Genomic DNA, 56,442 nt, shown 5'->3' with positions numbered 1-56,442 from the left:
CTGACATGGGCCAGGATGACGATCGGAAAATCCAGATAGGGGCGGGTGAACGACAGGTATTTCTGGCGTTCCGGGGTCGACATGATGCCCGGCAGCAGGTCGATTTTGCCCTTTTTGGCTTGGTCCAGGACGGCGGTCCAGCTCACTGGCTCGATGGGTGTGAGCCGGGTTTTCAGCCTTTGGCGAATGACCTCGATGTAATCCGCGGCAAGGCCCTGGTAGCGGCCCTCATCGTCGCGAAACTCGAAGGGCGGCCACGACGCATCGACACCCAGGCGCAAGTCCGGGTGAGCCGCCAGCCAGCTACGTTCATCCTCAGTTAGAGTCAGCGCGCCAGCCGTTGCGGTCCAGGTCATCAGCGACAGCAAAAAAAGCACGGTCGGCAGTCTGGGCATAACGGTCTCGTTATGGCTCTGGGGAATGTTTCGAGTGTAGACGGGCTACAGGGCGGAGGGGAGGTGTGGAGATATTAATCTGCCATAAAACAAAACCCCCGGCCTGGGCCGGGGGTTCTGTGATCACTCGTCGAGGAAGGAGCGCAGATGCTCGCTTCTCGTCGGGTGGCGCAGCTTGCGCAACGCCTTGGCTTCGATCTGACGAATCCGCTCGCGGGTCACGTCAAACTGTTTACCAACCTCTTCGAGGGTGTGGTCGGTATTCATGTCGATACCGAAGCGCATGCGCAGTACCTTGGCTTCACGGGCAGTGAGGCCGGACAGCACTTCGCGAGTCGCTTCTTTAAGGCTCTCAACGGTTGCAACATCGATTGGCGACTGCATGGTCGAGTCTTCGATGAAGTCACCCAGATGGGAATCTTCGTCATCACCGATCGGGGTTTCCATGGAGATCGGCTCTTTAGCGATCTTCAATACCTTGCGGATCTTGTCCTCAGGCATTTCCATGCGTTCGCCCAGCTCTTCCGGGGTCGGTTCGCGACCCATTTCCTGCAGCATCTGCCGGGAAATGCGGTTGAGCTTGTTGATCGTCTCGATCATGTGCACCGGAATACGGATGGTGCGGGCCTGGTCGGCGATCGAGCGAGTGATCGCCTGACGGATCCACCAGGTGGCATAAGTCGAGAACTTGTAGCCGCGGCGGTATTCGAACTTGTCTACCGCTTTCATCAAGCCGATGTTGCCTTCCTGGATCAGATCGAGGAATTGCAGGCCACGGTTGGTGTACTTCTTGGCGATCGAGATCACCAGACGCAAGTTGGCTTCAACCATCTCTTTCTTCGCGCGGCGGGCCTTGGCCTCACCGATCGACATGCGACGGTTGATGTCCTTGATCTCGGCGATGGTCAAACCGGTTTCGGTTTCCAGCGCGGTCAGCTTCTGCTGGCAACGGACGATGTCCGGCTGCAGGCGGCCAATGGCTTCAGCGTATTTGCTTTTGCCTTTGGCCAGGGCGTCACTCCAGCTTTCGTCGACTTCGTTGCCCGGGAACTGGCGCAGGAAGTCTGCACGCGGCATGCGCGCATCACGAACGCAGAGCTGCATGATTGCACGCTCTTGCTGACGCAGGCGATCCAGGGCACTGCGAACACGCTCGACCAGGGCTTCGAATTGCTTCGGTACCAGTTTGATCGGCATGAACAGGTCGGCCAGGGCCAGCAACTCGGCAATCGCTGCCTTGTTGTGACGACCGTGCTTTTTCAGCGCCTTGCGGGTGATTTCCATCTGATCGGCCACAGCGCCAAAACGCTGGGCGGCGATGATCGGATCCGGACCGCTTTCGGCTTCTTCCTCGTCATCCGAGGCTTCACCGTCTTCGTCGTCGGTGTCGTCATCCGCCTTGACGGCTTTCGCGTCAATCGGTGGCGGCACTTCTGCCGCAGGCGGCGCGATGCCGTCGTCCGGGTCGATATAACCGCTCAGGACGTCGGACAGGCGGCCACCTTCGGTGGTGACGCGGGTGTACTCGGAGAGAATATGATCAACCGTGCCAGGGAAGTGCGCGATTGCGCTCATCACCTCACGGATGCCCTCCTCAATACGCTTGGCGATTTCAATTTCGCCTTCACGTGTGAGGAGCTCCACCGTACCCATTTCGCGCATGTACATGCGCACCGGGTCGGTAGTGCGACCAATGTCGGTCTCGACCGCAGCCAACGCTGCAGCGGCCTCTTCGGCTGCGGCTTCGTCGGTATCGGCGTCGGCCAGCATAAGGGAATCCTTATCTGGCGCAACCTCGAATACGTTGATCCCCATGTCATTGATCATGCGGATGATGTCTTCCACCTGTTCCGGATCTGAAATATCCTCCGGCAGGTGGTCGTTGACCTCCGCGTAAGTCAGGTAGCCCTGCTCACGACCAAGTGTGATCAACTCTTTGATACGAGACTGCTGTTGCGCTTTTCCGGACATAACACCCTATCCACTGAAGGTCTTGGCGGGCAAAAAACAAGCCGAGGATTATACCTGAGCTATGACCTCACGCGCCAGTTGAGGTCGGGTTTGATGCGGAAACATTGCGACTTAAAAGGTCGCGCAGTTGGTTTTTCTCTTCGGTGCTCAATTCACTTTGACGTGCTTTTCGAAGAAGTTGTTCCAGGTTTCGCTCGCGTTGGCGGGCTGACAAGCTAGTAATGGTGTCGAAAAACTGTTGTTCAAGGTTGTCTCCATCAATCAGCCATTCCTTTTCCGCCAGGGCCTTGAGCAAGCGGCCCTGCTCTGTGCCGTGCCAGCGGGCAATCAGCTGAATTGAGTTTAGCTTGGGATTCTTCTGCACGGCTTCGAGCAGCGCCACCAGCAATTGTGTGTTGGTGTGGTCCTCTGCGGCGAAGTGCCCGGCATCCTCGACTTTCTCGGCCAGTTGCGGGTGATGCAGCAGCGTGCGCAAGGCGGCGAGGGTCGGCGGTTCTACGGCGGCGGGCACCCGTGGCGCGCGGGGTTGATCGCGATCACCGCCCCGTTTGCCATTCTTGTCCCACGGTTTCTTGTCCCATTTCTTGCCTCCTGCACCGGGCTTCTTTGGCGTCCATTCCTGCTGCGGCACATACATGTCCTGTGCCTGCGGCTGATGATAGTCGCTGTAGTCGGGCATCGCGTCGTAATCGATACCCGGATCGTAGGCTGGCGGTGCTTCCTGCGGGGCGCTTTGTGCCAGCTGGCTCACCGCTTCGCCGCTCAGGCCGGTGATTTCGCTCAGGCGCTGGCGCATCAGGGTGCGCAGGTTGGCGCCCGGGACTTTGTCGATCAGCGGTGCGGCGAGGGTGGCCATGTGGGCCTTGCCCTCAAGCGAGCGTGGGTCGGCTTCTTCCGTCAATTGCTGGAAGAAGTAGTCGGCCAGGGGTTGTGCATGCTGGTTGATCCGTGCGCGGAAGGCGTCGGTGCCTTCGGAGCGGACCAGGGTGTCCGGATCCTCGCCCTCGGGCAGGAACAGAAAACGTGCACGACGACCGTCCTGCAAGCTCGAAAGTGTCGCCTCCAGTGCCCGCCATGCCGCATTGCGACCGGCCTGATCGCCGTCGAAGCAGAACAGCACGCTGGGCACGACGCGAAACAGCCGCTTGAGGTGCTCTTCGCTGGTGGCGGTACCCAGGGTTGCGACGGCATTGCGCAAGCCTTGCTGGGCCAGGGCGATGACGTCCATGTAACCCTCGACGACGATGATCTCGTCGAGGTTGCGGTTGGTCTTGCGCGCTTCGTACAGGCCGTAGAGTTCCTGGCCCTTGTGGAATACCGGGGTTTCCGGGGAGTTCAGGTACTTCGGCTTGTCGTCGCCCAATACCCGGCCGCCAAAGGCAATGACGCGCCCGCGGCTGTCGCGGATCGGGAACATCACTCGGTCGCGGAAACGGTCGTAACGTTTGCCACTTTCGGCGTTTTCGATCAGCAGGCCGGCATCGATCATGGCTTTTTGTTGCAGGGTATCGCTGCTCAAGTGCTTGAACAGGTTGTCCCAACCAGGCGGTGCAAAGCCCAGGCCGAAGTCCCGGGCGATTTCGCCGGTCAGCCCGCGACCTTTCAGGTAGTCCACGGCGGCCTTGCGCGATGGATGGCTTTTCAAGGCCTGGCGATAAAAGTCGGCGGCGGCGCTGAGCAGCGGATACAGCGGCGAATCGGTCGGCTGCCGCGGCTTGTGCGGGCGGCCGCTTTCTTCGCGGGGGATTTCCATGCCGGCGGCTTTGGCCAGTTCTTCGACCGCCTGGACGAAATCCAGGTTGTCGTGGTCCATGATGAAGCCGAGGGCGTTGCCGCCAGCGCCGCAGCCGAAGCAGTAATAGAACTGCTTGTCGGGGCTGACGCTGAATGAGGGCGTTTTTTCCTTGTGGAACGGGCAGCAGGCGGTGTGGTTCTTGCCGGCCTTTTTTAATTGCAGGCGCGAGCTGACCACGTCGACGATGTCGGTGCGGTTCAGAAGGTCGTCAATGAAGCTCTGGGGAATTAGCCCGGCCATGGCGTTCTCGTCATCTGCGCTGAAAGGAGCCCGAAACGTACGGCGACCGAACGCGGGCATTGATTGAAGCGCGCAAAGTGTGCGGCTCGACCAGTGTCGTCTGCGTAATCGCTGTCGGGAAGTGTATCTGCCGAAAATCCACTGACGTTAATGCCAATCAGTATTCGGCTGTTTGAATGTGTTGCGCTGAATCCGCTGCGGCCAAACACAGGCCTCGGATAGCTCATCATTCGGCACGCAAGCAGGTGCCTTGGGCTGATCGTCGTGAGAGGAATCAGTGGGTGTGCTCGTCAGTAGCCTTGAAAGGCTCGTCAGAAAAGACGTGCACCGCTGGCAAAAGAGCCAGGTCTGACGCGGTGAAGCAGATTTGTCTCGGTCGCGTCTGCGGCTTTGACAGTGAAGCATCAAGCGTTTTACGCAAATGCCATAAGCCCGGCTGAGGGCCGGGCTTGGCAGAAGCTTGCTACGGTCGTCTGTGTATTAGTACAGACGAACGGCGCGGCGCTGTTCGCGCTGAACTTTCTTGGCGTGACGCTTAACAGCAGCAGCTGCTTTGCGCTTACGCTCAGAAGTTGGCTTCTCGTAAAATTCGCGGCTACGAACTTCAGCCAGTACACCGGCTTTTTCGCAGGAGCGCTTGAAACGACGCAGAGCTACGTCGAAGGGTTCGTTCTCTTTTACTTTGACGGCTGGCATCCAGAGCTACCTTCATTCATTACCGGGGTCAACATCCTCGCGGCAAAAGAGCACTTGAAGACGTCGGTTTTTAAGGGTTGCGGATGTTAACCCCTCATCGCTCGGAATGCAAAGCCTCTGATCGAAAACCGCTGGTCGGGGCATCCCGCGACGACTATTATGCGCGCCTTCGAATTCAGCCTAAACAAGGCGCAAACCCATGCTAGTACTGGGATTAGAAACCTCCTGCGACGAAACCGGCGTCGCATTATATGACAGTGAACGCGGGCTGTTGGCCGATGCGCTTTTCAGTCAGATCGACCTGCACCGCGCCTATGGTGGTGTGGTGCCGGAGCTCGCCTCGCGCGATCACGTCAAACGCATGCTGCCCTTGATTCGTCAGGTGTTGGCCGAGGCCGACTGCGTGCCGACCGAGATCGACGCCATCGCCTATACCGCGGGTCCTGGCCTGGTCGGAGCCTTGCTGGTGGGGGCTTCCTGCGCCCAGGCGCTGGCCTTTGCCTGGGGCATTCCGGCCCTCGGCGTACACCACATGGAAGGCCACTTGCTGGCACCGATGCTGGAGTCGCAACCGCCGGAATTCCCGTTCGTCGCTTTGTTGGTCTCCGGTGGTCATACGCAACTGGTTCAGGTCGACGGAATTGGTCAGTACACGCTCTTGGGCGAGACCCTGGATGATGCTGCCGGCGAAGCTTTCGACAAGACGGCCAAGATGATGGGCCTCAATTATCCGGGCGGACCGGAGATCGCTCGCCTTGCAGAGCGGGGTGTTGCAGGACGTTTCGTCTTCCCGCGTCCGATGTGCGACCGCCCGGGCCTGGATTTCAGCTTCAGTGGCCTGAAAACCTTTGCGTTGAATACCTGGCAACACTGCGTCAGTGCCGGGGACGACGGCGAGCAAGCCCAATGCGACATCGCACTGGCGTTCCAGCAGGCCGTGGTGGAGACTTTGACCATCAAGTGCAAGCGTGCCCTTAAAGCCGCCGGCATGAAGCGTCTGGTGATCGCCGGAGGCGTCAGTGCCAACAAGGCGTTGCGTGCTTCTCTGGAGAAAATGCTCGGCGATATGAAGGGCGATGTGTTTTATGCCCGTCCGCAGTTCTGTACCGATAACGGCGCGATGATCGCCTTTGCCGGCTGTCAGCGCTTGCAGGCCGGTCAGCAGGAAAGCCTGGCGATCAGCGTGCAGGCACGCTGGCCGATGGAACAGTTGTCGGCGTTGTGATGAGCGGCGCTCATGTCCGGCCGCTAGAAATGCCGTTCGCGCCCGGCAAACAGGTCGCGTAGATTGCTGCGATGGCGCCAGACGATCAGTCCGGTGAGCGTGCTCATGGGCAGCAGGGCCGCCGGTTCTTGCCAGGCCAGCAAAGGCAGGGTCAGCGGCGTGGCAATCAGGGCGGCCAGGGAGCTGGTGCGGGTCAGGTAGAACGTCAAGAGCCAGGCGCAGACCGCCAGAAGGGCGGCGGGCGGGTACAGCCCCAGCAGCATGCCAGCAGCGGTGGCGACACCCTTGCCGCCGCGAAAACGGAAGTACAGCGGAAACAGATGGCCGATGACGGCATAGACGCCGATCCAGGCTTGTTCCTGCTGCGAAAGGCCCGCAAGACGCGCTATCAGTACCGGCAGCAGGCCTTTGCAAAGGTCGCCGAGCAGGGTCAGGATGGCGAGTTTCTTGCCGGCCAGGCGCAACATGTTGGTGGCGCCGGCATTGCCCGAGCCACTCATTCGCGGATCGGGGTTACCGGTCAGGCGGCTGAGCAAAATGGCAAAGGACAGAGAGCCGAGCAGGTAGGCGAGGATCGCCAATAACCAAAACATGCTAACTATTCCGGGCGAGGAAGCCCTGATTCTAACGGCGCATTGCGCCCTTGTCGTGTAGCGGAGAGAAGTGCTTGGACAGAGTGTTTATCGAGGGCCTGGAAGTCGACACGGTGATTGGTGCCTACGACTGGGAGCGAGGCATCCGACAGTGCTTGCGTCTTGACCTGAGCTTCGCCTGGGACAATCGCCCGGCCGCAGCCGGTGATGACCTGACCCTGGCGCTCGACTACGCCAGTGTTTCCTCGCGCATCCAGGCGTTTGCCGAGCAGGCGCAATACCAGTTGGTCGAGACCTTTGCCGAGCGTCTGGTTGAAGTGCTGATGAGTGAATTCAATATCACCTGGATGCGTCTGAAGCTGACCAAGCCCGGCGCGGTCCCGGCTGCCACCGGTGGTGTGGGCGTGGAGATCGAGCGCGGATGTCGCTGACTCAGGTGTACCTCGGGCTCGGTAGCAATATCGAGCGTGAAACCCATTTGCGGGCAGGGCTCGATGCATTGGCGGCGTTCCTTGTCGATATCCGCTGTTCGGCAGTGTTCGAAAGTCAGCCGGTGGGCATCAAGAGCGGGCCGTTCTTCAATTTCGTGGTGTCGGCGTATACCGATCTGCCGCTGATGGAGCTTGATCGTCGACTGAAGTTCATTGAGGCGGATAACGGTCGTTACGCACCGGATCGCCGAGGTTTGCCGCTGGATATCGACGTGTTGTTGTTCGGAGACCTGGTGGGCAACTTCGATGGCCTGATCTTGCCGCGGGCAGAAATCCTGAAAAATGCGTTCGTTCTGTGGCCGTTGTCGTTGATCGCGCCGGATCGCGTGCACCCTGGTGTCGGTAAAAGTTTCGCCAGATTGTGGGCCGAATCGCAGATTGATCAGGTACTGGCGCCAGTGGCGTTTGAGTGGCGTGGCGAGCAATTGACCCCGTCCAGTTTCCTTTAAAGCAAAAGATCGCAGCCTTCGGCAGCTCCTACAGGGAGACGCATATTCCTGTGTAGGAGCTGTCGAAGGCTGCGATCTTTTGATCTTGCCTAGACTTGTTCCTTGTAGGTCTTCAACGCCTTGAGTCGCTCACGCTTGATCGCCTCACCCAACTCTGGTCCCTTGAAACCCTTCTCCAGCAACGGCTGAACCGCAACGGTTCGCGCCGCAGTCGCCGCCCCGCGCAGATAATCCGCCTGTGGATAACTTCTCTGCTCCAGTCCTTCGCGTCCGCGCGCATCCATCTCGCATGCTGCGATGAACTCCTCGAACCGCTGTGGTCGGCGGTAAACGTCGAAACTTTGCAACAATTCCAGCAATGTCGATGGCTTCAACTCCAGGGCGCGATGCCCGTGGGTGTGGTACTCGCCTACCAGCATTGCCAGTTCCTGGCAGTCTCTCGGCGCCTTGAAACGTTCGTTGACCGCTTTGATCAGCTTCAGGCCCTTGAACTCGTGGGCAATGTGCCGCGGCCATTCCTCCTCTGGCGTCAGTCCCTTGCCCAGGTCGTGCAGCAGGCAGGCCCAGCGCACAGTCAGCGGCTGTTTGTGCTGTGCTGCTTGCTGCAACACGCTCAGGATATGTGCGCCAGTATCGATTTCCGGATGATGGGTCGGGGGCTGCGGGACACCGAACAGTGCGTCGACCTCCGGCATCAGCACCTTGAGTGCGCCGCATGCGCGCAACACCTCGATAAACACCTGTGGCTGATCTTCCATCAGGGCGCGGGAAATTTCCTTCCAGCTGCGCTCGGGAGTCAGCGCCTCAAGCTCGCCTGACTCGCTGAGTTGACGCATCAGTTCCAGGGTTTCCGGAGCGACGGTAAAACCCAGTGCGGCATATCGCGCGGCAAAGCGGGCAACGCGCAGAACCCTGAGCGGATCCTCGGCAAACGCCGGGGAAACATGGCGCAGCAGGCGCGCTTCGAGATCGCGCTGGCCGTGGTAGGGGTCGGTCAGGTTCTGCTGATCGTCTTCGGCCATGGCGTTGATGGTCAGGTCGCGACGGATCAGGTCTTCTTCAAGGGTGACTTCAGGGCTGGCGTGAAAAGTGAACCCGCCGTAACCGCGCCCGCTTTTGCGCTCGGTGCGGGCGAGGGCGTATTCCTCACCGCTTTTTGGATGAAGGAACACCGGGAAATCCGCGCCCACCGGACGAAAGCCCTTGGCGAGCATTTCTTCGGTGGTGGCGCCAACCACGACCCAGTCGATATCGGTGACCGATTTGCCCAGCAGGCGATCACGTACCGCACCACCGACTTTATAAATACGCATAAAAAACCTCCGTTAGCTCGACAGGATAACCCTTGCATCGAGCTTTCGGAGGCGCAAAGCGGATCAAAGATGGATGACAGCCAGGTCCAGTCGACCGTAATCACCCTCGCTGTGCTCGTTGCGGGGTGGCACATGGTGGGTTTTCATCACGGTGTCCCCTTGCAGGGTTTCCAGGTGAATGTCGAAACCCCAAAGGCGATGCAGGTGTTTGAGGACTTCTTCGGTCGAGTCGCCCAGCGGTTTGCGATCGTGTTGCTGGTGACGCAGGGTCAGGGAGCGGTCACCCCGCCGGTCGATGCTGTAGATCTGCACGTTAGGCTCACGATTGCCCAGGTTGTACTGTGCCGCGAGGGTTTCCCGGATGATGCGGTAGCCACCTTCGTCGTGAATGGCGGGCACCAACAGGTCGTCCTTCTGGTCGTCATCGAGAATGCTGAACAGCTTCAGGTCGCGGATCACCTTGGGCGACAGGTACTGCAGGATGAAACTCTCATCCTTGAAGCTGCTCATGGCGAACTTGATGGCTGCCAGCCAGTCGGTACCGGCGATGTCAGGGAACCAGCGGCGATCTTCTTCCGTGGGCTCTTCGCACATGCGACGGATGTCGCGGTACATGGCAAACCCCAGGGCGTAAGGGTTGATGCCACTGTAGTAAGGGCTGTCAAAGCCCGGCTGGAACACCACGCTGGTGTGGGACGTCAGGAACTCCATCATGAAGCCGTCAGTAACCAGGCCCTCGTCGTACAGATCGTTCATCAGGGTGTAGTGCCAGAAGGTAGCCCAACCTTCGTTCATCACCTGGGTCTGGCGCTGTGGATAAAAATACTGGGCGATCTTGCGCACGATGCGCACGATTTCCCGCTGCCATGGTTCCAGCAGCGGCGCATGTTTTTCGATGAAATACAGGATGTTTTCCTGAGGTTCGGCGGGGAAGCGTGCGTTGTCCTTGTCGCTGTACTTGTCCGCGCCCTTGGGAATGGTGCGCCACAGATCGTTGATCTGTTTCTGCAAGTGCTCTTCCCGGTCTTTTTGCCGGCGGCGCTCTTCTTCCGCGGAAATCGGATAGGGACGTTTGTAGCGGTCGACGCCATAGTTCATCAGCGCATGGCAGGAGTCGAGCAGATCCTCGACCGCGTCGATGCCGTGGCGCTCCTCGCATTGCATGATGTACTGCTTGGCAAACACCAGGTAATCGATGATCGAGCTGGCGTCGGTCCAGGTGCGGAACAGGTAGTTGCCTTTGAAAAAGCTGTTGTGCCCGTAGCAGGCATGGGCCACCACCAGCGCCTGCATGCAGATGGTGTTTTCTTCCATCAGGTAGGCGATGCACGGGTCGGAGTTGATCACGATCTCGTACGCCAGACCCATCTGGCCGCGGGTGTAGGATTTTTCAGTGCTGAGGAAGTGCTTGCCGTAGGACCAGTGGTGATAACCCAGAGGCATGCCGACGGAGGCGTAGGCATCCATCATCTGCTCGGCGGTGATCACTTCGATCTGGTTCGGGTACGTATCGAGGGCGTAACCCGCCGCAATGCGGCTGATTTCGCGGTCGTACGCCTGGATCAGCTCGAACGTCCATTCGGAGCCGGTGGAAATGGGTTGGCGCTTCTGCTCTTTGGCGGTCATGTCACTAACCTGCGCTGGAAGAGTTCACGGAAGACCGGATAGATATCCCCGGCCGAGACCAGTTGTTGCTGGGCAAACGTGTCGGAAAAGGCTTCGGCGATGCGCTCGTATTCGAACCAAAGGGCCTGGTGTTCGCGCGGGGTGATCTCAACGTAAGTGTAGTACTGCACGAATGGCATGATCTGGTTGATCAGGATGTCGCGGCAGATCGGAGAGTCGTCGTTCCAGTTGTCGCCATCGGAGGCCTGGGCGGCGTAGATGTTCCACTCGTTACTCGGGTAGCGCTCGGCCATGATCTCCTGCATCAGTTTCAGGGCGCTGGACACTATGGTGCCGCCGGTTTCCCGGGAGTAGAAAAACTCTTCTTCATCCACTTCGCGGGCACTGGTGTGGTGGCGGATGAACACGACGTCGATCTTGTCGTAGTTACGCTTGAGAAACAGGTACAGCAGGATGAAGAAGCGCTTGGCGATGTCCTTGGTCGCCTGGGTCATCGAGCCGGACACGTCCATCAGGCAGAACATCACGGCCTTGGAGCTGGGGTTGGGTTGTTTGATGAGCAGGTTGTACTTGAGGTCGAACGTGTCGAGAAACGGCACGCGGTGAATGCGCGCGCTGAGTTTTTCGATTTCAGCTTCGATTTCCTGAATATCGCCGAAGTTGTCTGGCTCTTCCTGCTTGAGTCGCAGAAGTTCTTCCTTGGCCTCACGCAGTTTTGCCCGGCTGCTGCCGGATAGGGCGATCCGCCGGGCGTGGGCTGAGCGCAGGGTGCGGATGATGTTGATCCGCGACGGGTTGCCCTCGTTGCTGATCCCGGCCCGCACGGTCTTGAAGGTGTCGGTGCCGGTCAGGTTGCGTTTTACCAGATTGGGCAGCTCGAGATCCTCGAACATGAATTCGAGGAATTCTTCCTGGGTGATCTGGAAGACGAATTCGTCCATCCCTTCACCGGAATTGCCAGCCTTGCCGGGGCCTCGGCCGCCACCGCCTCCCGGTGGACGGGCGATATGTTCGCCACTGGTGAACTCCTTGTTGCCCGGGTGCACGACCGTCTGTTTGCCACCGCGGCCGTGGTGAAGCACCGGCTCGTCGATGTCGCGGCCGGGAATGCTGATTTGTTCGCCGTGTTCCATATCGGTAATGGAGCGCCGGCTGACCGCCTCTTCGACAGCCTTTTTAATGTGATCACGGTAGCGCCGCAGAAACCGCTGGCGGTTCACCGTGCTCTTGTTCTTGCCATTGAGACGTCGGTCGATCACATAGCTCATGACTGCTCCTTAGAAGCTGTCCTGAAAGGGGCGAGCGGTGATACAGCATCGAACCGAGAGCCGAGGGATGTTGAACGCTCCCCCAAGCGCCTTGGATGCTGCCTGAACTCGCTACCGACTTTCGAACACCTTCCAGAGGCCTGTGTAACAGAAAAAGCGCACACAGGTCTCTGGCTGACGACAACCGGTCTGACCGGCAGCGGGTTATTGTGATTTTCTGACCCGCAGGTACCACTCGGACAGCAGTCGTACCTGTTTGTCGGTGTAGCCCCGCTCGACCATCCGTGTGACGAAGTCGTTGTGTTTTTGCTGGTCCTCCTTGCTGGCCTTGGCGTTGAAGCTGATGACCGGTAGCAGGTCCTCGGTGTTGGAGAACATTTTCTTCTCGATGACCACCCGCAGTTTTTCGTAGCTGAGCCAGGTCGGGTTCTTGCCGTTGTTGTTGGCCCGGGCGCGCAGGACGAAGTTGACGATTTCGTTGCGGAAATCCTTCGGATTGCTGATGCCGGCCGGTTTTTCGATTTTCTCCAGTTCTTCGTTCAGGGCTACGCGGTTGAGGATTTCGCCGGTTTCCGGGTCGCGGTATTCCTGGTCCTGGATCCAGAAGTCGGCGTACAACACGTAGCGATCGAAGATGTTCTGGCCGTACTCGCTGTAGGATTCGAGGTAGGCAGTTTGGATCTCCTTGCCGATGAATTCGATGTAGCGCGGTGCCAGGTACTCCTTGAGGAAGCGCAGATAGCGTTCGCGAGTCTCGGCCTGGAACTGTTCCTGTTCGATCTGTTGTTCCAGCACATAGAGCAGATGTACCGGGTTGGCAGCAATTTCGTGCGGATCGAAGTTGAACACCTTCGACAGGATCTTGAACGCGAAGCGAGTCGAGAGACCGTTCATGCCTTCGTCGACACCGGCGTTGTCGCGGTATTCCTGGATCGACTTGGCTTTCGGATCGGTATCCTTGAGGTTCTCGCCGTCGTACACGCGCATCTTCGAGTAGATGTTGGAGTTTTCCGGCTCTTTAAGACGCGAGAGCACGGTGAACTGGGCCAGCATCTTCAGGGTATCCGGCGCGCAATGCGCCTTGGCCAGCGAACTGTTGAACAGCAGCTTGTCGTAGATCTTCACTTCGTCACTGACCCGCAGGCAGTACGGCACTTTGACGATGTAGATCCGGTCGATGAAGGCTTCGTTGTTCTTGTTGTTGCGGAAGGTGTGCCACTCCGATTCGTTGGAGTGCGCCAGCAGGATCCCGGTGAACGGAATCGCGCCAAGGCCTTCGGTACTGTTGTAGTTGCCTTCCTGGGTGGCAGTCAGCAACGGGTGCAGCACCTTGATCGGTGCCTTGAACATTTCGACGAATTCCATCAGGCCCTGGTTGGCCCGGCACAGGGCGCCCGAGTAGCTGTAGGCGTCGGCGTCGTTCTGCGGGAACTCCTCCAGTTTGCGGATATCAACCTTGCCCACCAGTGCCGAAATGTCCTGGTTGTTTTCGTCACCAGGTTCGGTCTTGGCCACGGCGATCTGGTTGAGGATCGACGGGTAGAGTTTCACCACGCGGAACTGGCTGATGTCGCCACCGAATTCGGCCAGGCGCTTGGTCGCCCATGGCGACATGATGGTGTTGAGGTAGCGCCGTGGAATGCCAAAGTCTTCCTCGAGGATCGCTCCATCTTCAGTGGAGTTGAACAGACCCAGAGGCGACTCGAATACCGGCGAGCCCTTGATCGCGTAGAAGGGCACTTTTTCCATCAGCTGCTTGAGCTTCTCGGCCAGGGACGATTTACCGCCACCGACAGGGCCGAGCAGGTACAGGATTTGTTTCTTCTCCTCCAGGCCTTGAGCGGCGTGACGGAAATACGACACGATCTGGTCGATGCATTCTTCCATCCCGTGGAAGTCTTCAAAGGCCGGATAGCGGCGGATTACCTTGTTGGAGAAGATGCGCGAAAGCCTCGAGTTGGTCGAGGTGTCGAGCAGTTCCGGTTCACCGATGGCCAGCAGTAGACGCTCGGCGGCGGAAACGTAGGCGCTGCGGTCTTTTTTGCACAGTTCAAGATACTCTTGCAGTGAGAGTTCTTCCTGGCGTGTGGACTCGAAGCGTTGTTGGAAGTGGCTAAAGATACTCATGACGTCACCTCGCTCGATACGTGGAGCCGACGCCGGATCACTCAGTCGATGCTGGCAGCAACCGAACAGGCGATTGCTGTTTACCCCCCAGAACTCTCCCGGAGCTGACGACTCCGAAAGCTACTCCCGATGACCCGTGCGCCGGTGTACCGGCTCTCCCCTGTTTTGGATGGCCTGGGCTTAAGGATAGTTGGGAATTCGGGAGGTAAAGGCGAGATACGTAATTAGTTGTGGCAGACCGTTCGTCTGCCACCGCGCTAGCCCGCGGGAGCCGGGGCCTGCAACGTTACAAAAAAATTATTCGGAAGTGCCTTGCGCCGTTTCCGTCGGATAGGTCGTACGCCACAACTCGAATCCACCATCCATGCTGTAGACGTCGGAGAAGCCCTGGCTGATCAGGTAGGCGGCCGCACCCTGGCTGGAATTGCCGTGATAACAGACCACCACGGTCGGTGCGTCGAGGTCGGCGCCCTGGATGAAAGCGTGCAGGGAATGATTGTCCAGATGCTTCGAGCCTGCGATATGCAGGGCGGCAAAAGTGGCCGGGTCGCGGACGTCGACCACCACTGCGCCTTGTTCGCGCAGGGCCTGGGCCTGTTCCGGGGGGATACGTTTGAATTCGCTCATGGCGGGCTCCTGTGGCTCGGCAGAATGGGCAGTCTAGCGCGGTGCGCTGGCTGGCGATGTTTGGGGAATGGATGAGGCGACTGGCGGCACGGCATGGCCGTGTTCGTCGCATTTGCAGGACAGGCGCTCAAAGCTGTCGACGTTCATCAGGGTCAGCGCGCCGCCCCAGACGCAGCCGGTGTCGAGGGCCGAGATGCCAGGCACATTGATATTGCCTTCCAGTGCTGCCCAGTGACCGAAGATGATCTTCAGGCCCTTGGTCTTGCGTTCCTTGTGCTGGAACCAGGGTTTGTAGCCTGGTGGTGCGGTATCGAGGCCTTCCTTGCTCTTGAGGTCGAGTTTGCCTTCGGCGGTGCAAAAACGCATGCGGGTGAAATAATTGGTGATCACCCGCAGGCGCGTCACGCCTTTTAAGTCGTTGTCCCATTTCGCCGGATCGTTGCCGTACATGCCATCGAGGTAGGGCGGCAGCAGGTTGTCGTCACGCAAGGCAGTCTCGACTTCGGCAGCACACTTCAAGGCTTTGCGCAGCGACCACTGGGGTGGAATGCCAGCATGGACTAGTACCACGTTGCGCTGTTCGTCGTAGTGCATGAGCTTTTGCTGGCGCAGCCATTCGAGCAGTTCGGCGCTATCTGGCGCGTCAATGATCTCGTGCAAGGTATCGGCCTTCTTCAGGCGTTCGATGTTGCGTCCGGCCGCCAGCAGGTGCAGGTCGTGGTTGCCGAGCACGCACACCAGCGATTCGCGGATGCTATAGAGGAAGCGCAGGGTTTCCAGCGACTGTGGGCCGCGGTTGACCAGGTCGCCCACCAGCCACAGGCGATCGCGTTGAGGGTCGAACGCCACTTGTTTGAGCAGGCATTGCAGGGCCTGAAGGCAGCCTTGCAGGTCGCCGACAGCGTAGGTTGCCATCAGTGCAGGGCTCCGGGCACCGCCAGGCGGAAGGGCGCGATGATGGCATCGAAATGTTTGCCGTCGTCGGAAAGCATCCGATAGGTGCCTTGCATGGTGCCGACCTTGGTGGTCATCACGGTGCCGCTGCTGTAGGTGTGGCTCTTGCCCGGGTCGATCAGCGGCTGCTGGCCGACGACGCCTGCGCCGCGGACTTCTTCGACATGCCCGTTACCATCGGTGATGACCCAGTGCCGTGAAAGCAGTTTGGCGGGCATTTCGCCATTGTTTTGCACGGTGATGGTATAGGCGAAGGCAAAGCGGTCGTGCTCGGGTTGCGATTGTTCTGCCAGATAGCGGGTGACGACGCTGACGTCGACCTGATAACGAGGATCGGACATGCAAGAGGCCTTAAAAACGAAGCGGGACGCGGGGCGTAGCTGATGGAGTTCAGTCTAGGCCAAGTATCGGGTAGTAGACCAGAGTGGCGTCCTACCCGATAGCGCTCATCGCCTGTCAGTCAGTGGCAGGCTTTTGTGGCGCTTGCTCGCTGAGCTTGTCAGCCAGGCGCACGAAGGCGGCCAGGTCGAGCTGCTCGGGACGCAGGCTGCCATCGACGCCGGCGGCTTCGATCTCGGCATTGCTCAGCAGCAGCTTGAGGGTGTTGCGCAGGGTTTTGCGGCGCTGGTTGAACGCTTCGCGCACGACGCGCTCCAGCAGACGGTGATCCTTGGCCGGGTGCGGCAGTACTGCGTGGGGTACCAGGCGCACGATGGCCGAATCGACTTTCGGTGGCGGGTTGAACGCGCCCGGGCCGACGTTGAACAGGTGTTCGACCCGGCAATGGTACTGAACCATGATCGACAGACGGCCCCAGTCACCACCACCCGGGCCGGCAGCCAGGCGCTCGACCACTTCCTTTTGCAGCATGAAGTGCATGTCGCGGATCAGGTGCGAGTTGTGCAGCAGGTGAAAAATCAGCGGCGTGGAGATGTTGTACGGCAGGTTGCCAACCACTCGCAGGCTGCCTGGCGCGGCATTCAGGCTGTTGAAGTCGAACTTCAGCGCATCGCCCTGATGCAGGTTGAAGTTGCTCTTGTCGGCAAACTGCTGGTTGAGGATCGGGATCAGGTCCTTGTCCAGTTCCACCACGTCGAGTTGCGCGCCGCTGCTCAGAAGGCCTTGGGTCAGTGCGCCCTGTCCCGGGCCGATTTCCAGCAGGCGGTCTTCTGCCTTGGCATGAATGGAGCGCAGGATGCGGTCGATAACGCCGGCATCGTGCAGGAAGTTCTGGCCAAAGCGTTTGCGCGCCTTGTGTTGGTATTGCTCGGTCATAAACGGGTCTCGGCCATCTGGTAGGCGGTTTCCAGGGCGACTTGCAGGCTGCCGGTGTCGATCTTGCCGCTGCCGGCCAGATCCAGGGCGGTGCCGTGGTCGACCGACGTACGGATGATCGGCAAGCCGAGGGTCACGTTGACTGCCGCGCCGAAGCCTTTGTACTTCAGCACCGGCAGGCCCTGGTCGTGGTACATCGCCAGCACCGCGTCGCAGTGCTCCAGATATTTGGGGGTAAACAGAGTGTCGGCGGGCAGGGGGCCGCGAAGGTCCATGCCCTCGCCGCGCAGGCGCTCTAATGTGGGTTCGATGATATCGATTTCTTCATGGCCCAGGTGCCCGCCTTCACCGGCATGCGGGTTGAGCCCGCAAACCAGGATGCGCGGCCGGGCGATGCCGAACTTGTTTTGCAGGTCGGCGTGCAGGATGCGTGTGACGCGTTCCAGGCGCTCCGGCGTGATGGCATCGGCAATCTCGCGAAGGGGCAGGTGAGTGGTCACCAGGGCCACGCGCAAGCCGCGAGTGGCCAGCATCATCACCACTTGCGCGGTGTGGGTCAGGTCGGCAAGGAATTCCGTGTGCCCGGAAAAAGCAATGCCGGATTCGTTGATGACGCCTTTGTGCACAGGCGCGGTAATCATGCCGGCAAAATCCCCGCTCAGGCAGCCTTGGCCGGCCCGGGTCAGGGTTTCCAGGACGAACGCAGCGTTGGCCTTGTCCAGTTGTCCGGCTATGACCTTGGCGTTGAGCGGTGTGTCCCAGACATACAGGCTGTTGGCTGGCGCGGGGGCATCCGGCCAGTTGTCCGGGGTGACCGGCAGCAAGTTGACCGCCACGCCCAGTTGCGCGGCCCGCTCGATGAGCAGGTCGCGGCTGGTAATGGCAATCAGGGGATGGGGCTGGGCTTGCGAGGCGAGCAGCAGGCACAGGTCGGGACCTATGCCGGCTGGTTCACCGGGTGTCAGCGCGAAACGTTGGGGTTTCACTGTGCTGCCTGGTCGGCGCCAGGGAGTTTGATTTCCACATACGCTTCGTCACGGATCTGACGCAGCCAGGTTTGCAGCTCTTCGTCGTATTTGCGGTTACGCAAAACGGTCATGGCTTGCTGCTCGCGAGCCTGGCTGGTGCTGTCGGTGGCGCGACGGCCAAGGACTTCCAGGACATGCCAGCCGTATTGAGTCTGGAACGGCCTGGACAGCTGACCTTGCGGGGTCTTGGCCATCACTTCGCGGAACTCGGGCACCAGCGCGTTCGGGTCGATCCAGTTCAGGTCGCCGCCGTTGAGGGCGGAACCGGGGTCTTCCGAGTAGTTTTTCGCCAGCTCACCGAAGTCTTCGCCAGCCTCGATACGGCTGTAGAGCGACTCGGCCAAGGCCTTGGTTTTCGCTTCGTCGCGGATCGGGCTCGGCTTGACCAGGATGTGACGCACATGCACTTCGTCGCGCATCTGGGTCTCGCCGCCACGCTTGTCGAGGATCTTCAGGATGATGAAGCCGCCCGGTGTGCGCATTGGCTGGGTGACATCACCCACCGGCATGGTGCTCAGCAGGCGATCGAACGGCGGAGGCAATTGAGCGGCCTTACGCCAGCCCATGTCACCACCTTCCAGAGCGGTTTCGCTGGCGGATTTGGCGATTGCCAACTGACTGAAGTCAGCGCCTTGCTTGAGCTGCTGGTAAATCGCATCGGCCTGTTTGGCGGCACTCTGAATCGCTTCGGAGTTGGCGCTTTCCGGCGTAGGAATCAGGATGTTGGCCAGGTGGAACTCTTCGGACAGCTGCATTTTGCCCAAGTCAGACGCCAGGAAGTTCTTCACTTCCTGCTCGGAGACCTGAATGCGTTCAGCGACCCGACGCTGGCGCACGCGGCTGATGACCATTTCGCGGCGAATCTGCTCACGTGCATCTTCATAGGACAGACCGTCGCGAGTCAGGGCGGCGCGGAACTGCTCGATGGACATGTTGTTGCGCTGGGCAATGGTGCCCACGGCTTGGTTCAACTCTTCATCGGTAATGCGGATGCCGGAACGCTCGCCGATCTGCAATTGCAGGTTTTCGACGATCAGGCGCTCAAGTACCTGCTGCTCCAGCACGCTGGCCGGCGGTACGGCAGAACCACGCTTGGCAATGGTTTGCTGAACTTCATGGACGCGTCGGTCCAGTTGGCTCTGCATGACCACGTCGTTGTCGACGATGGCCACCACTTTATCGATGGACTGCACGGCGGCACTGGCCGCCGTACTCAGGAACAGCGCGCCCAGCATCAGCGGGCGCAGACAATCAGAAAGCTTGGTCTTCACGTTCACGATAACCTTGAATGCCTTTGTCGAGGAAGCTCTCTGCCTTGGCGCCGGTGAGGCCGCCGAGTCCCTTCAGAACAATTTGGAGGAAGACGCCATGGTCGCCTTTTTCGTTTTCCGGTGCCTGCTGGCTGAACTCGTCGTAATCAACGAAGTAACGGTTGATCAGGCGCAGTTTCCAGCAGCAGCTGTCGTACTCGAAACCACCAAAGGCTTCCAGGGTACGGTTGCGGTTGTAGTCATACTGCCAGCGGCTGATAGCGCTCCATTGCGGCACGATCGGCCAGATCACCGAGAAGTCGTGCTGTTCGATCTTGTAGTAATCCTTCACGTAGCCAGGCTGCCCAGGGGTGCCGTAGTCGCCGCCGAACTGCCATTGACCGGTGTTCTGGTTGTAGATCACCTGGTCGTTACGATAGCGATAGCCGAGGTTGACGATCTTGTTCGGGTTGTCTTCAGGCTGGTAGTGGAACATCGCGCTGCCCGAGCGAGGGCTGCGGCTGTCCGGGTCCCAGTTGTAGTCGGCCGTGGTACGCCAGTCGCGGTTCCAGCGATATTCGTATTCCAGCGCATAGGGGGAAACGTTGGCTTTGGCGTCGGCACGGTCTTGGAAGTTTACGCCTGGCAACTGAACTTCACGGTCCTTGAAGTACAGCGCTTGGCCGACACTGATCCGTTGACGTTCGAAGCCGTTGTCTTCGATCCAGCGGCTGGTCACGCCCAGGGACAGTTTGTTCTCGTCGCCGACACGGTCGGAGCCGGAGAAGCGGTTGTCACGGAACAGCGACGCATAGTTGAAGGTGTATTCGCTGGTGTCGAATACCGGGATGTCCTCCTGGTCGACCTCAGGCACGTACAGGTAGAACAGGCGCGGCTCTAGAGTCTGGCGGTAGTTCTTGCCGAAATACTGGGTATTGCGATCGAAGTACAGGCCGCTGTCGATGCTGGCGATCGGCACGCCGCGGTTCTGGTTGCTGTCGAACTGACCGTTGAAATTTTTAGTCCCGTTGAGAGCTGCGTTTTGATTTTGAGCCGCGATCTGACTTTTGCCCAGACCGTCCAGATCCAGTTGGTACTGGGTGTACTGGTACTTGAGCTTCGGTGTCAGGAAGCCGTAAGTCGTGTTCATCGGCAGGCTCATGGCGGGCGCAAGATTCAGGCGGTCGCCGTTGGCGCGAGCCAGACCTTGAACGTTTTCATCAATACGCTTACTGCCGATGCCATCTTCGTCAAAGTAGGTCCCGCTCTGCAGATCCCGGTCAAACCGCACGAGCTCGGTGTTGTACGTGAAGTCCAAGCCTTCCGGATGGTAAGGCAGCATACCGTCGAGGGTGAGCTGCGGCAGGCGGTCGTACGGGGTAATGTTCGCTACGCTCGCCAGTTCGTATGCCTGGGCGTTCGCGCGAGCGGTATAGCCCTCGCCGCGATAGGTCACGGAACCCTGCTGGTTCACGTAGTCGTTGCTTTTTATGCCAATCTGGTCGGTCTGCAGATCCTGGAAGTAATACGGATCGCTGATCTTGGTGTAGTCGACTTGCGTGAGTACTCGCGAGTCGAGGCCACCCTTGTGCTGCCAGTTGTACATGTAGCGGGTTTTTTCGGAGTCTGACTGCTTGTCGCGCTCGTTGCTTTCGTCGTTGAGGTACGCCGCGCCGAACTGGCCTTCGCTGGACTTGGTCAGGTAGCGGAACTCGCCTTCCATCAACAAGCCGTGCTTTTCCATGTAGCGCGGGTACAACGTGGCATCGTAGTTCGGCGCCAGGTTGAAGTAGTACGGGGTGACCAGCATGAAGCCGGTATCGCTGCCGGTGCCGATGGTCGGCGGCAGGAAGCCGGACTGGCGACGGTCGTCGATCGGGAAATAGATGTACGGCGTGTACAGGACCGGAATGTCCTTGACCCGCAGTGTCACGTTGGTCGCCGTACCGAAGCCGGTGGCCGGGTTCAGGGTGATGTTGTTGCCCTTGAGCTGCCAGGCGTTGTTGTTCGGTTCGCACGTGGTGTACGTACCGTCCTTGAGGCGGATGATCGCGTTCTCGGCACGTTTGGCGTACAGCGCATTACCGCGGATGCGTGATTTGTGCATCACGTATTCGGCGTTGTCGACCTTGGCTTCACCGGTGTCGAGCTGCACGTCGGCGTGGTCGCCGACGATCAGGGCGCCGTTGTCGCGAATGCGTACATTGCCATTCAGCTCGCCACGGTTCTCGGCCTGGTACAGGTTGGCTTCGTCGGCTTCGACCTGCATGCTGCCCTGGCGCATGACGACGTCGCCGGCCAGGGTCGCGACCTGCTCATCCTGCTTATAGCGGGAGGCTTTTGCGCCGATAAAGGTAGGCGCGTCACTTTTATTCGTCTTGTCATTCATGCCAGGACGAATCGGTTCGATATAGGAACCAGAGCAATAAGGGCCGGTTTCGGCCAATTGTGCGGCAGTGAGCTGCTCGCGGGGAACCCAGTCGAGGTGACTGTAGTCTTCGCTACGCGACTTCAGACCGCGGCCTTTGGATTCGGTCACCAGTACTGGCTTGGCGCCAGTGTCTTCACTGGAACCGTTCTCGGCCGGGGCTTCGCCAGTGGCGGAAACTGCGCTGCCGTCATGGACGGGACGCGGTGGCAATGCAGCCGCCGGCGTCTTTGGTGCGCAGTCCCAGGAACCCGAAGCAGAGACTGAGCAGTCAAACTGTTCCGCGGCGACCACGTAGGAAGTGGCAAGGGGTTGCAGCGCCAGCAAACTGCCGGTAACCAACAACGGAAATTTTTTACGAAACGCGGGGGATTTCAATGCCATCTTATTAGTCCGGGCTTCCTGCGTGCCATCTGCCCGCGGTGTGGGCCGCACGCCTCTCGATGGTCTGAAAAAGATGCTGGATAATAAAGCATGACCCGCTTGACGGCTAGCGCCGTCGGAGACCCTTGCAATGCCTGATCAAGATGTACGCTTGCAACACCTGAAAGTTTGGCTCGATGAACAATTGACGACCCTTTTTGCCGAGCAGGGCTGGGGCGTCGTACCCCCGGCCACGTTGACCGCGGCCAGCAGCGACGCGAGTTTCCGGCGGTATTTCCGCTGGGAAGGCGATGGCAGAAGTTTCATCGTGATGGACGCGCCACCGCCCCAGGAAAACTGCAAACCTTTCGTGGATATCGCCTTTTTGCTGGCGAAATCCGGAATAAATGTGCCGAAAATTTATGCCGAAGACCTCGAGCGCGGGTTTCTTTTGCTCAATGACCTGGGCAACAAGACCTATCTGGACGTCATCGACAGCGAAAACGCCGACGGTTTGTTCAACGATGCCCTGCAGGCGTTGCTGGCTTTCCAGCAGTTGCCGATGGTTGCGCCGCTGCCGAGCTATGACGTGGCATTACTGCGTCGCGAACTGGAACTGTTCCCCGAGTGGTACGTGAAGCGCGAATTGGGCATCGAATTCGACGCGGCGCAGCAAGTGCTCTGGCAGCAGGTCAGCGATCTGTTGATCGACAGCGCCCTGGCACAGCCAAAAGTCCTGGTGCATCGCGACTACATGCCGCGCAACCTGATGCTTAGCGAGCCCAACCCCGGCGTGCTGGATTTCCAGGATGCGGTATATGGCCCGGTGACCTACGACGTGACCTGCCTGTTCAAGGACGCTTTCCTCAGTTGGCCAGAGGAGCGCGTACACGGGTGGCTGGAAAGCTACTGGCAGCAGGCGGGGGCGCTCGGTATCCCGGTTCAGCCCGAGTTCGAGGACTTTCTGCGGGCCAGCGACTTGATGGGCGTGCAACGTCACCTGAAAGTCATCGGTATTTTCGCGCGCATCTGCCATCGCGACGGCAAACCGCGTTATCTGGGCGATGTTCCGCGTTTCTTTGCCTATATAGATGCCGTGATCGCTCGCCGCCCCGAACTGGCCGAGCTGGATGTGCTGCTGGCCAGCCTGCGTGCCGGAGTGAAAGCATGAAGGCAATGATTCTGGCCGCGGGCAAAGGCGAGCGCATGCGCCCGCTGACCCTGACCACGCCCAAACCGCTGGTGCGTGCCGGCGGCGTGCCGCTGATCGAGTATCACCTGCGGGCGCTGGCTGCCGGGGGGTTCACCGACATCGTGATCAATCACGCCTGGCTCGGTCAGCAGATCGAAGACTATCTGGGCGATGGTTCGCGCTATGGCGTGAGCATTCAGTACTCGGCGGAGGGTGAACCCCTGGAAACCGGCGGCGGGATTTTCCGCGCCTTGCCGTTGTTGGGGGATGAAGCCTTTGTGGTGGTCAACGGCGATATCTGGACCGATTACGACTTCAGTGTGCTGCACCAACCCATCAACGGCCTGGCGCACCTTGTGCTGGCCAGCAACCCGCCGCATCATCCGGCCGGGGACTTCAGCCTGGTCGGAAGCCAGGTGCACGACGGTCAACCGCAGGCTCCTACCCTGACCTACAGCGGCATCGCCGTGTTGCATCCGCAGTTGTTCGACGGTTGCACCGCAGGGGCCTTCAAACTCGCGCCGCTGTTGCGCAAAGCCATGGCTGACGGGCTGGTGACCGGCGAGCAGTTGAGGGGGCACTGGGTCGATGTCGGTACTCACGAGCGTCTGGCCGAAGTTGAAACATTAATAGAAGCGAGCCGCTGACATGCTGTGGCCAGGGACTCTTATCGGAGCCGGAGCGGGCTTTGCCATAGCCAGTATTCCGGGGGCCATGCTCGGCGCGTTGTTGGGGCAGGCGCTGGACCGGCGCTTGCACCTGCAGAGCTGGGGGCATTTGCGGGAAAAACTGGGCGGCCGCCCGGTGCTGCGCAACGATGAATTGCTGTTTGTCCTGCTGGGACGCCTGGCCAAGTGCGACGGCCAGGTCATGGCCGGGCACATCGAACAGGCCCGGGCGGAAATGCGCTCGCTGGACATGTCCGGGCCGGCTCAGCGCCGTGCAATTGCCGCGTTCAACCGTGGCAAGTCGGGTCGCGACCGGCTACGTGGTTATCTGCGTCGCCTGAGTGCCCAGCCCCATGCGGCGGAAGGCGTGTTACGCGCCTGCTGGCGAATGGTCTGGGCCGATGGTCGTGCCGGCAGCGGTGAGCGTGAGTTGATCCGCCAGTGGGGGCAGTGGCTGGGCTGGACGCCGCATCAGGTACAGGCGTTGGCCCACGATTATGAGCCGCAGAAGCGGCCATTGGGCAACAGCGTGCCAAGCTATCAGGACGCCTTGAAGTTGTTGGGGGTGTCGGCCACCACTGAACCGGCGCAGATCAAGCGTGCTTACCGGCTCCTGCTCAGTCGCCATCATCCGGACAAGATCGCCGGCAGTGGCGCGACGGCGACGCAGGTTCGTGAGGCCACCGAGCGAACGCGTGAACTGCATAGTGCCTATACGCTGATTCGGGAGCGGCGGGACTTTCGCTAGCCCGGAAAACTTGCGTCGCCAGTGATACCGCTATCGCGAGCAAGCTCGCTCCCACAGGTTTGATGTCGTCCGCCATTTCGTGATCGGCATAAAACCTGTGGGAGCGGGCTTGCTCGCGAATGAAGCGCCTCGGTCTGTCAGTCTGTCGCAGGCTGCGGACTCAACCAGCCCCGCACCCGCCGGAACAATTGCTCCTGCTCGGCCTTGCTATCGGGCAAGGCCTTGAGCGCGACCTGGCTGAACGTCGAGGACTTCAAGCGTTTGCTGGCCTGCAGACGTTCCAGCGCGGCGTTGCGGTCCAGCGCTTTGTCTTTGTAGTAAATATCGGCGGTCGGCAGTTTCAGGGTCGGGGTCAGTTCCGCCAGCTCGGGCTTCGCTGCCAGCGGTGTGCGGGTGGCGACCATGACCAGTTTCTCGACTTGCGATGGCTGCTTCTCGCTCAGGTAGCGCGCTGCCCAATAGGCGCCGGTACCATGCCCCAGCACCACGATGCTACGGGCGCTTTGTTGTTCGGCAAACGCGATCGCGGCGTCGATCCGGGCGAAGATGCGCTCGGCATCTGCTTTGGATTGTTCTTCGGTGGTTTCGGCGATGGCCTTGTCGGCCACATCGGCCTCGCCTCCGGCCACCTGTTCGATCGGGGCTGCGGTGGTCGAGTCCTTGCTGTCGGCTTCGGGGGCTTTGGGAGCCGGAGTTGCCTCCACGATTCGTGGCGCAATGGCATCGCTTTGCAAGTCCGGCAAGGTGATACTCAGGCTGCTCCACTCGGCGTCCGGCAATTTGCGCCGCAAAGGACCGACTGCTTGCGGCCAGTCAACGGTTTCGCCGGCGCCCGGGATGATAATCACCGCGCCTTTGGGTTCGGCGGTATTGGCCGGTTTCCACAAGGCCAGAAACGTCTCGGTGCCCGCTTGCAGTTGTTGCTGTTCCTGAGCCGGGATTTTTCGCTCAAGGGCAGCCGCTTCTTCCTGACTACGCTCAGGCAGTGGCTGACGTTCGAGTGGTTTTTCTTCGGCGGCCTTTTCTGCTGCGACAGGCGCCGGTTCGGCCGCCTCGACGGAAAAAGCGCAAGGCAGGATCAACGACAGGCACAATGCTGGCAGTGCCAGGCGGTAGACAGGGGGCATCGGATATTCCAGGCCAGAAGTTGTTCCGGCAGCCTAATGGGTTGGTCAGTATTTGTCAGTGTGTGAGAGTTCAATGATGCGTTTTCGCTGCCTGTGGGTTATCGGCTGTTTGTGGTTTCCCTTGATGGGTTGGGCGGCAGTCGTGCCCCCGGCGTACGTTGCCCAACTGACCCCGAAACAACAGCACTGGCTGACGCAGCAGGGCGAGTTGCGGGTCGGACTGGTGTTGCAGGCACCCTATGCGCAATACGATCGCCGCTTGCAGCGCCTCTCCGGGGTGAATGTCGACTTGATGAAGCGCCTGGCAAAGACCCTCAATGTCGAGCTGAGCTGGCGCAACTTTTCCGACCTTGAACAACTGGAAGCTGCCGCACGCGAAGGCGAAATCGATATCGCCCCGGGATTGACCCAGACACCTGGCGGGCTGCGCCTCTGGCAATTCTCCGACCCCTACATGCGGGTGCCGCAACTGGTGGTCAGCGACCAGAAAAGCGCCGGGGCGATCGAACTGGAAAAGCTCGACAGCCAGACCCGCGTCGCCGTACGCATGCCCAGCGCCATCGCCGATTACCTGCGCAGCAACTATCCGCACCTGAATCTGCAAGGCGTCCCGATGGAGCGCCAGGCATTGCAGTTACTGACGGGCCAGCAGGCGGCTTATGCGGTGGTCGATGAAGCGCAGTTGGGGCGCCTGTCCGTCGAACCGGAGTTTGCCGGGTTGGTGGTAGTCGGGGATGTCGGCCTGCCGCAGCTGCTGCGGGTAGCCACGCGTCGCGACAAACCGGAACTGGCGGGTATCGTCGAAAGCGCATTGCGGGCGATTCCGGCCAAGGATCTGGAGCAATTGCACAATCAATGGCTGCAGCCCAAGTATCCACGTCTCACCGAGTCGCGGGGGTTCTGGCAAAACCTTTGCCTGTTGCTGGCCGTGCTGGCGTTGAGTTGCGTAGCCATCGTGTTCTGGCAGCGTCGCCAGCAGCACAGCCTGGAACAACGCCTGATGGCCGCGCAGGAGGACATTGCCTTGCGTGCCGCCAGCGAAGAGGCGCTGCGGCTCACCCAGTTTTCCATCGATCAAAGCACCGTCGGCATCCTCTGGGTCAACTGGGACAGCCATGTGCGCTACGCCAATCGTGCGGCGGAAAGCATGCTCGGCTATCCAGCCGGCGCGATCATCGATCGGCCCTTGATCGATTTCGAACCCGGCCTGCACATGGATCGTTGGCTCAATCTGTGGAAGCGTGCCCGGGCCAGTGAAGAAGGGCCGCAAAGCTTCGAAACCAACTGCGTGCGCGCCGACGGCAGCATCCTGCCGACCGATGTTTCGTTGAGTTTTCTGCGTTTTCGCGATGGCGAATACCTGGTGGTTTACCTCAACGATGTCACCGAGCGGCGCCGCGCCCTGGCCGCTTTGCAGGAAAGCGAGGCGCGCCTGCAAGGCATCGCCGCCAACGTTCCGGGGCTGGTTTTCCGCCTGGAGCGGGCACCGGTGACTGGCCAGATCGACTTTGCCTACATCAGCGAAGGCAGCGAAAGCCTGGTGGGTTATTCACCGGCCACACTGGCGCATCGCGACAAAGGCCTGCGCAGCCTGGTGCATCCGGATGACAAGGCCAGTTATCACCAGACCCAGGACCATGCGCTGGATACCGACAGCGACTGGTCGTGGCAAGGGCGAATCCTCACGCGTCAGGGTGAGCAGCGCTGGGCGGAAATCAAGGCCATCACCCGTCGGCTGGAAGATGGCGCCTATGTCTGGGACGGCATCGTCTGGGACATCAGCGAGAGCAAGCGCATCGAGCTTGAGCTGGCCAGCTCCCGAGAACAACTGCGCGAGCTGTCCGCGCACCTGGAAAGCGTGCGCGAAGAGGAAAAAGCGCGCATCGCTCGGGAAGTTCACGATGAACTGGGGCAGATGCTGACCGTGCTCAAGCTGGAAACCTCCATGTGCGAACTGGCTTACGCGCAACTTGATCCGGGCCTTAACGAGCGCCTGGGCAGCATGAAACGCCTGATCGCCCAGCTCTTCCAGTTGGTTCGCGACGTGGCGACTGCATTGCGCCCGCCGATTCTCGATGCCGGCATTGCCTCGGCCATCGAATGGCAGGCCCGTCGATTCGAGGCGCGTACGCAGATTCCGTGTCTGGTGCAGGTGCCGGACAATCTGCCGGTGCTCAGCGATGCCAAGGCCATAGGCCTGTTCCGGATCCTTCAGGAAGCACTGACCAATGTCATGCGCCATGCTCAGGCGCATACTGTTGAACTGACGTTGGCACTGGAAGGCGACGAGTTGTGTCTGACGGTCGCCGATGATGGCGTAGGATTTGTAGCTGCGCCTGGCAGGCCAACGTCCTTTGGGATCGTCGGAATGCGTGAGCGGGTGTTGATCATGGGGGGTGAGTTATCCCTTGAGAGTGAGCCGGGTGAAGGCACGACGCTGAGTGTGCGCGTTCCGCTGGATGCAGCCTGAACAGGTTGTGTTGACTGTACCGACGCCTTCGTCGGAACGCCGCCCGGAGCAAGCCCGCTCCCACAATGTTTTGTGTAGATGCCCAAATCCAATGTGGGAGCGGGCTTGCTCGCGAATGATCTTGAATCTGGAGAAGAACGTGATCCGTGTACTGGTAGCCGAAGACCACACCATTGTCCGCGAAGGCATCAAGCAACTGATTGGCCTGGCCAAGGACTTGCTGGTGGTGGGGGAGGCGAGCAACGGCGAACAGTTGCTCGACACCTTGCGTCATGTGCCCTGCGAAGTGGTGTTGCTGGACATCTCCATGCCGGGCGTCAATGGCCTGGAGGCCATTCCGCGGATTCGCGCCCTGAACAATCCGCCGGCGATCCTGGTGTTGTCGATGCACGACGAAGCGCAAATGGCCGCCCGGGCGCTGAAGGTCGGGGCCGCCGGTTATGCAACCAAGGACAGCGATCCGGCACTGTTGCTGACCGCCATTCGCAAAGTGGCGTCAGGCGGGCGTTATATCGACCCGGAACTGGCCGACCGCATGGTCTTCGAGGTCGGCCTGACCGACTCGAGGCCATTGCATTCGTTGCTCTCCGAGCGCGAATTTTCAGTGTTCGAACGCCTGGCCCAGGGCGCCAACGTCAACGACATTGCCCAGCAACTGGCACTGAGCAGCAAGACCATCAGCACCCATAAGGCGCGGCTGATGCAGAAGCTCAACATCACCTCACTGGCGGAGCTGGTGAAGTACGCGATGGAGCACAAGCTGCTCTAAAGCACACCGCTGTCCCATGTGGGAGCGGACTTGCTCGCGAAAGTAGTGTGTCAGTTGACATATTTGGGCCTGATCCACCGCTTTCGCGAGCAAGCCCGCTCCCACAGAGATGTGTTGGCATGTCCATTTGCGACATCCTGCAAACCCGCTTTTGCCTTTACTTGCGGCTTGCAGCTGACCGCCGGTCACTGCGTTTGCCAAAACGCGCCATCCTTGTAGGGCAATCCCTACCCCCAGCCTTCCATCCGGCTGAGGCGAATCTCTCTTGCCCCCCGATTTGCGTGGTCTTCAGCGTCCACTAGGCTTAACCCCACAGCAGTCATCAATAACAAAGGTGTGGGTATGAGCCAGGTCGATTCAAGCGCAGGGGCCAATGATGTTCTGGTCAGCTTTCGTGGAGTGCAGAAGAGCTACGACGGCGAGAACCTGATCGTCAAAGACCTCAACCTGGACATTCGCAAAGGCGAATTCCTCACGTTGCTCGGGCCGTCCGGCTCCGGCAAGACCACCAGCCTGATGATGCTCGCCGGCTTCGAAACGCCGACCGCGGGCGAAATCCTGTTGGCCGGGCGCGCCATCAACAACGTGCCACCGCACAAGCGCGACATCGGCATGGTGTTTCAGAACTACGCCTTGTTCCCGCACATGACGGTGGCCGAGAACCTGGCGTTCCCGCTGACCGTGCGCGGCATGAACAAGAGCGACGTCAGTGCCCGGGTCAAGCGCGTGCTGAGCATGGTCCAGCTCGACAGCTTCGCCCAGCGTTACCCGGCGCAGCTCTCCGGTGGTCAGCAACAGCGTGTGGCATTGGCCCGTGCGCTGGTGTTCGAGCCGCAACTGGTGCTGATGGACGAACCCCTCGGCGCACTCGACAAACAACTGCGTGAACACATGCAGATGGAAATCAAGCACCTGCACCAGCGCCTGGGCGTCACCGTGGTCTACGTGACCCACGATCAGGGCGAAGCCCTGACCATGTCCGACCGTGTGGCGGTGTTCCATCAGGGCGAAATCCAGCAGATCGCGCCGCCGCGCACCCTGTACGAAGAGCCGAAAAACACCTTCGTCGCCAACTTCATCGGCGAGAACAACCGCCTCAATGGCCGACTGCACAGTCAAACCGGCGACCGTTGCATTGTGGAACTCGGACGCGGTGAGAAGGTGGAAGCCCTGGCGGTCAACGTTGGCCAGACCGGCGAGCCGGTGACCCTGTCCATTCGTCCGGAACGAGTGAGCCTCAACGGCTCCAGCGACCAATGCGTCAACCGCTTCTCCGGGCGGGTCGAGGAATTCATCTATCTGGGCGACCACGTCCGGGTGCGCATGGAAGTCTGCGGCAAGACCGACTTCTTCGTGAAACAGCCGATTGCCGAGCTTGATCCTGCGCTCGCCGTCGGAGACGTGGTACCGCTTGGCTGGCAGGTCGAGCACGTGCGCGCGCTTGATCCTCTTTTAGAGGCGAACTGATCGCCCCGGCAATACCAACACCAACCCTGCACGTGGAGAGAACAATAAATGTTGAGATCCCTGAAATTCACCGCTTTGGCACTGGGCATGATGGGCGCGGCACACGCAATGGCGGCCGGCCCTGACCTGACCGTGGTGTCCTTTGGCGGGGCGAACAAGGCGGCTCAGGTCAAAGCCTTCTACGCACCGTGGGAAGCGGCAGGCAACGGCAAGATCGTGGCCGGCGAGTACAACGGCGAAATGGCCAAGGTCAAGGCCATGGTCGACACCAAGAGCGTGTCCTGGGATCTGGTAGAGGTTGAGTCGCCGGAATTGTCCCGTGGTTGCGACGAAGACATGTTCGAACAGCTTGATCCGAAGTTGTTCGGCAAGACCGAAGACTACGTCAAGGGCGCCATCCAGCCGTGCGGCGTGGGTTTCTTCGTGTGGTCGACCGTGCTGGCCTACAACGCCGACAAGCTGAAATCCGCGCCGACCAGTTGGGTGGATTTCTGGGACACCAAGCAGTTCCCGGGCAAGCGTGGCCTGCGTAAAGGCGCCAAGTACACCCTGGAATTCGCTCTGATGGCCGACGGCGTTGCGCCGAAGGACGTCTACAAAGTGCTGGCCGGCAAAGACGGTCAAGACCGCGCGTTCAAGAAGCTCGATGAGCTCAAGCCGAACATCCAGTGGTGGGAAGCCGGTGCACAACCGCCGCAATACCTTGCTTCCGGTGACGTGGTCATGAGTTCGGCCTACAACGGCCGGATCGCTGCCGTGCAGAAAGAAAGCAACCTGAAGGTCGTGTGGAACGGTGGCATCTACGACTTCGACGCATGGGCCATTCCAAAAGGTCTGGATGCCAAGCGCGCTGAAGCGGCGAAGAAGTTCATCGCCTTCTCGGTGATGCCACAGCAGCAGAAGACCTACTCGGAAAACATTGCCTACGGCCCGGCCAACACCCAAGCCGTGCCGTTGCTGGCCAAGGATGTCCTGAAGGACATGCCGACCACCCCGGAAAACATCGCCAACCAGGTGCAGATCGACGTCAGCTTCTGGGCTGACAACGGCGAGCAACTGGAACAGCGCTTCAACGCCTGGGCGGCGAAGTAACCAGAGGGCTCGCCCTCCTGTGAGGGCGGGCTTTTGTGGCGAGGGGGCTCGCCCCCGTTCGGCTGCGTAGCAGTCGTCAAACCATTGCATGCGGTGTATCTGATGCATCGGGAGCGCTGGTTTCAGGGCCGCTTCGCGACCCAACGGGGGCAAGCCCCCTCGCCACAAGTTCGCTCCCACTTTAACGATTGATCAAAGATTCCCGGAGTACGTCATGGCTATCGCCGTTCCCCTGAACGAGGGCACCAGCCCCACCTTGAAGCAGCGGCTCAAGCACGCCGAGCGGGTCAACCGCTGGAAGGCCCAGGCGTTGATCGCGCCGCTGGTGCTGTTTCTGTTGCTGGTGTTCCTGGTGCCGATCGTGGCGCTGCTCTACAAAAGCGTTGGCAACCCGGAAGTGGTCGGCGGCATGCCGCGTACCGTGACCGCCATCGCCAGCTGGGACGGCCGCGGCCTGCCCGCTGAACCGGTTTACAAAGCGGCGGCCGAAGACCTCGCCGAAGCCCGCAAGAACCAGACCCTGGGCGATCTGTCCAAGCGCCTGAACATGGAGCTGGCCGGCTACCGCAGTCTGCTGACCAAAACCGCCCGCGCCTTGCCGCTAGCCACCGAGCCGGCCTCTTATAAAGAAGCGCTGGAAGGCCTCGATGAGCGCTGGGGCGACCCGGCCTACTGGCAAGCGGTGCGCCGCAACACCAGCAGCATCACCCCGTATTACCTGCTGGCGGCTGTCGATCATCGCATCGACGACCTCGGCGAAATCGCCCCGGCCACCCCGGACCAGGCGATCTACCTCGACATCTTCGCCCGCACCTTCTGGATGGGCCTGGTCATCACCGTGATCTGCCTGGTGCTGGCGTATCCACTGGCTTACCTGCTGGCCAATCTGCCGTCGCGCCAGAGTAACCTGCTGATGATTCTGGTGCTGTTGCCGTTCTGGACCTCGATCCTGGTACGGGTCGCGGCGTGGATCGTATTGCTGCAGTCGGGCGGCCTGATCAACAGCGGCCTGATGGCCATGGGCATCATCGACAAGCCGATCGAACTGGTGTTCAACCGCGTCGGTGTCTACATCTCCATGGTGCACATCCTGCTGCCGTTCATGATCCTGCCGATCTACAGCGTGATGAAAGGCATCTCGCCGACTTACATGCGCGCCGCGATTTCCCTCGGCTGCCATCCGTTCGCCAGTTTCTGGCGGGTGTACTTCCCGCAGACCTATGCCGGTGTCGGCGCCGGTTGCCTGTTGGTGTTCATCCTTGCCATCGGCTACTACATCACCCCGGCCTTGCTGGGCAGCCCGAACGATCAGATGGTCAGCTACTTCGTCGCCTTCTACACCAACACCAGCATCAACTGGGGCATGGCGACCGCTCTCGGTGGGCTGTTGTTGCTCGCAACGGTCGTGCTTTATCTGATTTACAGCTGGCTGGTGGGCGCGAGCCGCCTGCGCCTGAGCTAAGGGGAGAACGAAATGCTGAGTCCTTACATGTCGCCCATCGAACGGGTGTGGTTCTACAGCTTGCGGATTCTCTGCGGCTTGATTCTGTTGTTCCTGATCCTGCCGGTGCTGGTGATCATTCCGCTGTCGTTCAACTCCGGCAGTTTCCTGGTGTACCCGCTGCAAGGTTTCTCGCTGCAGTGGTACCACGATTTCTTCGCCTCGGCGGAGTGGATGCGTGCCCTGAAGAACAGCATCATCGTCGCCCCGGCGGCCACGGTGCTGGCCATGGTTTTCGGTACGCTGGCGGCGATCGGCCTGACCCGCGGCGATTTCCCCGGCAAGGCGCTGGTGATGGCGCTGGTGATTTCGCCGATGGTGGTGCCAGTGGTGATCATCGGTGTGGCCAGTTACCTGTTCTTCGCTCCGCTGGGGCTGGGTAACAGCTTCTTCTCGCTGATCGTGGTGCATGCGGTGTTGGGTGTGCCGTTTGTGATCATTACCGTGTCGGCGACCTTGCAGGGGTTCAACCACAATCTGGTGCGGGCAGCTGCGAGCCTGGGTGCTTCGCCGCTGACCACGTTCCGCCGGGTGACTTTGCCGCTGATCGCGCCGGGCGTGATCTCGGGGGCGCTGTTCGCTTTCGCGACGTCGTTCGATGAGGTGGTGGTGACGCTGTTCCTCGCTGGCCCTGAACAAGCGACCCTGCCACGGCAGATGTTCAGCGGCATCCGCGAAAACCTCAGCCCGACCATCGCCGCCGCCGCGACGCTGCTGATTGCCTTCTCGGTGATCCTGTTGCTGACCCTGGAATGGCTGCGTGGGCGTAGCGAGAAACTGCGTACTGCGCAGGTCTGACGCCGAACCCGGTAAAAATGTGGGGGCGGGCTTGCTCGCGAAAGCGGAGTGTCAGCTGATGTATAAGCTGAATGACACACCGCCTTCGCGAGCAAGCCCGCTCCCACAGGGGTTCCAGTGGACCATTAGTTCATTCACCGCCTGAATACCAGACAAACCCCAATCCCCAGCTACTATTGTGCCCAGCTCCCCTACCTATAAGAGGCTGCGCACATGAGTCTTTCCTCTTTCAAGATCGCTCACAAACTGATCACCGGCGCAGGTGCCATCGAGCAGCTGTCCGCCGAGCTGGCGCGCCTGGACATTGATAATCCGCTGATCGTCACCGATGCCGCCCTGGTCAAGTCCGGTACGGTAGAACTGGCGCTGGCGCAGTTGGGCGAACGCAGCTACGAGATTTTCGACCGGGTACTGCCGGACCCGGAAATCGCCATCGTCGAAGATTGCATGCAGGTGTATCGCGAGGGCGGGCATGACGGCCTGATCGGCCTGGGCGGCGGCAGTGCCATCGATATTGCCAAGAGCGTGGCGGCCTATGCCGGATACCACGGCGCGCTGGAGGATCTGTTCGGTATAGATCAGGTCCCGCGCAAAGGCCCGCCGCTGATCGCCATCCCGACCACGGCCGGCACCGGTTCGGAAGTGACCAACGTCGCTATCCTTTCCGACAAGGTCGCGCAACTGAAAAAGGGCATCGTCAGCGACTACCTGTTGCCGGACGTGGCGCTGGTCAGTCCGCAAATGACTCTGACCTGTCCGCGCAGCGTCACGGCGGCCAGCGGCGTCGATGCGCTGGTGCATGCCATCGAGTCCTATCTGTCGGTCAATGCCTCGCCGATTACCGATGCCCTGGCCATCGGCGCCATAAAGTTGATCGCCAAGGCCTTGCCCAAGGCCTACGCCAACCCGTCGAACCTGCAAGCCCGGGAAGACATGGCCACCGCCAGCCTGATGGCCGGCATGGCGTTCGGCAATGCCGGGGTCGGCGCGGTGCATGCGCTGGCGTATCCGCTGGGCGGACGTTTCAACATTGCCCATGGCGTGAGCAATGCCCTGCTACTGCCCTATGTCATGACCTGGAACAAGATGGCCTGCATCGAACGGATGCAGGATATCGCCGAGGCCATGGGCGTAAAGATCGCTCATCTGAGTGTCAACGAAGCGGCTGACAAAGCCGTGCAAGCCATGACCGAGCTGTGTGCCGCCGTGGAAATTCCCCAGGGGCTGCGCAGTTTTGGTGTACCCGAGGACGCCATCGCGTCCATGGCCGTGGAAGCGGCGGGGATCGAGCGCCTGATGCGCAATAACCCGCGCAAGTTGAGTGCCGTCGATATCGAGAAGATCTATCGCGCGGCGTACTAGAGGCGCTGCCGTCGATGGATGATGGCAGGGTCCAATCATCGCGCTCACGGTGCGCGCGTCAAAGCATGAGGTATACAATGCGCGCCATCGTGATTCTGCTCAGAAAAGGTGCGTCATGCAGCCCTTCGTAATTGCTCCGTCGATTCTCTCCGCCGACTTCGCCCGCCTGGGTGAAGAAGTGGACAACGTCCTGGCCGCCGGCGCCGACTTCGTGCACTTCGATGTCATGGACAATCACTACGTACCGAACCTGACCATCGGCCCGATGGTCTGCTCGGCACTGCGCAAGTACGGCGTGACCGCGCCGATCGACGCGCACCTGATGGTCAGCCCGGTGGACCGCATCGTCGGCGACTTCATCGAAGCCGGTGCGACCTACATCACCTTCCACCCGGAAGCCACCCAGCACGTCGACCGCTCCCTGCAACTGATCCGTGAAGGCGGCTGCAAGTCGGGCCTGGTGTTCAACCCGGCGACCCCGCTGGACGTGCTCAAGTACGTGATGGACAAGGTCGACATGATCCTGCTGATGAGCGTCAACCCGGGCTTCGGCGGGCAGAAATTCATCCCCGGCACCCTCGACAAACTGCGTGAAGCGCGGGCCTTGATCGATGCTTCGGGCCGTGACATTCGCCTGGAAATCGACGGCGGCGTGAACGTCAACAACATTCGCGAAATCGCTGCGGCCGGTGCTGACACCTTCGTCGCCGGTTCGGCCATCTTCAATGCGCCGAACTATCAGGAAGTCATCAACAAGATGCGCTCCGAACTGGCGCTGGCTCGCCCATGAGTGGCTTTGAGCAGCTGTTCCCGGGGCAATTGCCACGGCTGGTGATGTTCGATCTGGACGGCACGTTGATCGATTCGGTCCCGGACCTGGCAGTGGCTGTGGACAAGATGCTGCTCAATCTCGGTCGCCAACCCGCCGGCCTGGAAGCAGTGCGCGAATGGGTCGGCAATGGCGCGCCGGTATTGGTACGTCGTGCGCTGGCCGGCAGTATCGATCATTCGGCAGTCGATAACGCCGAGGCCGAACGGGCGCTGGAGTATTTCATGCAGGCCTATGGCGAGAGCCATGAGCTGACGGTGGTCTACCCCGGCGTGCGCGATACCCTCAAATGGCTGCAAAAGCAGGGTGTCGAGATGGCGCTGATCACCAACAAGCCGGAGCGTTTCGTCGCGCCGCTGCTGGACCAGATGAAGATCGGCCGTTATTTCCGCTGGATCATCGGCGGCGACACCCTGCCACAGAAAAAACCCGATCCGGCCGCGCTGTTTTTCGTAATGAAAATGGCCAACATTCCGGCTTCGCAGTCGTTGTTCGTCGGCGATTCACGCAGCGATGTGCTGGCGGCGAAAGCGGCGGGGGTCAAGTGTGTTGCCCTGAGCTACGGCTATAACCATGGGCGGCCGATCGCCGAAGAATCGCCGGCGCTGGTGATCGACGACCTGCGCAAGCTAATTCCCGGTTGCCTGGATCCGGCCGCTGAGATAACGTTGGCCGACGCTGTCAAACCCCCTTCTGGAAACGCCATCGTGGTGGTCACTCGCAAACTCTGGATGAAAGTCATCAAGGCCCTGGCCCGCTGGCGTTGGCGCGCCTGACTTGATCCTGGCCGGTTTCCGGCGCGTTTGCATACCTGACTGTTCGACCCTCAAGCCACGAGGCACCTCATGATCCGCGAAGAATTCCTGCGTTTGGCCGCTGCCGGCTACAACCGCATTCCGCTTGCCTGCGAAACCCTGGCCGACTTCGACACGCCGTTGTCGATCTACCTGAAGCTGGCCGACGAGCCCAATTCCTACTTGCTGGAGTCCGTACAGGGCGGCGAGAAGTGGGGCCGTTACTCGATCATCGGCCTGCCGTGCCGCACCGTGCTACGGGTTCACGACCATCACGTCAGCGTGACCGTCGACGGCGTCGAGACCGAAAGCCACGACGTGGAAGACCCGCTGGCCTTCGTCGAAACCTTCAAGGCCCGCTACAACGTTCCGACCATCGCCGGTCTGCCGCGTTTCAACGGCGGCCTGGTGGGCTACTTCGGTTATGACTGCGTGCGTTACGTGGAGAAGCGTCTGGGCAAATGCCCGAACCCGGATCCGCTGGGCGTGCCGGACATTCTGCTGATGGTCTCCGACGCCGTGGTGGTGTTCGACAACCTCGCTGGCAAGATGCACGCCATCGTGTTGGCCGACCCGGCGCAGGAAGATGCCTTCGAGCAAGGCCGCGCGCGCCTGGAAGAGCTGCTGGAAAAGCTGCGCCAGCCGATCACCCCGCGCCGTGGCCTGGACTTCAGCCAGCAACAATCGGCTGACCCGGTGTTCCGCTCCAGCTTCACCCAGGACGATTACGAAAAAGCGGTCGATACCATCAAGGAATACATCCTGGCCGGTGACTGCATGCAGGTCGTGCCGTCCCAGCGCATGTCGATCGACTTCAAGGCTGCGCCGATCGATCTGTATCGCGCGCTGCGCTGCTTCAACCCGACGCCTTACATGTACTTCTTCAACTTTGGCGACTTCCACGTCGTCGGCAGTTCGCCGGAAGTGCTGGTGCGGGTCGAAGATAACCTGATTACCGTACGCCCGATTGCCGGCACCCGCCCACGCGGGGCCAATGAAGAAGCTGACCTGGCGCTGGAAAAAGACCTGCTGTCGGACGACAAGGAAATCGCCGAACACTTGATGCTGATCGACCTCGGTCGCAACGACACTGGTCGCGTCTCGGAAATCGGCTCGGTGAAGCTCACCGAGAAAATGGTCATCGAGCGTTACTCCAACGTGATGCACATCGTGTCCAACGTTACCGGGCAACTAAAGGCTGGGCTGACGGCAATGGACGCGCTGCGCGCAATTCTGCCGGCGGGCACCTTGTCTGGCGCGCCGAAGATCCGCGCGATGGAAATCATCGACGAACTGGAGCCGGTCAAGCGTGGTGTCTACGGCGGTGCGGTCGGTTACTTCGCCTGGAACGGCAACATGGACACCGCGATTGCGATCCGTACGGCGGTGATCAAGAACGGCGAGCTGCACGTGCAGGCCGGTGGCGGCATCGTCGCCGACTCGGTGCCGGCATTGGAATGGGAAGAAACCCTGAACAAGCGCCGCGCAATGTTCCGCGCCGTGGCACTGGCCGAGCAAACCCCGAACACCTGATTTCACGCAAAGCCCTGTGGGAGCGAGCTTGCTCGCGATGGGGCCATCACTACCACATTGATGTTGTCTGACCCACCGCAATCGCGAGCAAGCTCGCTCCTACAGGGATTACACCACCATAAAAAAGCGCGGCGCCTGTGAGGGCGCCGCGTTTTTTATTGCCTGTACATCAGAAGTCCAGAGCAACACCTATGTTGATGCCTTGTTGGGTGAAGTCGTCGTCCCTGCGAATGTTGTAGCTGGCGCGCAATGCCAGGTCGCGGGTGAGGTTATGGCTCACCCCCAGGTTCACGCGCTGCAAGTGGCTTTGCGGGGTGTAGCCTTCCAGCGTGAACTGGTTGTTCGGCAGACTGTTGAGGTTGATGCCCACGTCCTGGGTATCGTCGTTGTACTCACGTTCGATTGCCGCCTCGCCGAACACCTGGGTTTGCGGGGTGATCTGGTATTTGCCCTGCAGGCCAGCTCCCAGGCGTCGGGAAATCACTTCCTGATCGGCAAAGGTCAGCGCCGTGGAATCGTTGCCGTCCTCCGAGTAGCCGTCGACTTTCGCCTTGGAGAAATCAGCGCTGATAAACGGCGACACGTGCCAGGGGCTGCTGGCATGTTGTGCAATGTCGTAACCCAGGCGAGCGCTGAAGGCTTCGATGTAGCCGCTGGTATCGCCTTTTTCACTGCGTTCGTTGGCACCCAACTGGAACTTGCGCTTGAGGCTGTCGTAATCCAGATGTCCGGCTGTCAACGCCACGTCCGCCCAGACACGGTTTTGCTGGTATTGGGCGAATGCCGTGCCCAGGTAAGAGTTGAGCTTGTAGTCGGAGTCGTTGCTGCCAGCTTCGAGTTTCTGGTTATAGAAACCAGCTGCCAGGCCGACGCGCCAGGCATCATCGATGCGGTAGCTGCCCCCGATGTTCAGGTTGGCTCCGTTGCCGTCGGCACTGACCGCGCTGTCCTGACTGTCAAAGTCTTGATGCTGTCCGCCGCCAGAAACAATGGCTCGCCATTGGCCCACGCCCTGCCAGTTTTGCCAATCGGCCAGCCACTGGTTGCGCAATTCATCCTGATGCGCGCGCACGGTGCCTTGGGCCATTTCCGGCAGTAATGTCAGCTCCCAGGGTGCTGCCAACAGGGAATACGCGTAGTCGGCAATCAGGCGCTGTCCGGCTTCTGTGGGGTGCACTGAGTCGTTATAGATCAGCTTGGTCGGGTCCGGCGTGGCGCTGTTGATGCCGTAACGGGCATTCTCGGTACAACCGTTGCCGCTGAAGCAGGTAGTGATGAGGTTCTGGTCGGTGGCCAGGCCAAACTGCGCCGGGTTGGCGAACGTCTCTTTGAGCAGTACCGGAATGTTGAGCGGGATGACTTCGGCATTGATGTTCTGCAGTCGGCTCACCAGTTCACTATTGAACTGGGCGCTGAGTTGGGACGTGAACGCCTGCAGCGGGGTGCCGTTGAACGCCGGGGTAAAGCCGATATCGGGCAGCAACCAGACCATGACGTATTTGGCGCCGGCGGTTTGCAGTGTCTGCACGCTGTCGGCCAGTCGGTCGGCGGCGGCACTGGCCTGAGGCAAGCTGGTGACACGACCTTGCAGGAAGTCGTTACCACCACCCGACAGGTAATACAGTGCGTTCGGGTCGGCACGGAAGTTGTTCGACGGCAGGTAGCCGGCGCGGGTGCGTTCGCCGGTGGCGGAAACGCTGGTGATCGAATCCAGGATCTGATCCGTGCGGTAACCGCCGACGGCCCAGTTGTTGCCATCGGGCTGGCCATTGCTGGCACGCACCGCCGAAGATGATGACGCGGTCTGGTCCGCCGAGAACCCGAGTTTTCCACCCAGTATCTGCGTGGAGTTGAGCGAGCGGATTTCGCCGCTGCCATCCAGATATACCGGCCCCGTCCGGTTGGTAAAACGCTGCGTCGCCCCGGCAGGCCCGCCGGTGTCGGCAAAGGTCCCGGCGTCGTTGAGGCTGTCCCCGAAGACCACGAAATTTGTATAAGGATTGGGTGCGGCGTTCGCCTGGGCGCATGCCATCGCGAGCAAGCATCCTGCGAGCGGTACAAACAACGACTGTTTGATCATGAGCAAGTCCGTTTATTTATTGTTGTAGTGAACGAAACGACAGTACCAAAAACTTTCGGCCTTTTGCCATCTGTCGCGAAGCCTTTAATAGTTTCGCGGGCAGTACCCCCGGCGATATTGCACGCTCTGCCCAGCTAAGTTACTGTGCCGGGACGTACGAACGAGACCTTCCCCGTGTTGATCATCAGCAAACTCCTGGATCAAGTCATCAAGGCACACGCCCGCTGGCGTTGGCGCGCCTGAATTCTTTTGCCGGCCTCGCCGGACCTGTACCGCTTCGCCTTCTTTACCTGTTTGAAATGCCGCTTTGCTGGCGCTCCTCCAGCACCTGACAAAGCGCAGCGCTCTGCGGGTCAATCATTCGAAGGCCATCTTTAAAGTCAGTGAATTCAAGAGGTTCTTAACGTCATGTTGCTGATGATCGATAACTACGACTCCTTTACCTACAACGTTGTGCAGTACCTGGGCGAGCTCGGCTCCCAGGTCAAAGTCGTGCGCAACGATGAACTGACCATCGCTGAAATCGAAGCCCTCAATCCTGAGCGCATCGTTGTGTCCCCCGGTCCTTGCACCCCGACCGAAGCCGGCATCTCGATTGAAGCGATCAAGCATTTCGCCGGCAAACTGCCGATTCTTGGCGTCTGCCTGGGTCACCAATCCATCGGCCAGGCCTTTGGCGGCGATGTAGTGCGCGCCCGCCAAGTGATGCACGGTAAGACTAGCCCGGTATTTCACGAGGACAAGGGTGTATTCGCAGGCCTGAACCGTCCGCTGACGGTGACCCGCTATCATTCATTGATCGTCAAGCGCGAAACCCTGCCCGATTGCCTGGAGCTGACGGCCTGGACCCAGCTTGAAGACGGCTCGGTGGACGAGATCATGGGCCTGCGTCACAAGACCCTGAACATCGAGGGCGTGCAGTTCCACCCTGAGTCGATCCTCACCGAGCAGGGCCACGAACTGTTCGCCAACTTCCTCAAACAAACCGGCGGCACGCGCTAAGGACTTATCATGAACATCAAGACAGCCCTGGGCCGTATCGTCGATCACCTCGACCTCAGCACCGATGAAATGCGCGATGTGATGCGCGAAATCATGACCGGGCAATGCACGGACGCACAGATTGGTGCGTTCATGATGGCCATGCGCATGAAGAGCGAAAGCATCGACGAAATCGTCGGCGCGGTGTCGGTGATGCGCGAACTGGCGAACAAGGTCGAACTCAAGACCCTCGACGGTGTAGTCGATGTGGTGGGCACCGGCGGCGACGGCGCCAATATCTTCAACGTGTCGACTGCTTCCGCTTTCGTGGTTTCCGCTGCTGGCTGCACCGTGGCCAAGCATGGCAACCGTGCAGTCTCGGGCAAGAGCGGCAGTGCCGATCTGCTGGAGGCGGCCGGCATCTACCTGAACCTGACGCCGGTGCAAGTGGCTCGCTGCATTGACAACGTTGGTATTGGTTTCATGTTTGCCCAGACTCATCACTCTGCGATGAAATACGCCGCCAGCCCGCGTCGTGAACTGGGCTTGCGCACTTTGTTCAACATGCTCGGCCCGCTTACGAATCCGGCCGGTGTGAAGCATCAGGTGGTAGGCGTATTCACCCAGGCCTTGTGCCGACCGCTGGCGGAAGTGTTGCAGCGTCTGGGCAGCAAGCATGTGCTGGTGGTGCATTCGAAGGATGGCCTGGACGAATTCAGCCTGGCCGCTCCGACGTTTGTCGCAGAGCTCAAGGATGACCAGATCACCGAGTATTGGGTCGAACCGGAAGACCTGGGCATGAAGAGTCAGAGCCTGCACGGTCTGGCCGTGGAAAGCCCGGCAGCGTCTCTGGAGCTGATTCGCGATGCCCTGGGCAAGCGCAAGACCGAGAACGGTCAGAAAGCTGCCGAAATGATCGTGCTCAATGCCGGTGCCGCCCTGTATGCAGCCGACCATGCCAGCAGTTTGAAAGAGGGAGTTGCACTTGCGCACGATGCGCTGCACACCGGCCTCGCTCGAGAAAAGCTAGAGGAATTGGGTGCATTTACCGCGGTATTCAAAGTGGAGAATGAAGGATGAGTGTACCGACGGTTCTGGAAAAGATTCTGGCGCGCAAAGTTGAGGAAGTGGCCGAGCGCAGCGCTCGCGTCAGCCTCGCCGAGCTGGAAAGCCTGGCCAGGACGGCCGATGCACCTCGTGGTTTTGCCAAGGCATTGCTGGCTCAGGCCAAGCAGAAGCAACCGGCAGTCATTGCCGAAATCAAGAAAGCCTCGCCGAGCAAAGGCGTGATCCGCGAGAACTTCGTGCCCGCCGACATCGCCCGCAGCTACGAGAAGGGCGGTGCGACCTGCCTGTCGGTACTCACCGATATCGACTACTTCCAGGGCGCCGATGCGTACCTGCAGCAGGCCCGCGCAGCGTGCCAACTGCCGGTGATCCGCAAGGACTTCATGATCGACCCCTACCAGATCGTCGAAGCCCGTGCCCTGGGCGCCGATTGCGTGCTGTTGATCGTGTCCGCGCTGGATGATGTGAAAATGGCCGAACTGGCAGCCGTGGCCAAAAGCGTCAACCTTGATGTGCTGGTGGAAGTCCACGACGGCGATGAGCTGGAGCGGGCCTTGAAAACCCTCGACACTCCTCTGGTTGGCGTGAACAACCGCAACCTGCACACCTTCGACGTCAGCCTGGAAACCACTCTCGACCTGTTGCCGCGTATTCCGCGCGATCGTCTGGTCATCACCGAGAGCGGCATTCTCAACCGCGCCGATGTCGAACTGATGGAAATCAGCGATGTCTACGCGTTCCTGGTCGGCGAAGCGTTCATGCGCGCCGAAAGCCCGGGTATCGAGTTGCAACGACTGTTCTTCCCCGAGCGTGGCGTGCCTGTCAGCGGCTCGACCCTCGACTAAACACATCTTCACAGGTAAACCGCTTCCACTGTGGGAGCGGGCTTGCCCGCGAAGAGGCCCGCAAATCCCCTAGAGACCTCAGGTCTGTCGGAGCCTTCCATGTCGCTGCCAACCTCCCTGACCATCGAAGCCGGCCTGCAAGCCGAACAAAATCTGTTGGCCTCGGTTTGCGCCGGCGACGCGGAGTTCGGCCTGCTGTTCTGGCAACCGAGCGATCGGGCGTTGGTCATGCCGCGCCGTTTGAATCGCTTGCCAGGCTTCGAAGCAGCCTGTGAAGTGTCAGCGGCGGCAGGTTGGCCGGTGCTGCTGCGCGATACCGGCGGCGAACCGGTTCCACAATCGGCCACCACGATCAATATCGCCCTGGTTTACGCGCCACCACGCAGCGAAGGCGATTTGAACCGCATCGAAACCGGTTACCGGCGTCTGTGCGACCCCATCTGCCAGTTGCTGGATGAATTGGGTGGCTCGTCCTCCCTTGGCGAAATCGACGGTGCGTTCTGCGATGGCCGCTTCAACGTCAACCTCGACGGGCGCAAAATGGTTGGCACCGCCCAGCGCTGGCGCCAGAGCCAGGGGGGGCAGCGTCCGGTGGGCCTGGTGCATGGTGCGATGTTGATGGATAACGATCGGGCGTCAATGGTCGCCGCGGTCAATCGCTTCAACGAGTCCTGTGGTCTGGAGCAACGAGTACGCGCCGAAAGCCACATCGCATTGCATGAGAAGTTCACAGCACCCGATGCACTGGCGCGCCTCGACGAACTCTACCGGTTGATGCTGGCACAGATGTTCAGCGGCTAGGTTTTCGAACTTAACGCGTACCGAAGACCACCATGGTCTTGCCTTTGACGTCCACCAGGTTGCGATCTTCCAGATCCTTGAGCACGCGACCGACCATCTCCCGGGAACAACCGACAATCCGCCCGATTTCCTGACGGGTCACCTTGATTTGCATGCCATCGGGGTGGGTCATGGCGTCTGGCTGCTTGCACAGCTCCAGCAGGCAGCGGGCAACGCGGCCGGTCACGTCAAAAAATGCCAGGTCACCGACCTTGCGCGTGGTATTGCGCAGGCGCTGTGCGATTTGTCCGCTGAGGACGTAAAGAATGTCCGGATCCTGCTGGGACAGTTCGCGGAATTTTGCGTAGCTGATTTCCGCAACTTCGCATTCGACCTTGGCTCGCACCCAGGCACTGCGCTCCTGCTCCAGGCCAGCTTGCTCAAACAGGCCCAACTCACCGAAAAAGTCCCCGGCATTCAGGTAGGAAATGATCATTTCCCGCCCGTCGTCATCCTCGATCAGGATGGTGACTGATCCCTTGATGATGAAGAACAGCGTTTCCGAGCGGTCACCAGCACAAATGATGTTGCTCTTGGCCTGATAGCGGCGACGCTGGCAATGCATCAACAGCTTGTCGAGGTTCTTGATCTTGGGGTTGGGGGCAATAGCAACCATGGTTGTATCCCGAAAAGACTGCACGGTGTGGTTTTTATAAATAGCGAACGCTGGAGTGAGGTTGGCCATGCGCCATTGAATTGGCGTCAGCTTACCAGACACTTCCTGAAATATTCGAGCATTTACCTACAAGGCTGTGGGATATGTCCGAGGATGGCGGGCGCTGTCAATCTCGGGGGCTGTGCTAAGCTGGCGACCCTTTTTTATACAGTGGAGTCTTGGCGATGAAGGCACGCATCCAATGGGCTGGCGAAGCCATGTTCCTCGGCGAATCCGGTAGCGGTCATGTCGTGGTCATGGACGGTCCGCCCGATGCTGGCGGACGTAACCTGGGTGTCCGGCCGATGGAAATGCTGCTGCTGGGTGTCGGCGGTTGCAGCAATTTCGACGTGGTCAGCATCCTCAAGAAGTCCCGCCAGGCCGTCGAGAGCTGCGAAGCCTTCCTCGAAGCCGAGCGCGCGACCGAAGATCCAAAGGTTTTCACCAGGATCCACATGCACTTCGTGGTCAAGGGCCGCGGGCTGAAAGAGGCCCAGGTCAAGCGTGCCATCGAGCTGTCTGCCGAGAAGTATTGCTCGGCCTCGATCATGCTCGGCGCGGCCGGTGTCGAGATTACCCACGACTACGAGATCATCGAGCTCGGTTGAATCGACATTCAACTATCATAAAAGCAGTGCAGACTCTGGCGAACACAAGCTGACGTCTGCATAATGCGCCACTTTTTTCAGGGTAGTGGCCCGTCAGCCGACAGGCCTCGCACCCGAACAGACAACCAAAATCGCCATCGCGAAGAGGTGTTAACCGTCCTACGCAGGTGCGTTGTTCGCATCTGACGGGCATGCTTGATCACGCGGCCGGGCCGCAAACACATAGAGAGTTTTTAACGGTGAAAAGCAAACTCAAGCTCCACGGGTTCAATAACCTGACAAAGACCTTGAGCTTCAACATCTATGACATCTGCTACGCGGAAACCCCGCAAGACCAGCAGGCTTACGTCGAGTACATCAATAAAGAGTACAACGCGAAACGCCTGACGCAGATCCTCACGGAAGTTGTCGATATCATTGGTGCCAACATCCTGAACATTGCCAGTCAGGACTATGAGCCGCAGGGCGCCAGCGTCACGATCCTGATCTCCGAAGAGCCGGTAACCCCGACCGACAGTCAGATCGAAGAGTCTCCGGGCCCGCTGCCCGAAATCATTCTGGCCCACCTCGACAAGAGCCACATCACGGTGCACACCTACCCGGAAATCCATCCGGTCAGCGGTATTGCAACCTTCCGTGTGGACATCGACGTGTCGACTTGCGGGGTCATTTCACCGCTTAAAGCGCTCAACTTCCTGATTCACCAGTTCGATTCGGACATCGTGACCGTGGACTACCGTGTGCGCGGCTTCACCCGTGACGTTGAAGGTAAAAAGCACTTCATCGACCACGAGATCAACTCGATCCAGAACTACCTCTCCGATGACACTCGCGACGCGTACCAGATGACCGACGTGAACGTGTACCAGGAAAACCTGTTCCACACCAAAATGCTGCTGAAGAACTTCGAACTGGATAACTACCTGTTCGGTGACGCCACCAGCAACCTGTCCTCTGAGCAACGTGCCCAGGTGACCGAGCGGGTGAAACACGAAATGCTCGAAATCTTCTACGCGCGCAACATGGCGTAAGATTCTCGAACACAAAAAAGGCGACTACCTCATGGCAGTCGCCTTTTTTATTGCCGAAACGCGGCCCCTGTGGGAGCGGGCTTGCCCGCGAAGAGGCCCTCACAGGCGACCGGGATATCAGATCCGATAAGTACTCTTGGTCATCACCTTGGCCATCAGGCTCATCCCGAACTTCACCGGCGCCGGAAAGCGGAACCCACCAGCCTCCAGCGCGCTTTCGGCATGCTGTTCTTCATCGATACGCATCTGCTCAAGAATCGCCCGGGATTTCTCATCCTCGGCCGGCAATTGCTCCAGGTGTTCGTTCAGGTGCTTGCACACCTGGTCTTCCGTGGCCGCCACGAACCCCAGGCTGACTTTGTCGCTGATCAGGCCAGCCACGGCGCCAATTCCGAACGACATGCCATAAAACAGCGGATTGAGGATGCTGGTGTGGCTGCCCAGTTGATGGATGCGTTGTTCGCACCAGACCAGATGATCGATTTCTTCTTCGGCGGCGTGCTCCATGGCGGCACGCACCTGCGGCAGTCTGGCGGTCAGCGCCTGCCCCTGATACAACGCCTGGGCGCAGACTTCGCCGGTATGGTTGATGCGCATCAGGCCGGCAACGTGGCGCGTGTCTTCGTCGCTCATTTTTGCATCGGGCTGCACGATGGCCGGCGACGGACGGTACGGCTGGCCACTGAAGGGCAGCAGGGTGCGCATCGCGGCATCGGCTTGCAGCAGAAGGCGGTCAATGGGCGAGTAGTGACGTTGGGTAGTCATGCTGACCTCCGGGGAGAATTTCGGCGGCCAGTTTAACCCAATCGGCCGGGGATGGTTTGCGCTGGGTCATTGTGATGCAGAGGCTGTGACAGTGTTGTGATGCCTTTTGTGGGAGCGGGCTTGCTCGCGAAGTCGGAGTGTCAGTCAACAAAGATGTTGAAAGTGAGGCCCTCTTCGCGAGCAAGTCGGATCGCCGCACCGCCGCTCCCACAAGGGGGGCAGCAATCAGCCCGGTGGCCAGTGCATCTGGCGCTGGCCAAGCACGTGCATATGAATGTGGTAGACGGTTTGCCCGCCTTCTTCATTGCAGTTCATGACGACGCGGAAACCTTTTTCGCAGCCCAGTTCCAGGGCCAGGCGCTGGGCGGTGAACAGAATGTGTCCGGCCAGTGCCTTGTCGTCCTCCGTCAGATCGTTCAGGGTGCGAACCGGCTTCTTCGGGATCACCAGGAAATGTACCGGTGCCTGTGGGGAAATGTCGTGGAAGGCCAGTACCTGGTCGTCCTCGTAAATGATCTTCGCCGGGATTTCCCGGTTGATGATCTTGGTGAACAGAGTATCCACAGCTGTTTTCTCCGTTGTTTGTGCTGGCCTGAGTGTACTCATGGCGTATGCCAGCGCCCAGCCTTTTACCTTGAGTTGGATCAGCGCGGGCAGTAAGCCTTGTTGACCATGCCGGCGATTGTGCGAGTCAGCCAGCGTGAGCCGAGCCTCGGCAGGAAAGCGAGCCAGCGGTTGCGCCGCCCCGGAATAATGATCGCTTGATTCTTTTCCAGGGCGCGCACGGTATAGAGCGCCACTTCCTCGGGACTCATCAATAGTTTGCTGTTGGTCAGTTTGTCGTTGTCGAGTTGCGCGGTACGGAAGAACGCTGTGCGGGTCGGCCCGGGGCAGAGCACCGAAACCTTGATCGCGCACTTTTTCAGCTCGACGCGCAATCCCTCGGAAAAGTGCAGCACATACGCCTTGCTGGCGTAATAGGTGCTCATCCATGGTCCCGGCTGAAACGCTGCAACCGAGGCCACATTCAGAATCTGCCCACCGCCTTGCAGGGCCATGCTGTTGCCGATGGCATGGCACAGGCGGGTGAGGGCGAGGATGTTCACTTCGATCAGGTCTTGCTCGGTCATCCAGTCCTGGGCCAGAAACGGGCCGCATGTACCGATGCCGGCGCAATTGACCAACAGATCGATTTGCCGGTCGCCTTCCTCCAGCTCCAGCAGGAATCCGGACAGGCGCAACGGTTCGCCCAGGTCACAGGCACGGAACAGCACATCCACGCCGAACCTTTGGGTCAATTCAATCGCAATGCTTTCCAGCTGATCACGTTGTCGGGCCACCAGAATCAGGCTGCGGCCGCGCCGGGCCAACGCTTCGGCCATTGCCAGGCCGATGCCGCTGGAGGCGCCAGTGATCAGAGCGTAACGGGTCATGCAGTTCTCCATCGCAACAGCTCCGCGCCGCGACGCAGGTGTCACGAGCCAGGAGCGCTGTTCATTCTTTCGCAGAGTCTACAGGGGGCTGGGCCTCTTCGGCTGCATCGTCGGCGGAAATTGGCACCGGTTCGACCTCGACGTCGATTTCATCGGTGGTGACCGAACTGCTGTCGTAGCTGCTCTGGGCGGCGTTTTCGTATTCTTCCTGTATCGCCGAGAGACCACCGGCCAGGGAGCCGACCAGGATCAGTGCGATTACGACCAGCCACAGCGAAGACAATACTTTGACCGCGGTACTGTTTGGCGGAGGCGGTGGACCGTAGCGGTTGGCCAGTTCATTGCCCGGTACGACCATGATCACGAACGGAAAGAAACTGCCCACAAACGGCACCAGGTTCAGCAGCCACAGCCAGCCGGACCAGCCGACATCGTGCAAACGTTGAACGGTGATCTGGATGCTGACGAAGGCAAATCCGACAAACAGGATCAGGGCCAGCAAGCCACCCAGGATCAGGCCGGCGGTTGAATCCGCACCGATGAGGGCCAGGGCGACCAATGCAAACACCCCGCAAACAGCCGAGAGCACCAGTGTCAGCACCAGCGTCCAGGCAAGAAAACGCAAGCGACCGATACGGCCATCGAAGCTGAATGGCTGGAGCGTGGCGAATTCCGCCACGGCTTCGCCGACGGGCGCGCGAGGCGCAGCGTAAGGAGACTGCGGTTCTGCCAAGGCCGCCTGGCTACTTGCCGGGGTATGGTCATGCACGTCGGCGAGATTCAACTCGATCGGTGTTTCGGCTTCGATGCGCGCGTCGATACCGGTCTTGCTCAGCGCCTGGAGATAGGTCTGGGCATCGGCCTGCGTCAGGTTGCGTTTGAGCGCTACCGGGCGCCCGGCGAACAAGCGCTCGATGGCTGTGACATCGCTTTTGAACAAATCGGCGAGATTGAGCTTTGCCGTGGTGATATCTACACCGGGCAGCAAGGCACCTTCGAATACGATCTTGAAACGATTTTCGCCCATGTGCGAAGCATCCTTGTCGCGAGAGGTTGAAAGAAGGTTGTGTCCGGGTGAGTGTAAGGCCAGCCGGGAGGGGCTGGCCAAGATTTGCTGTCAGCGCGGCCAGCGTTTTGGCAGCTGGGCCGCATGCTCCAGGGCTTGGCGGTACTCGGCGTCGAGACGTGCAATCAACTGCTCGACACTCGGCAAGTCCTCGATTTCTCCGACGCCCTGGCCTGCAGACCAAACGGTTTTCCAGGCTTTGGCTTCATCGCTCACGGGTTTGAGCTTGGAACCGAAGTTGATCTCGCCCTTGCCCTGCAACGCGGCCATGTCGAAACCGGCGGCTTCCAGGCTCTGGCGCATGAAACTTGCGGGGACACCTGACACGGCTGGAGTATGGATGATGTCTGCAGCTTTGGATGTCAGCAGCATTTCTTTGTAGGCCTCGGGCGCGTGACTTTCGGTCGTGCCGATAAACCGAGTGCCAAAGTAGGCCAGATCCGCGCCGAGTAATTGCGCGGCAAGAATTTCATGTCCGTGGTTCAAGCAGCCGGCCAGCAACAGGGTTTTGTCGAAGAACTGGCGGATTTCGGCAATCAGCGAGAACGGGCTCCAGGTCCCGGCGTGTCCACCGGCCCCGGCAGCCACGGCGATCAATCCATCCACGCCGGCTTCGGCCGCTTTCTCGGCATGACGACGTGTCGTCACGTCATGGAACACCAGGCCGCCGTAGCTGTGCACCGCATCGACCAGTTCTTTCACGGCGCCGAGGCTGGTGATCACGATCGGCACTTTGTGCTCTACACAGATTTCCAGGTCCGCCTGTAAGCGTGGATTGCTGTTATGCACGATCAGGTTCACGGCATAAGGCGCGGGGTTTTCCATTGTCGCCAGTCCGGCTTCGATCTCTTCCAGCCAGGCCTTGAAACCGCTGCTTTCGCGCTGGTTCAGCGCCGGGAAGCTGCCAACCACGCCCTGACGACAGCAGGCGAGTACCAATTGCGGATTGGAAATCAGGAACATCGGCGCAGCCACCACGGGCAGACGCAAACGTTGTTCGAGCAGAGCGGGCAGCGACATTGGAAGTACCCCGGTGAGTGGTGTCTATTGGATTTAGAACGGCCGAACGACGACCAGAATTACGACTGCCAGCAATATCAGAACCGGAACCTCATTGAACCAGCGATAAAAGACATGGCTGCGGGTGTTTTCGCCACGGGCAAAACGTTTTACCTGGGCGCCGCACATGTGGTGATAGCCGATCAGGATCACCACCAGGGTCAGTTTGGCGTGTATCCAGCCACCCTGGCTGAAGATGCCTGGATTGAGGTAGATGAGCCAGCCACCGAATATCAGCGTGGCGATCATCGCCGGGCCCATGATGCCCCGGTACAGCTTGCGCTCCATTACGCTGAAGCGTTCCTTGCTGATAGTGTCTTCACTTTGTGCGTGATAAACGAACAGTCTTGGCAAGTAGAACAGGCCGGCAAACCAGCACACGACGCTGACGATATGAAACGCTTTGAGCCACAGATAGAGCATTTTTGGTTATTCCCCAATTCACGGTAGTGGGAATAGTAGAGGCTTGAGCGTCCGCACGTCACCTTGACGGTTGTCGCAGGGGCGCGCGGCCCCTATTATCGACGGCTTTCCAGTGGGTTCGTTGAGGGCAGGTTTATGGTCAAGGTCGGAATCGTCGGCGGCACGGGTTACACCGGTGTCGAACTGCTGCGTCTGTTGGCGCAACATCCGCAAGCTGAGGTGGTTGTCATCACTTCCCGATCCGAGGCTGGCCTGGCCGTAGCCGACATGTACCCGAACCTGCGAGGCCATTACGACGGCCTGGCATTCAGCGTTCCGGACATCAAGACCCTGGGTGCTTGCGATGTGGTGTTCTTCGCCACGCCGCACGGTGTTGCCCATGCCCTGGCGGGCGAACTGCTGGCGGCCGGGACCAAGGTCATCGACCTGTCGGCCGACTTCCGTCTGCAAGACGCCGATGAATGGGCCAAGTGGTACGGCCAGCCGCACGGCGCACCGGAACTGCTGGACGAGGCGGTCTACGGTTTGCCGGAAGTCAATCGCGAGCAGATCAAGAAAGCGCGCCTGATTGCCGTGCCGGGCTGCTACCCAACTGCAACGCAATTAGGTTTCCTGCCATTGCTCGAAGCCGGCCTGGCCGATGCTGCGCATCTGATTGCTGACTGCAAATCCGGCGTCAGCGGTGCCGGTCGTGGTGCTTCCGTAGGTTCTTTGTACTCCGAGACGTCGGAAAGCATGAAGGCCTATGCCGTCAAAGGTCACCGTCATCTGCCGGAAATCCGCCAGGGGTTGCGTCGTGCAGCGGGCAAGGACGTCGGGCTGACTTTCGTTCCGCACCTGACACCCATGATTCGCGGCATTCACTCGACGCTCTACGCCACTGTTGTTGATCGCTCGGTGGATCTGCAGGCGTTGTTTGAAAAGCGTTATGCCAACGAACCGTTCGTCGATGTCATGCCGGCCGGCAGCCATCCGGAGACGCGTAGCGTGCGGGGCGCCAACGTCTGCCGTATTGCCGTGCATCGCCCTCAGGACGGTGATCTGGTGGTGGTGCTGTCGGTGATCGACAACCTGGTCAAAGGGGCGTCGGGGCAGGCCGTGCAGAACATGAACATTCTGTTCGGGCTGGATGAGCGTCTGGGTCTCTCCCACGCCGGCATGCTGCCGTAAGGTTTATCGCGTACAGCAAAAGGCCCGTCTGACGGGCCTTTTTGCATTTCGGGCCGGCGATCGGATTGGTTGATATACCATAACAATAGTTGACCGCTTTTCTAGGAGAAGCGGATAATGCGCGTCATCACGCAATATGACGGCGTAACGCCGGGAGATAGTCAGCATGAGCGTCGAATCCTTCACCCCCACGGCTTTGCAATTCACCCACGGTGCCGCGCACAAGGTGAAGAGCCTGGTCGATGAAGAGGGGAATGACCGCTTGAAGCTGCGCGTATTCGTTACGGGCGGCGGTTGTTCAGGTTTTCAGTACGGTTTCACTTTCGATGAGGAAGTGGCCGATGACGACACCATCGTCGAACGCGAAGGCGTGAGCCTGGTGGTCGATCCGATGAGCTTCCAGTACCTGGCCGGTGCCGAGGTGGACTACCAGGAAGGTCTGGAAGGTTCGCGCTTCGTCATCAAGAACCCGAATGCGACCACCACCTGTGGCTGCGGTTCTTCGTTCTCGATCTGATCAGCGCACCTGTTTCACAGAACGCCGCACGGCCTCAGGGTCTTGCGGCGTTTTGCTGTGTGGAGGATTTATGCGGGGTAGATGGCGCCGAGTACGCGCAACCCGCGGGCGCCGGTAACGCTCGGACGGTTGGCCGCGATGCCTTCGAGGCAGCAATAAGCCAGCCACGCGAAGGCCATGGCTTCGACCCAGTCGGGGTCTACACCGTAAGTCGCGGTGCTGCTGACACTGGCGTTTGGCAACAGGCTGGCCAGGCGGTTCATCAAGGCTGTGTTGTGGGCGCCGCCGCCGCAGACCAGCAGTTCCTGCGTGTCTGTCTGGGCGCTTTGCAGTGATTCGATGATGGTCAGTGCGGTCAGTTCAAGCAGCGTCGCCTGAACATCTTCGGCGCAGAAGGCTGGCAGTTGCGCCAGATGCTGCGTCAGCCATGGCAGGTTGAACACTTCCCGCCCGGTACTCTTCGGGCCTTTGGTCACAAAGAATGGGTCACTCAGCAGCGCATTCAACAGCACCGGTTGAATGTTGCCGCTGGCAGCCCATTGGCCGTCACGGTCAAAGTGGTCGCCGCGTTGCTGGTGAATCCAGGCGTCCAGCAGCACATTGCCCGGGCCGCAGTCGAAACCGGCTACCGGCTTGCCGGGCTCGATAAGGCTGAGATTGCTGAAGCCGCCTACGTTCAGTACTGCACGATTCCCGCCCCGTTCTTCAAACAAGGCTTCGTGAAAGGCGGGAACCAGCGGTGCACCTTGTCCCCCGGCAGCGACGTCGCGGCTGCGGAAGTCGCTGACCACGGTGATGCCGGTCAGCTCCGTCAGCAATGCCGGGTTGCCGATCTGCACGGTGAAGCCGCGTGCCGGTTCATGGCGGATGGTCTGGCCATGGCTGCCAATGGCACGAATGTCGTCAGGCTTCAGTTGCTGTTGAGCGAGAAGGCTGTGAATCCCTTGCGCAGCCAGTGTCACCCAGTTCTGCTGGGCGATGGCGGAGCGGGCAATTTCGTCCGGGCCGCTGGCGCACAAGCCGAGCAGCTCGGCGCGCAGGGAGTCGGGCATCGGAATGTAGTGTGAGGCGATCAACCTGATCGCCGGGGCTTGCTCGATCAGCGCGATATCCAGGCCATCAAGGCTGGTCCCGGACATCACACCTATATAGAGCGCCATGACTTAACGCTTGCTCGAAGCCAGCATCGTGGCTTTTTCCTGATCCATGCGCGCCATCAGGGGCTGGCTTTGGGCGAGGAAACGTGCGCGTTCGGCCTTGGCAATCGGATCGGCCATTGGCAGTTTCTGGCCCAACGGGTCGACGTGCACACCATTGACCTGGAACTCGTAGTGCAGGTGCGGGCCAGTGGAGAGGCCAGTGGTGCCGATATAGCCAATCACCTGGCCCTGCTTCACCGTGCCGCCAGTCTTCACGCCTTTGGCGAAGCCTTGCATGTGGCCGTAGAGCGTGGTGTAGGTATTGCCGTGCTGGAGGACCACGGTATTGCCGTAGCCACCACGGCGACCGGCCAGCAAGACCTTGCCATCACCGGCTGCCTTGATCGGCGTGCCGCGCGGTGCTGCGTAGTCGACGCCTTTGTGGGCGCGGATCTTGTTCAGGATCGGGTGCTTGCGGCCCATGGAAAATTTCGAGCTGATGCGGGCGAAGTCCACCGGTGTGCGGATGAACGCCTTGCGCATGCTGTTGCCGTCAGCGGTGTAGTAGCTGCTGTTGCCTTGTTTGTTGGTGTAGCGAACGGCGGTGTAGGTCTTACCGCGGTTGGTAAAGCGCGCTGACAGGATCGGGCCATTGCCGACGGCCTTGCCGTTGACCACTTTTTGCTCGTAGATCACGTCGAATTCGTCGCCCTGGCGAATGTCCTGGGCGAAGTCCACGTCGTAGCCGAACACGCTGGCCATGTCCATGGTCAGGCTGTGGGACAGGCCCGCTCGGGCCGCGGACTGCGACAGCGAGCTGTTGATCACGCCATGAACATAAGCGGAGCGCACGGTCGGTTTCGCAGTGATGCGATTGAACGTGTAGCCCTTGTCGTTCCTGGTCAGGCTGATGCTTTCGACCTCGTTGAGCTTGCTGTGCAAGTTGGTCAACTGGCCGTCAGGGCTCAGTTCGAATTCAAGTTTTTGGCCGCGCTTGAGCTGGCTGAACTGCTTGGCCTGCTTGTCGCTGGCCAGTATTTCATGCACTGAAGTGGCTGGAAGCCCGACTTTCTCGAACAGCGTTGAGAGGGTATCGCCCTTGGCGACGATCACTTCCCTGTGGCTTGCCGGCTTCTTTTCTTCAACGACCGGCGCCGGTTCGGCTTGAGCGGTTTCCTGGGTGTCCTCGGCGCTGTTGTCGATCTGCGCGAAGGGGGGGGTTACAGGTTCATTTGTGGCTTGAACGACGTCAGCAGCGTCTTGATCTTGTGTCAGTTGTTCAGCAGGACTTTCCAGTTCAAGACTCAGGGTCGTTTTTTTGGCTTCAACATCGCTGGAAGGGAATACCAGGAGCGCCAGGCTGAGAAGGGCGGCGATTCCACTTGCGGCGAGCAGGTGGGTCTTCGGGTAAAGCGGCGGCGCTTTAGACGATTCTTTGGTCATAAGTGGTTTTGACTTTGAAAAAGATGAATTGGAAAAGATGAATGACATGATGAAGATGAAATAACTGTATAAAATATAACCAAATCATCTCTGAAGCAAGTCCGTAGGTGCCCTGCCTGCGGATTGGCGTCCGTGCGCCGGGCAAACCTTGTATTTGACGCGCGATCTTGTATGGTTGGTTCCCTTTGAATCTGAGCCTTGCGGGTCTGTTATGAAGTCGGTTGAAGAGCAGCTAGCGCTGATCAAACGTGGTGCGGAAGAACTGTTGGTCGAGTCCGAGCTGATTGAAAAGCTCAAGCGTGGCCAGCCGCTACGTATTAAGGCGGGCTTCGATCCAACGGCTCCGGACCTGCACCTGGGTCACACCGTGCTTATTAATAAGCTGCGTCAGTTCCAGGAGCTGGGGCATCAGGTGATCTTCCTGATTGGTGACTTCACCGGGATGATCGGCGATCCGAGCGGCAAAAGTGCTACGCGTCCGCCGCTCACTCGCGAGCAGGTCCTCGAGAACGCCGAGACCTACAAGACTCAGGTCTTCAAGATTCTGGACCCGGCAAAAACCGAAGTGGCCTTCAACTCCACCTGGATGGATCAGATGGGGCCGGCCGACTTCATTCGCCTGACTTCGCAGTACACCGTGGCTCGCATGCTCGAGCGCGATGACTTCGACAAGCGCTACACGACCAATCAGCCGATCGCCATTCACGAGTTCCTGTATCCGCTGGTTCAGGGTTACGACTCGGTAGCTTTGCGCGCGGACGTCGAACTCGGTGGTACCGATCAGAAGTTCAACCTGTTGATGGGGCGTGAGCTGCAGCGTGGTTATGGCCAGGAGGCTCAGTGCATCTTGACCAT

Annotated in this window: 52 protein-coding genes (2 of these 52 running past the window's edge); 25 read left to right on the top strand and 27 right to left on the bottom strand. The window is 59.9% G+C overall.

Translation table 11 applies throughout. The annotated features are described in order from the left end of the window. The 4 genes from KSS91_RS26325 to rpsU form a co-directional block, all read right to left on the bottom strand. Nucleotides 1–395 carry the 5' end (the start) of an EAL domain-containing protein gene (locus tag KSS91_RS26325; RefSeq protein WP_217836524.1) on the bottom strand. 3,352 nt of this gene lie to the left of the window's left edge, so only the first 395 of its 3,747 coding nucleotides appear in the window; it begins with the start codon at nt 393–395; its stop codon lies beyond the left edge, outside the window. A gap of 123 nt (nt 396–518) precedes the next feature. Beyond that, nucleotides 519–2,366: an RNA polymerase sigma factor RpoD gene (gene rpoD / locus KSS91_RS26320; protein ID WP_007980239.1), complete on the bottom strand. Its 1,848-nt coding sequence runs from the start codon at nt 2,364–2,366 to the stop codon at nt 519–521. Nucleotides 2,367–2,433: 67 nt separating this feature from the next. Continuing rightward, nucleotides 2,434–4,401: a DNA primase gene (dnaG, locus tag KSS91_RS26315; protein ID WP_007980233.1), complete on the bottom strand. Its 1,968-nt coding sequence runs from the start codon at nt 4,399–4,401 to the stop codon at nt 2,434–2,436. Between the two features lie 480 nt (nt 4,402–4,881). Continuing rightward, nucleotides 4,882–5,097, bottom strand: coding sequence for a 30S ribosomal protein S21 (rpsU, locus tag KSS91_RS26310; protein WP_002551877.1), 216 nt, complete (start codon nt 5,095–5,097; stop codon nt 4,882–4,884). 199 nt (nt 5,098–5,296) lie between these two features. On the opposite strand from rpsU, the gene tsaD reads away from it, so the two are divergent. Beyond that, nucleotides 5,297–6,322, top strand: a complete 1,026-nt coding sequence (gene tsaD / locus KSS91_RS26305; protein ID WP_217836523.1) for a tRNA (adenosine(37)-N6)-threonylcarbamoyltransferase complex transferase subunit TsaD — start codon at nt 5,297–5,299, stop codon at nt 6,320–6,322. Between the two features lie 23 nt (nt 6,323–6,345). On the opposite strand, the gene plsY is transcribed toward tsaD, so the two are convergent. Beyond that, entirely contained in the window at nt 6,346–6,915 is a 570-nt protein-coding gene (plsY, locus tag KSS91_RS26300) for a glycerol-3-phosphate 1-O-acyltransferase PlsY (protein ID WP_015097072.1), read from the bottom strand. A 74-nt stretch (nt 6,916–6,989) separates the two neighbouring features. Here plsY and folB point away from each other — a divergent pair, with 74 nt between their 5' ends. Further along, complete coding sequence (gene folB / locus KSS91_RS26295) at nt 6,990–7,346, top strand: dihydroneopterin aldolase (protein WP_126047878.1); 357 nt, start codon at nt 6,990–6,992, stop codon at nt 7,344–7,346. After that, complete coding sequence (gene folK, locus KSS91_RS26290; protein WP_126047876.1) at nt 7,337–7,855, top strand: 2-amino-4-hydroxy-6-hydroxymethyldihydropteridine diphosphokinase; 519 nt, start codon at nt 7,337–7,339, stop codon at nt 7,853–7,855. Before folB ends, folK begins: the two co-directional genes overlap by 10 nt. An 89-nt stretch (nt 7,856–7,944) precedes the next feature. Here the strand turns inward: folK and KSS91_RS26285 are convergent, their stop codons facing one another. The 11 genes from KSS91_RS26285 to KSS91_RS26235 all read right to left on the bottom strand — a co-directional run bounded on the left by KSS91_RS26285 (nt 7,945) and on the right by KSS91_RS26235 (nt 22,135). Further along, complete coding sequence (locus KSS91_RS26285; RefSeq protein WP_217836522.1) at nt 7,945–9,168, bottom strand: multifunctional CCA addition/repair protein; 1,224 nt, start codon at nt 9,166–9,168, stop codon at nt 7,945–7,947. 63 nt (nt 9,169–9,231) lie between these two features. Further along, nucleotides 9,232–10,794, bottom strand: coding sequence for a SpoVR family protein (locus KSS91_RS26280; protein WP_007980219.1), 1,563 nt, complete (start codon nt 10,792–10,794; stop codon nt 9,232–9,234). Further along, nucleotides 10,791–12,062, bottom strand: coding sequence for a YeaH/YhbH family protein (locus tag KSS91_RS26275; protein WP_007980218.1), 1,272 nt, complete (start codon nt 12,060–12,062; stop codon nt 10,791–10,793). The genes KSS91_RS26280 and KSS91_RS26275 overlap by 4 nt, the downstream gene beginning before the upstream one ends. A 204-nt stretch (nt 12,063–12,266) precedes the next feature. Further along, nucleotides 12,267–14,189 carry a PrkA family serine protein kinase gene (locus KSS91_RS26270; protein ID WP_007980217.1) on the bottom strand — a complete coding sequence of 641 codons (1,923 nt, stop codon included), beginning with the start codon at nt 14,187–14,189 and terminating at the stop codon, nt 12,267–12,269. Nucleotides 14,190–14,486: 297 nt separating this feature from the next. Beyond that, a complete protein-coding gene (glpE, locus tag KSS91_RS26265; RefSeq protein ID WP_015097068.1) occupies nt 14,487–14,816 on the bottom strand; it encodes a thiosulfate sulfurtransferase GlpE in 330 nt (109 codons plus the stop codon). Nucleotides 14,817–14,849: 33 nt separating this feature from the next. Continuing rightward, the gene (locus KSS91_RS26260; RefSeq protein ID WP_217836521.1) at nt 14,850–15,731 is read right to left on the bottom strand and encodes a symmetrical bis(5'-nucleosyl)-tetraphosphatase; all 882 of its coding nucleotides are present in this window, start codon (nt 15,729–15,731) and stop codon (nt 14,850–14,852) included. Beyond that, a complete protein-coding gene (gene apaG / locus KSS91_RS26255) occupies nt 15,731–16,111 on the bottom strand; it encodes a Co2+/Mg2+ efflux facilitator ApaG/CorD (protein WP_217836520.1) in 381 nt (126 codons plus the stop codon). The genes KSS91_RS26260 and apaG overlap by 1 nt, the downstream gene beginning before the upstream one ends. Before the next feature lie 115 nt (nt 16,112–16,226). Beyond that, nucleotides 16,227–17,045 (bottom strand): 16S rRNA (adenine(1518)-N(6)/adenine(1519)-N(6))-dimethyltransferase RsmA, encoded by an 819-nt coding sequence (rsmA, locus tag KSS91_RS26250; protein WP_217836519.1) that lies wholly within the window; start codon nt 17,043–17,045, stop codon nt 16,227–16,229. Beyond that, entirely contained in the window at nt 17,042–18,031 is a 990-nt protein-coding gene (gene pdxA / locus KSS91_RS26245; RefSeq protein WP_126047870.1) for a 4-hydroxythreonine-4-phosphate dehydrogenase PdxA, read from the bottom strand. Before pdxA ends, rsmA begins: the two co-directional genes overlap by 4 nt. Next, the gene (gene surA / locus KSS91_RS26240) at nt 18,028–19,350 is read right to left on the bottom strand and encodes a peptidylprolyl isomerase SurA (RefSeq protein WP_217836518.1); all 1,323 of its coding nucleotides are present in this window, start codon (nt 19,348–19,350) and stop codon (nt 18,028–18,030) included. The genes pdxA and surA overlap by 4 nt, the downstream gene beginning before the upstream one ends. Beyond that, complete coding sequence (locus KSS91_RS26235; protein ID WP_217836517.1) at nt 19,325–22,135, bottom strand: LPS-assembly protein LptD; 2,811 nt, start codon at nt 22,133–22,135, stop codon at nt 19,325–19,327. The genes surA and KSS91_RS26235 overlap by 26 nt, the downstream gene beginning before the upstream one ends. Before the next feature lie 130 nt (nt 22,136–22,265). On the opposite strand from KSS91_RS26235, the gene KSS91_RS26230 reads away from it, so the two are divergent. From KSS91_RS26230 to KSS91_RS26220, 3 genes are read left to right on the top strand one after another with little or no spacing between them, the layout of a single operon-like run. Then, entirely contained in the window at nt 22,266–23,285 is a 1,020-nt protein-coding gene (locus KSS91_RS26230; RefSeq protein WP_217836516.1) for an aminoglycoside phosphotransferase family protein, read from the top strand. Beyond that, nucleotides 23,282–23,953 carry an N-acetylmuramate alpha-1-phosphate uridylyltransferase MurU gene (murU, locus tag KSS91_RS26225; protein ID WP_217836515.1) on the top strand — a complete coding sequence of 224 codons (672 nt, stop codon included), beginning with the start codon at nt 23,282–23,284 and terminating at the stop codon, nt 23,951–23,953. Before KSS91_RS26230 ends, murU begins: the two co-directional genes overlap by 4 nt. Before the next feature lies 1 nt (nt 23,954). Continuing rightward, nucleotides 23,955–24,722 (top strand): TerB family tellurite resistance protein, encoded by a 768-nt coding sequence (locus tag KSS91_RS26220; RefSeq protein ID WP_217836514.1) that lies wholly within the window; start codon nt 23,955–23,957, stop codon nt 24,720–24,722. Between the two features lie 137 nt (nt 24,723–24,859). On the opposite strand, the gene KSS91_RS26215 is transcribed toward KSS91_RS26220, so the two are convergent. Continuing rightward, nucleotides 24,860–25,849: an alpha/beta hydrolase family protein gene (locus tag KSS91_RS26215; protein WP_217836513.1), complete on the bottom strand. Its 990-nt coding sequence runs from the start codon at nt 25,847–25,849 to the stop codon at nt 24,860–24,862. Nucleotides 25,850–25,922: 73 nt separating this feature from the next. Here KSS91_RS26215 and KSS91_RS26210 point away from each other — a divergent pair, with 73 nt between their 5' ends. The 10 genes from KSS91_RS26210 (at nt 25,923) to trpE (ending at nt 38,464) form a co-directional block, all read left to right on the top strand. Further along, nucleotides 25,923–28,319, top strand: coding sequence for a PAS domain-containing sensor histidine kinase (locus tag KSS91_RS26210; RefSeq protein ID WP_217836512.1), 2,397 nt, complete (start codon nt 25,923–25,925; stop codon nt 28,317–28,319). Nucleotides 28,320–28,434: 115 nt separating this feature from the next. Then, complete coding sequence (locus tag KSS91_RS26205; protein ID WP_007993216.1) at nt 28,435–29,088, top strand: response regulator; 654 nt, start codon at nt 28,435–28,437, stop codon at nt 29,086–29,088. Nucleotides 29,089–29,430: 342 nt separating this feature from the next. Then, on the top strand, nt 29,431–30,555 hold the full coding sequence (locus KSS91_RS26200; protein ID WP_015097056.1) for an ABC transporter ATP-binding protein: 1,125 nt from the start codon (nt 29,431–29,433) through the stop codon (nt 30,553–30,555). A gap of 48 nt (nt 30,556–30,603) precedes the next feature. Beyond that, the gene (locus KSS91_RS26195; RefSeq protein ID WP_007980202.1) at nt 30,604–31,647 is read left to right on the top strand and encodes an ABC transporter substrate-binding protein; all 1,044 of its coding nucleotides are present in this window, start codon (nt 30,604–30,606) and stop codon (nt 31,645–31,647) included. 214 nt (nt 31,648–31,861) lie between these two features. Further along, a complete protein-coding gene (locus tag KSS91_RS26190; RefSeq protein ID WP_095964075.1) occupies nt 31,862–33,109 on the top strand; it encodes an ABC transporter permease in 1,248 nt (415 codons plus the stop codon). A 12-nt stretch (nt 33,110–33,121) separates the two neighbouring features. Next, complete coding sequence (locus tag KSS91_RS26185; protein ID WP_007980200.1) at nt 33,122–33,946, top strand: ABC transporter permease; 825 nt, start codon at nt 33,122–33,124, stop codon at nt 33,944–33,946. 213 nt (nt 33,947–34,159) lie between these two features. Further along, nucleotides 34,160–35,308, top strand: coding sequence for an iron-containing alcohol dehydrogenase (locus KSS91_RS26180; RefSeq protein ID WP_126047856.1), 1,149 nt, complete (start codon nt 34,160–34,162; stop codon nt 35,306–35,308). A 115-nt stretch (nt 35,309–35,423) separates the two neighbouring features. Beyond that, nucleotides 35,424–36,098, top strand: a complete 675-nt coding sequence (gene rpe / locus KSS91_RS26175) for a ribulose-phosphate 3-epimerase (RefSeq protein WP_217836511.1) — start codon at nt 35,424–35,426, stop codon at nt 36,096–36,098. Further along, entirely contained in the window at nt 36,095–36,913 is an 819-nt protein-coding gene (locus KSS91_RS26170; protein WP_217836510.1) for a phosphoglycolate phosphatase, read from the top strand. Before rpe ends, KSS91_RS26170 begins: the two co-directional genes overlap by 4 nt. Before the next feature lie 69 nt (nt 36,914–36,982). Beyond that, the gene (gene trpE / locus KSS91_RS26165) at nt 36,983–38,464 is read left to right on the top strand and encodes an anthranilate synthase component I (protein ID WP_095964072.1); all 1,482 of its coding nucleotides are present in this window, start codon (nt 36,983–36,985) and stop codon (nt 38,462–38,464) included. Between the two features lie 169 nt (nt 38,465–38,633). On the opposite strand, the gene estP is transcribed toward trpE, so the two are convergent. Then, nucleotides 38,634–40,544: an esterase EstP gene (gene estP, locus KSS91_RS26160; RefSeq protein ID WP_217836509.1), complete on the bottom strand. Its 1,911-nt coding sequence runs from the start codon at nt 40,542–40,544 to the stop codon at nt 38,634–38,636. Nucleotides 40,545–40,952: 408 nt separating this feature from the next. On the opposite strand from estP, the gene KSS91_RS26155 reads away from it, so the two are divergent. The 4 genes from KSS91_RS26155 to KSS91_RS26140 all read left to right on the top strand — a co-directional run bounded on the left by KSS91_RS26155 (nt 40,953) and on the right by KSS91_RS26140 (nt 44,239). Beyond that, complete coding sequence (locus tag KSS91_RS26155; protein ID WP_007980194.1) at nt 40,953–41,546, top strand: aminodeoxychorismate/anthranilate synthase component II; 594 nt, start codon at nt 40,953–40,955, stop codon at nt 41,544–41,546. A 9-nt stretch (nt 41,547–41,555) separates the two neighbouring features. Then, the gene (gene trpD / locus KSS91_RS26150) at nt 41,556–42,605 is read left to right on the top strand and encodes an anthranilate phosphoribosyltransferase (RefSeq protein WP_217836508.1); all 1,050 of its coding nucleotides are present in this window, start codon (nt 41,556–41,558) and stop codon (nt 42,603–42,605) included. Then, a complete protein-coding gene (trpC, locus tag KSS91_RS26145; RefSeq protein WP_217836507.1) occupies nt 42,602–43,438 on the top strand; it encodes an indole-3-glycerol phosphate synthase TrpC in 837 nt (278 codons plus the stop codon). Before trpD ends, trpC begins: the two co-directional genes overlap by 4 nt. A gap of 99 nt (nt 43,439–43,537) precedes the next feature. After that, on the top strand, nt 43,538–44,239 hold the full coding sequence (locus KSS91_RS26140) for a lipoate--protein ligase family protein (RefSeq protein ID WP_217836506.1): 702 nt from the start codon (nt 43,538–43,540) through the stop codon (nt 44,237–44,239). 10 nt (nt 44,240–44,249) lie between these two features. On the opposite strand, the gene crp is transcribed toward KSS91_RS26140, so the two are convergent. After that, nucleotides 44,250–44,894: a cAMP-activated global transcriptional regulator CRP gene (gene crp, locus KSS91_RS26135; protein ID WP_217836505.1), complete on the bottom strand. Its 645-nt coding sequence runs from the start codon at nt 44,892–44,894 to the stop codon at nt 44,250–44,252. A gap of 224 nt (nt 44,895–45,118) precedes the next feature. On the opposite strand from crp, the gene KSS91_RS26130 reads away from it, so the two are divergent. Together KSS91_RS26130 and speD are read left to right on the top strand one after the other, a co-directional pair. Then, the gene (locus tag KSS91_RS26130; protein WP_015097046.1) at nt 45,119–45,541 is read left to right on the top strand and encodes an OsmC family protein; all 423 of its coding nucleotides are present in this window, start codon (nt 45,119–45,121) and stop codon (nt 45,539–45,541) included. A 239-nt stretch (nt 45,542–45,780) separates the two neighbouring features. Further along, nucleotides 45,781–46,572, top strand: a complete 792-nt coding sequence (gene speD, locus KSS91_RS26125) for an adenosylmethionine decarboxylase (protein ID WP_007980189.1) — start codon at nt 45,781–45,783, stop codon at nt 46,570–46,572. 117 nt (nt 46,573–46,689) lie between these two features. On the opposite strand, the gene coq7 is transcribed toward speD, so the two are convergent. The 6 genes from coq7 to hemJ all read right to left on the bottom strand — a co-directional run bounded on the left by coq7 (nt 46,690) and on the right by hemJ (nt 51,318). Then, a complete protein-coding gene (gene coq7 / locus KSS91_RS26120; protein ID WP_007980187.1) occupies nt 46,690–47,337 on the bottom strand; it encodes a 2-polyprenyl-3-methyl-6-methoxy-1,4-benzoquinone monooxygenase in 648 nt (215 codons plus the stop codon). A 225-nt stretch (nt 47,338–47,562) separates the two neighbouring features. Continuing rightward, nucleotides 47,563–47,901 carry a histidine triad nucleotide-binding protein gene (locus KSS91_RS26115; RefSeq protein ID WP_007980184.1) on the bottom strand — a complete coding sequence of 113 codons (339 nt, stop codon included), beginning with the start codon at nt 47,899–47,901 and terminating at the stop codon, nt 47,563–47,565. An 80-nt stretch (nt 47,902–47,981) separates the two neighbouring features. Next, nucleotides 47,982–48,770, bottom strand: coding sequence for an SDR family NAD(P)-dependent oxidoreductase (locus KSS91_RS26110; protein WP_217836504.1), 789 nt, complete (start codon nt 48,768–48,770; stop codon nt 47,982–47,984). Between the two features lie 61 nt (nt 48,771–48,831). Beyond that, nucleotides 48,832–49,797 carry a DUF805 domain-containing protein gene (locus KSS91_RS26105; RefSeq protein WP_217836503.1) on the bottom strand — a complete coding sequence of 322 codons (966 nt, stop codon included), beginning with the start codon at nt 49,795–49,797 and terminating at the stop codon, nt 48,832–48,834. Between the two features lie 90 nt (nt 49,798–49,887). Beyond that, nucleotides 49,888–50,856 carry an NAD(P)H-dependent flavin oxidoreductase gene (locus tag KSS91_RS26100; RefSeq protein ID WP_015097043.1) on the bottom strand — a complete coding sequence of 323 codons (969 nt, stop codon included), beginning with the start codon at nt 50,854–50,856 and terminating at the stop codon, nt 49,888–49,890. Nucleotides 50,857–50,889: 33 nt separating this feature from the next. Further along, entirely contained in the window at nt 50,890–51,318 is a 429-nt protein-coding gene (gene hemJ, locus KSS91_RS26095) for a protoporphyrinogen oxidase HemJ (RefSeq protein WP_015097042.1), read from the bottom strand. A 135-nt stretch (nt 51,319–51,453) separates the two neighbouring features. Here hemJ and argC point away from each other — a divergent pair, with 135 nt between their 5' ends. Continuing rightward, nucleotides 51,454–52,488, top strand: coding sequence for an N-acetyl-gamma-glutamyl-phosphate reductase (gene argC, locus KSS91_RS26090; protein WP_007980174.1), 1,035 nt, complete (start codon nt 51,454–51,456; stop codon nt 52,486–52,488). Nucleotides 52,489–52,654: 166 nt separating this feature from the next. Further along, on the top strand, nt 52,655–53,005 hold the full coding sequence (gene erpA, locus KSS91_RS26085) for an iron-sulfur cluster insertion protein ErpA (RefSeq protein WP_007906865.1): 351 nt from the start codon (nt 52,655–52,657) through the stop codon (nt 53,003–53,005). Between the two features lie 68 nt (nt 53,006–53,073). Here the strand turns inward: erpA and KSS91_RS26080 are convergent, their stop codons facing one another. Together KSS91_RS26080 and KSS91_RS26075 are read right to left on the bottom strand one after the other, a co-directional pair. Beyond that, complete coding sequence (locus KSS91_RS26080) at nt 53,074–54,165, bottom strand: anhydro-N-acetylmuramic acid kinase (RefSeq protein ID WP_217836502.1); 1,092 nt, start codon at nt 54,163–54,165, stop codon at nt 53,074–53,076. A gap of 3 nt (nt 54,166–54,168) precedes the next feature. Further along, entirely contained in the window at nt 54,169–55,587 is a 1,419-nt protein-coding gene (locus tag KSS91_RS26075; protein ID WP_217836501.1) for a peptidoglycan DD-metalloendopeptidase family protein, read from the bottom strand. Nucleotides 55,588–55,798: 211 nt separating this feature from the next. Between KSS91_RS26075 and tyrS the strand changes: the two genes are divergently transcribed. Further along, on the top strand, nt 55,799–56,442 hold the 5' portion of the coding sequence (tyrS, locus tag KSS91_RS26070) for a tyrosine--tRNA ligase (RefSeq protein WP_217836500.1). Its footprint extends 556 nt past the window's final position; 644 of the gene's 1,200 nt are visible here — the first part of the coding sequence; its start codon is at nt 55,799–55,801; its stop codon lies beyond the right edge, outside the window.

It is taken from the genome of Pseudomonas azerbaijanorientalis (assembly GCF_019139795.1).
Classification (GTDB): domain Bacteria; phylum Pseudomonadota; class Gammaproteobacteria; order Pseudomonadales; family Pseudomonadaceae; genus Aquipseudomonas; species Aquipseudomonas laurylsulfatiphila.
Note: the sequence above shows the minus strand (reverse complement) of the source record. Positions and strands in the feature narration are given on the sequence as shown.

What these genes read in the sequence shown, in the direction of transcription:
- KSS91_RS26170 (WP_217836510.1), top strand. Translation starts at nt 36,095, where the DNA reads ATGAGTGGCTTTGAGCAGCTGTTCCCGGGGCAATTGCCACGGCTGGTG.
- KSS91_RS26215 (WP_217836513.1), bottom strand. Translation starts at nt 25,849, where the DNA reads ATGCCCCCTGTCTACCGCCTGGCACTGCCAGCATTGTGCCTGTCGTTG.
- trpC (WP_217836507.1), top strand. Translation starts at nt 42,602, where the DNA reads ATGAGTGTACCGACGGTTCTGGAAAAGATTCTGGCGCGCAAAGTTGAG.
- argC (WP_007980174.1), top strand. Translation starts at nt 51,454, where the DNA reads ATGGTCAAGGTCGGAATCGTCGGCGGCACGGGTTACACCGGTGTCGAA.
- KSS91_RS26140 (WP_217836506.1), top strand. Translation starts at nt 43,538, where the DNA reads ATGTCGCTGCCAACCTCCCTGACCATCGAAGCCGGCCTGCAAGCCGAA.
- trpE (WP_095964072.1), top strand. Translation starts at nt 36,983, where the DNA reads ATGATCCGCGAAGAATTCCTGCGTTTGGCCGCTGCCGGCTACAACCGC.
- KSS91_RS26200 (WP_015097056.1), top strand. Translation starts at nt 29,431, where the DNA reads ATGAGCCAGGTCGATTCAAGCGCAGGGGCCAATGATGTTCTGGTCAGC.
- murU (WP_217836515.1), top strand. Translation starts at nt 23,282, where the DNA reads ATGAAGGCAATGATTCTGGCCGCGGGCAAAGGCGAGCGCATGCGCCCG.
- hemJ (WP_015097042.1), bottom strand. Translation starts at nt 51,318, where the DNA reads ATGCTCTATCTGTGGCTCAAAGCGTTTCATATCGTCAGCGTCGTGTGC.
- glpE (WP_015097068.1), bottom strand. Translation starts at nt 14,816, where the DNA reads ATGAGCGAATTCAAACGTATCCCCCCGGAACAGGCCCAGGCCCTGCGC.
- KSS91_RS26205 (WP_007993216.1), top strand. Translation starts at nt 28,435, where the DNA reads ATGATCTTGAATCTGGAGAAGAACGTGATCCGTGTACTGGTAGCCGAA.
- KSS91_RS26185 (WP_007980200.1), top strand. Translation starts at nt 33,122, where the DNA reads ATGCTGAGTCCTTACATGTCGCCCATCGAACGGGTGTGGTTCTACAGC.
- KSS91_RS26235 (WP_217836517.1), bottom strand. Translation starts at nt 22,135, where the DNA reads ATGGCATTGAAATCCCCCGCGTTTCGTAAAAAATTTCCGTTGTTGGTT.
- coq7 (WP_007980187.1), bottom strand. Translation starts at nt 47,337, where the DNA reads ATGACTACCCAACGTCACTACTCGCCCATTGACCGCCTTCTGCTGCAA.
- KSS91_RS26220 (WP_217836514.1), top strand. Translation starts at nt 23,955, where the DNA reads ATGCTGTGGCCAGGGACTCTTATCGGAGCCGGAGCGGGCTTTGCCATA.
- KSS91_RS26270 (WP_007980217.1), bottom strand. Translation starts at nt 14,189, where the DNA reads ATGAGTATCTTTAGCCACTTCCAACAACGCTTCGAGTCCACACGCCAG.
- estP (WP_217836509.1), bottom strand. Translation starts at nt 40,544, where the DNA reads ATGATCAAACAGTCGTTGTTTGTACCGCTCGCAGGATGCTTGCTCGCG.
- KSS91_RS26130 (WP_015097046.1), top strand. Translation starts at nt 45,119, where the DNA reads ATGAAGGCACGCATCCAATGGGCTGGCGAAGCCATGTTCCTCGGCGAA.
- rpoD (WP_007980239.1), bottom strand. Translation starts at nt 2,366, where the DNA reads ATGTCCGGAAAAGCGCAACAGCAGTCTCGTATCAAAGAGTTGATCACA.
- apaG (WP_217836520.1), bottom strand. Translation starts at nt 16,111, where the DNA reads ATGTCCGATCCTCGTTATCAGGTCGACGTCAGCGTCGTCACCCGCTAT.
- folK (WP_126047876.1), top strand. Translation starts at nt 7,337, where the DNA reads ATGTCGCTGACTCAGGTGTACCTCGGGCTCGGTAGCAATATCGAGCGT.
- KSS91_RS26075 (WP_217836501.1), bottom strand. Translation starts at nt 55,587, where the DNA reads ATGACCAAAGAATCGTCTAAAGCGCCGCCGCTTTACCCGAAGACCCAC.
- KSS91_RS26080 (WP_217836502.1), bottom strand. Translation starts at nt 54,165, where the DNA reads ATGGCGCTCTATATAGGTGTGATGTCCGGGACCAGCCTTGATGGCCTG.
- rpsU (WP_002551877.1), bottom strand. Translation starts at nt 5,097, where the DNA reads ATGCCAGCCGTCAAAGTAAAAGAGAACGAACCCTTCGACGTAGCTCTG.
- rpe (WP_217836511.1), top strand. Translation starts at nt 35,424, where the DNA reads ATGCAGCCCTTCGTAATTGCTCCGTCGATTCTCTCCGCCGACTTCGCC.
- KSS91_RS26275 (WP_007980218.1), bottom strand. Translation starts at nt 12,062, where the DNA reads ATGAGCTATGTGATCGACCGACGTCTCAATGGCAAGAACAAGAGCACG.
- plsY (WP_015097072.1), bottom strand. Translation starts at nt 6,915, where the DNA reads ATGTTTTGGTTATTGGCGATCCTCGCCTACCTGCTCGGCTCTCTGTCC.
- KSS91_RS26285 (WP_217836522.1), bottom strand. Translation starts at nt 9,168, where the DNA reads ATGCGTATTTATAAAGTCGGTGGTGCGGTACGTGATCGCCTGCTGGGC.
- tsaD (WP_217836523.1), top strand. Translation starts at nt 5,297, where the DNA reads ATGCTAGTACTGGGATTAGAAACCTCCTGCGACGAAACCGGCGTCGCA.
- KSS91_RS26180 (WP_126047856.1), top strand. Translation starts at nt 34,160, where the DNA reads ATGAGTCTTTCCTCTTTCAAGATCGCTCACAAACTGATCACCGGCGCA.
- KSS91_RS26210 (WP_217836512.1), top strand. Translation starts at nt 25,923, where the DNA reads ATGATGCGTTTTCGCTGCCTGTGGGTTATCGGCTGTTTGTGGTTTCCC.
- erpA (WP_007906865.1), top strand. Translation starts at nt 52,655, where the DNA reads ATGAGCGTCGAATCCTTCACCCCCACGGCTTTGCAATTCACCCACGGT.
- KSS91_RS26260 (WP_217836521.1), bottom strand. Translation starts at nt 15,731, where the DNA reads ATGGCAACCTACGCTGTCGGCGACCTGCAAGGCTGCCTTCAGGCCCTG.
- KSS91_RS26100 (WP_015097043.1), bottom strand. Translation starts at nt 50,856, where the DNA reads ATGTCGCTGCCCGCTCTGCTCGAACAACGTTTGCGTCTGCCCGTGGTG.
- dnaG (WP_007980233.1), bottom strand. Translation starts at nt 4,401, where the DNA reads ATGGCCGGGCTAATTCCCCAGAGCTTCATTGACGACCTTCTGAACCGC.
- KSS91_RS26195 (WP_007980202.1), top strand. Translation starts at nt 30,604, where the DNA reads ATGTTGAGATCCCTGAAATTCACCGCTTTGGCACTGGGCATGATGGGC.
- KSS91_RS26105 (WP_217836503.1), bottom strand. Translation starts at nt 49,797, where the DNA reads ATGGGCGAAAATCGTTTCAAGATCGTATTCGAAGGTGCCTTGCTGCCC.
- trpD (WP_217836508.1), top strand. Translation starts at nt 41,556, where the DNA reads ATGAACATCAAGACAGCCCTGGGCCGTATCGTCGATCACCTCGACCTC.
- crp (WP_217836505.1), bottom strand. Translation starts at nt 44,894, where the DNA reads ATGGTTGCTATTGCCCCCAACCCCAAGATCAAGAACCTCGACAAGCTG.
- KSS91_RS26280 (WP_007980219.1), bottom strand. Translation starts at nt 10,794, where the DNA reads ATGACCGCCAAAGAGCAGAAGCGCCAACCCATTTCCACCGGCTCCGAA.
- KSS91_RS26190 (WP_095964075.1), top strand. Translation starts at nt 31,862, where the DNA reads ATGGCTATCGCCGTTCCCCTGAACGAGGGCACCAGCCCCACCTTGAAG.
- KSS91_RS26110 (WP_217836504.1), bottom strand. Translation starts at nt 48,770, where the DNA reads ATGACCCGTTACGCTCTGATCACTGGCGCCTCCAGCGGCATCGGCCTG.
- KSS91_RS26155 (WP_007980194.1), top strand. Translation starts at nt 40,953, where the DNA reads ATGTTGCTGATGATCGATAACTACGACTCCTTTACCTACAACGTTGTG.
- rsmA (WP_217836519.1), bottom strand. Translation starts at nt 17,045, where the DNA reads ATGACCGAGCAATACCAACACAAGGCGCGCAAACGCTTTGGCCAGAAC.
- KSS91_RS26230 (WP_217836516.1), top strand. Translation starts at nt 22,266, where the DNA reads ATGCCTGATCAAGATGTACGCTTGCAACACCTGAAAGTTTGGCTCGAT.